Source organism: Clostridium caldaquaticum (assembly GCF_023806125.1).
In the GTDB taxonomy this organism is placed as follows: Bacteria; Bacillota; Clostridia; order Clostridiales; family Clostridiaceae; genus Clostridium_AT; species Clostridium_AT caldaquaticum.
The window spans coordinates 1-41,928 of sequence record NZ_JAMSKT010000023.1; the positions used below are offsets into that span (position 1 = coordinate 1).

The 41,928-nt window shown below is 31.5% G+C and carries 36 protein-coding genes; 7 read left to right on the top strand and 29 right to left on the bottom strand.

The features are described from left to right. Nucleotides 1-67: 67 nt before the first annotated feature. The 5 genes from M2651_RS12830 to M2651_RS12850 all read right to left on the bottom strand — a co-directional run bounded on the left by M2651_RS12830 (nt 68) and on the right by M2651_RS12850 (nt 4,216). Complete coding sequence (locus M2651_RS12830; RefSeq protein WP_252132736.1) at nt 68-577, bottom strand: PadR family transcriptional regulator; 510 nt, start codon at nt 575-577, stop codon at nt 68-70. Nucleotides 578-743: 166 nt separating this feature from the next. After that, nucleotides 744-2,222: a family 1 glycosylhydrolase gene (locus tag M2651_RS12835; RefSeq protein WP_252132737.1), complete on the bottom strand. Its 1,479-nt coding sequence runs from the start codon at nt 2,220-2,222 to the stop codon at nt 744-746. A 42-nt stretch (nt 2,223-2,264) separates the two neighbouring features. Next, complete coding sequence (locus M2651_RS12840) at nt 2,265-3,578, bottom strand: PTS sugar transporter subunit IIC (RefSeq protein ID WP_252132738.1); 1,314 nt, start codon at nt 3,576-3,578, stop codon at nt 2,265-2,267. A 10-nt stretch (nt 3,579-3,588) separates the two neighbouring features. Then, nucleotides 3,589-3,888: a PTS sugar transporter subunit IIB gene (locus M2651_RS12845; RefSeq protein ID WP_252132739.1), complete on the bottom strand. Its 300-nt coding sequence runs from the start codon at nt 3,886-3,888 to the stop codon at nt 3,589-3,591. 19 nt (nt 3,889-3,907) lie between these two features. Continuing rightward, the gene (locus tag M2651_RS12850; RefSeq protein ID WP_252132740.1) at nt 3,908-4,216 is read right to left on the bottom strand and encodes a PTS lactose/cellobiose transporter subunit IIA; all 309 of its coding nucleotides are present in this window, start codon (nt 4,214-4,216) and stop codon (nt 3,908-3,910) included. 310 nt (nt 4,217-4,526) lie between these two features. Between M2651_RS12850 and M2651_RS12855 the strand changes: the two genes are divergently transcribed. Continuing rightward, the gene (locus M2651_RS12855) at nt 4,527-4,952 is read left to right on the top strand and encodes a DUF3284 domain-containing protein (RefSeq protein WP_252132741.1); all 426 of its coding nucleotides are present in this window, start codon (nt 4,527-4,529) and stop codon (nt 4,950-4,952) included. A gap of 47 nt (nt 4,953-4,999) precedes the next feature. On the opposite strand, the gene M2651_RS12860 is transcribed toward M2651_RS12855, so the two are convergent. The 7 genes from M2651_RS12860 to M2651_RS12890 all read right to left on the bottom strand — a co-directional run bounded on the left by M2651_RS12860 (nt 5,000) and on the right by M2651_RS12890 (nt 14,871). Continuing rightward, nucleotides 5,000-7,633 carry a PRD domain-containing protein gene (locus M2651_RS12860; protein WP_252132742.1) on the bottom strand — a complete coding sequence of 878 codons (2,634 nt, stop codon included), beginning with the start codon at nt 7,631-7,633 and terminating at the stop codon, nt 5,000-5,002. A gap of 263 nt (nt 7,634-7,896) precedes the next feature. Further along, nucleotides 7,897-8,178 (bottom strand): alpha-L-rhamnosidase-related protein, encoded by a 282-nt coding sequence (locus M2651_RS12865; RefSeq protein ID WP_252132743.1) that lies wholly within the window; start codon nt 8,176-8,178, stop codon nt 7,897-7,899. After that, a complete protein-coding gene (locus tag M2651_RS12870) occupies nt 8,162-9,478 on the bottom strand; it encodes an alpha-L-rhamnosidase-related protein (RefSeq protein ID WP_252132744.1) in 1,317 nt (438 codons plus the stop codon). Before M2651_RS12870 ends, M2651_RS12865 begins: the two co-directional genes overlap by 17 nt. Nucleotides 9,479-9,498: 20 nt before the next feature. Beyond that, complete coding sequence (locus tag M2651_RS12875; RefSeq protein WP_252132745.1) at nt 9,499-11,571, bottom strand: alpha-L-rhamnosidase-related protein; 2,073 nt, start codon at nt 11,569-11,571, stop codon at nt 9,499-9,501. 117 nt (nt 11,572-11,688) lie between these two features. After that, nucleotides 11,689-12,525, bottom strand: coding sequence for a carbohydrate ABC transporter permease (locus tag M2651_RS12880; protein ID WP_252132746.1), 837 nt, complete (start codon nt 12,523-12,525; stop codon nt 11,689-11,691). Then, complete coding sequence (locus M2651_RS12885; protein ID WP_252132747.1) at nt 12,522-13,475, bottom strand: carbohydrate ABC transporter permease; 954 nt, start codon at nt 13,473-13,475, stop codon at nt 12,522-12,524. The genes M2651_RS12880 and M2651_RS12885 overlap by 4 nt, the downstream gene beginning before the upstream one ends. Before the next feature lie 91 nt (nt 13,476-13,566). After that, complete coding sequence (locus tag M2651_RS12890) at nt 13,567-14,871, bottom strand: ABC transporter substrate-binding protein (RefSeq protein ID WP_252132748.1); 1,305 nt, start codon at nt 14,869-14,871, stop codon at nt 13,567-13,569. A 161-nt stretch (nt 14,872-15,032) separates the two neighbouring features. Between M2651_RS12890 and M2651_RS12895 the strand changes: the two genes are divergently transcribed. Continuing rightward, nucleotides 15,033-16,838, top strand: coding sequence for a sensor histidine kinase (locus tag M2651_RS12895; protein ID WP_252132749.1), 1,806 nt, complete (start codon nt 15,033-15,035; stop codon nt 16,836-16,838). A gap of 15 nt (nt 16,839-16,853) precedes the next feature. Next, nucleotides 16,854-18,410: a response regulator transcription factor gene (locus tag M2651_RS12900; RefSeq protein WP_252132750.1), complete on the top strand. Its 1,557-nt coding sequence runs from the start codon at nt 16,854-16,856 to the stop codon at nt 18,408-18,410. Between the two features lie 215 nt (nt 18,411-18,625). On the opposite strand, the gene M2651_RS12905 is transcribed toward M2651_RS12900, so the two are convergent. From M2651_RS12905 to M2651_RS12985, 17 genes are all read right to left on the bottom strand, one after another. Continuing rightward, nucleotides 18,626-19,105: a PTS sugar transporter subunit IIA gene (locus M2651_RS12905; protein WP_252132751.1), complete on the bottom strand. Its 480-nt coding sequence runs from the start codon at nt 19,103-19,105 to the stop codon at nt 18,626-18,628. 82 nt (nt 19,106-19,187) lie between these two features. Beyond that, nucleotides 19,188-19,937, bottom strand: coding sequence for a ChbG/HpnK family deacetylase (locus M2651_RS12910; RefSeq protein WP_252132752.1), 750 nt, complete (start codon nt 19,935-19,937; stop codon nt 19,188-19,190). A gap of 30 nt (nt 19,938-19,967) precedes the next feature. After that, nucleotides 19,968-21,392 carry a PTS transporter subunit EIIC gene (locus M2651_RS12915; RefSeq protein WP_252132753.1) on the bottom strand — a complete coding sequence of 475 codons (1,425 nt, stop codon included), beginning with the start codon at nt 21,390-21,392 and terminating at the stop codon, nt 19,968-19,970. A gap of 102 nt (nt 21,393-21,494) precedes the next feature. Next, complete coding sequence (locus M2651_RS12920; protein ID WP_252132754.1) at nt 21,495-22,328, bottom strand: PRD domain-containing protein; 834 nt, start codon at nt 22,326-22,328, stop codon at nt 21,495-21,497. A 242-nt stretch (nt 22,329-22,570) separates the two neighbouring features. Continuing rightward, nucleotides 22,571-23,212, bottom strand: coding sequence for a beta-phosphoglucomutase (pgmB, locus tag M2651_RS12925; RefSeq protein WP_252132755.1), 642 nt, complete (start codon nt 23,210-23,212; stop codon nt 22,571-22,573). 113 nt (nt 23,213-23,325) lie between these two features. Then, entirely contained in the window at nt 23,326-24,780 is a 1,455-nt protein-coding gene (locus tag M2651_RS12930) for a glycoside hydrolase family 1 protein (RefSeq protein ID WP_252132756.1), read from the bottom strand. An 84-nt stretch (nt 24,781-24,864) separates the two neighbouring features. Continuing rightward, nucleotides 24,865-26,763 (bottom strand): beta-glucoside-specific PTS transporter subunit IIABC, encoded by a 1,899-nt coding sequence (locus M2651_RS12935; RefSeq protein WP_252132757.1) that lies wholly within the window; start codon nt 26,761-26,763, stop codon nt 24,865-24,867. A gap of 147 nt (nt 26,764-26,910) precedes the next feature. Beyond that, complete coding sequence (licT, locus tag M2651_RS12940) at nt 26,911-27,738, bottom strand: BglG family transcription antiterminator LicT (RefSeq protein WP_252132758.1); 828 nt, start codon at nt 27,736-27,738, stop codon at nt 26,911-26,913. Between the two features lie 226 nt (nt 27,739-27,964). Then, nucleotides 27,965-29,032, bottom strand: coding sequence for a butyrate kinase (buk, locus tag M2651_RS12945; protein WP_252132759.1), 1,068 nt, complete (start codon nt 29,030-29,032; stop codon nt 27,965-27,967). A gap of 71 nt (nt 29,033-29,103) precedes the next feature. Continuing rightward, the gene (locus M2651_RS12950) at nt 29,104-29,781 is read right to left on the bottom strand and encodes a hypothetical protein (RefSeq protein ID WP_252132760.1); all 678 of its coding nucleotides are present in this window, start codon (nt 29,779-29,781) and stop codon (nt 29,104-29,106) included. Nucleotides 29,782-29,849: 68 nt separating this feature from the next. Then, nucleotides 29,850-30,395: a 2-oxoacid:ferredoxin oxidoreductase subunit gamma family protein gene (locus tag M2651_RS12955; RefSeq protein ID WP_252132761.1), complete on the bottom strand. Its 546-nt coding sequence runs from the start codon at nt 30,393-30,395 to the stop codon at nt 29,850-29,852. Between the two features lie 98 nt (nt 30,396-30,493). After that, nucleotides 30,494-31,231 carry a thiamine pyrophosphate-dependent enzyme gene (locus M2651_RS12960; RefSeq protein ID WP_252132762.1) on the bottom strand — a complete coding sequence of 246 codons (738 nt, stop codon included), beginning with the start codon at nt 31,229-31,231 and terminating at the stop codon, nt 30,494-30,496. 13 nt (nt 31,232-31,244) lie between these two features. Then, entirely contained in the window at nt 31,245-32,324 is a 1,080-nt protein-coding gene (vorB, locus tag M2651_RS12965) for a 3-methyl-2-oxobutanoate dehydrogenase subunit VorB (RefSeq protein WP_252132763.1), read from the bottom strand. A 19-nt stretch (nt 32,325-32,343) separates the two neighbouring features. Further along, nucleotides 32,344-32,547, bottom strand: coding sequence for a 4Fe-4S binding protein (locus M2651_RS12970; RefSeq protein ID WP_252132764.1), 204 nt, complete (start codon nt 32,545-32,547; stop codon nt 32,344-32,346). A 35-nt stretch (nt 32,548-32,582) separates the two neighbouring features. Next, on the bottom strand, nt 32,583-33,275 hold the full coding sequence (locus tag M2651_RS12975; protein ID WP_252132765.1) for a DnaB helicase C-terminal domain-containing protein: 693 nt from the start codon (nt 33,273-33,275) through the stop codon (nt 32,583-32,585). 30 nt (nt 33,276-33,305) lie between these two features. Next, nucleotides 33,306-34,211: a bifunctional enoyl-CoA hydratase/phosphate acetyltransferase gene (locus M2651_RS12980; protein WP_252132766.1), complete on the bottom strand. Its 906-nt coding sequence runs from the start codon at nt 34,209-34,211 to the stop codon at nt 33,306-33,308. 148 nt (nt 34,212-34,359) lie between these two features. Next, on the bottom strand, nt 34,360-36,243 hold the full coding sequence (locus tag M2651_RS12985) for a sigma 54-interacting transcriptional regulator (protein ID WP_252132767.1): 1,884 nt from the start codon (nt 36,241-36,243) through the stop codon (nt 34,360-34,362). Between the two features lie 236 nt (nt 36,244-36,479). Between M2651_RS12985 and M2651_RS12990 the strand changes: the two genes are divergently transcribed. From M2651_RS12990 to M2651_RS13005, 4 genes are all read left to right on the top strand, one after another. Continuing rightward, entirely contained in the window at nt 36,480-37,166 is a 687-nt protein-coding gene (locus M2651_RS12990) for a response regulator transcription factor (RefSeq protein ID WP_252132768.1), read from the top strand. Next, a complete protein-coding gene (locus M2651_RS12995) occupies nt 37,163-38,680 on the top strand; it encodes a sensor histidine kinase (RefSeq protein ID WP_252132769.1) in 1,518 nt (505 codons plus the stop codon). Before M2651_RS12990 ends, M2651_RS12995 begins: the two co-directional genes overlap by 4 nt. A 260-nt stretch (nt 38,681-38,940) precedes the next feature. Next, complete coding sequence (locus tag M2651_RS13000; RefSeq protein WP_252132770.1) at nt 38,941-39,984, top strand: FAD:protein FMN transferase; 1,044 nt, start codon at nt 38,941-38,943, stop codon at nt 39,982-39,984. A gap of 20 nt (nt 39,985-40,004) precedes the next feature. After that, nucleotides 40,005-41,708 carry an FMN-binding protein gene (locus M2651_RS13005; RefSeq protein ID WP_252132771.1) on the top strand — a complete coding sequence of 568 codons (1,704 nt, stop codon included), beginning with the start codon at nt 40,005-40,007 and terminating at the stop codon, nt 41,706-41,708. Nucleotides 41,709-41,928: the final 220 nt, after the last annotated feature.

Genomic DNA, 41,928 nt, shown 5'->3' on the forward strand with positions numbered 1-41,928 from the left:
TTGCCATTGTAAACACTTCCTTCTCTTTTCTTTATTTTAAAGTGTTCGGCTTTCTATGTCTACAATATTATACTAACACCATTGTTGTTTTTTCCCTCATAATAGCTCCATCTAAAACTAAATAATCTCCAAAATCATCACTATCTAATGGTGGCACGCTACTATAACGCTGCATATGAGTTAATAAAAAAGCAAGCCTTTCTTCATGTTGAGCTAACTGATGCTCTAAAAGGCGTATTCTTGTATCTGAATCTAAGTTATTGCAAAAATACATTCTAAGTCGAAAAACATTTTTAGGAGTTGGTTCCATTGGCTCATCTTTATTTAACCACTTTATAAATTCCTTTTTTCCCTTTTCTGTAATTGTATAAACTTTTTTTTGCAGTACATCTCCGCTTATTTCAATATTATATACTACAAGCTTTTCATCTAATAATCTTTTTAATTCCGGATATATCTGACTATGATTTGCACTCCAGAAATTAACTAACTGATAATTGAATTCTTTGCTTAAATCATATCCAGTCATAGGTTTTCTATTTAACAAACCTAAAATTGCATATTTTAAAGTTCTCATAAAATCACCACTTTCTTTATTACTTATTTATTATAACACTGTTTTTCCATAATAAATATATTTTTTAATACATATATTATAGATTGTGATAAAATCAACATAAAACTACAAAGATAAATAAATCTGAAGCAATTATAAAAAGAGGCCTTGTAGCCTCTTTTTATAATTAATCTAAATCTTCTCCATTAGTTTCAATTACTTTTTTATACCAATAGAAACTGTCCTTCCTGCTTCTTTCTAATGTTCCATTCCCTCTGTCATCACGATCTACATAAACAAAACCATATCTTTTTTTCATTTCACCGGTTCCTGCAGAAACTAAATCTATACATCCCCACATTGTATATCCCATTAAATCAACACCATCAATATTAACTGCATCTCTCATTGATTTTATATTTTTACGTAAATACTCAATACGATAAGTATCATGTACACTTCCATCTTCTTCTTTTTTATCATCCCAGCCAATGCCGTTTTCTACAATCCATAATGGTTTATGATACCTGTTATACAGCGTATTTAATGCAATTCTTAAACATGCGGGATCCGTTGCCCACCCCCAGGCATTAGTTTCTAAATACGGATTTTTAATTCCCATAATAAGATTCCCACTGCTCTTATTAACATCCTCATGTGTTGAAACTGTAGTAGAACCATAACAGGAAAAACTTAAAAAATCAGCTGAATATTTTTCAAGAAGCTCAAAATCATCACTTTCTGTATTAAGTACAATACCTTCTCTTTCATATTTTTTTAATCTGTAGGCAGGATAATGCCCTCCCGTCTGTACATCAGCATAAAAGAAAGTATTTTGAGCTATTTCCATAGCTAGTAACTGATCATAAGGATCACAAGTGTAAGGATAAATTGGTTGGTACGCAAGCATTTGTCCTACTTTTATTTCGGTATTTATTTCACGGGCTGCTTTAACGGCTTTTGCACTTGCCACAAACTGATTGTGAGCTGCCTGAGCCTTATTCTGCGGTGATGGATCAAGTAATCCTCCTGCAACAAATGGAGCAAATTCCATACAATTAATTTCATTAAACGTCAGCCAGTATTTTACTTTTTCTTCATAATATTTAAAAACTGTTTTTGCATAGTTTTCAAAAAAATCTATACATTTTCTGTTTGCCCAGCCGCCGTATTGAATTGCTAAGTGAAGAGGAGTTTCATAATGTGATAATGTTACTAAAGGTTCTATTCCATATTTTGCACATTCGTCAAATACTTTATCATAAAACTTTAATCCTTCTTCATTAGGCTCTGAATCATCACCATGCGGAAAAATACGCGCCCAATTCATACTTAAACGAAATGTCTTAAATCCCATTTCTCCCATATATGCAATATCTTCTTTATAACGATGATAAAAATCCGTTGCCACATGACTTGGATAGTATTCACCTTCAATAACTGCAGGAATACAGTTTTCTGGGAATTTTGCATATGGTCCAAAACCGATTATTGATCCTGTTTCACCAGTTTTTACATTTTTATAAGTCACTCGGCGAGGAATGGTATGAGAACCAGCTGTCATAACATCTGATGTATTAATGCCCTTTCCACCTTCATTCCATCCTCCTTCGTACTGATTTGCAGCAGTTGCACCACCCCATAAGAAATTTTTAGGAAAACTCATGTTTTTTTCTTCTCCTTTCTTTTATAAAAAAAGCACTTAATTTTACATCGTTATTGTTCCGTCATATGCCTCTTCTGCTAAAGCAGCAGATTCTTGAGCAACTAATTGTTTTTCATAAATCTTAAAGAATGGATACCATACAATTGCAGCAGGAATTAACATTAAATAATCCCAAATTGCATTCTGCCATTTAAGTGTAGACAAATATCTACCAAATCCCATTGGAAGTAATGCTGAGATAGAAATCCATCCAGGTGTTAAAAATCCTAGTTTATATCCAAAATATGTGCATATCATAACAAAAGGAATATTTAATATATAAGGAATACAGAGAACAGGATTGTACATAATTGGCATACCAAATGTAACCGGTTCATTAATTCCGAACCACCCTGGAACAACAGAAACTTTTGCAACTGCTTTAATTTGTTTAGATTTAGAGCGTAATCCCATTAGTACAAGAGGCAGAGTATTTCCTGTACCTCCACAGGTAGCAATTGCCCCGAATAATGCAACCGGGTAAAATACAAGAGGCTTACCTGCTTCATGTAATGCTGCATTTGCAACTGTTGCCTGAATACCTAACGGCATAATAATTGGAATTAAAATCATTGTACCATGAATACCAAAACACCATAATATAGCACCAAAAATACAAAGAACGAACATTCCAGGAACTGATGTTAATGCATTTAATGGTACACCTAATATTTTCATAAATCCTGAACAGATGTTATAAGCTCCTCCTGTAGCTGATACTACAACAGTGGAAACAACTAAAAACAAAATAATATTGAATAATAATGGTAAAATTGCTGAGAAACCATCCTTTAAGAAAGGCGGAACTACATCTGGCATTTTAATACGGATATTTTTATCAGCACAGTATTTTTCAATATGAACAGATATAAACACAACAATAAATCCAATAAACATTCCCTGAGCTCCAAGATAGGTCATACTAATACCTGTAATTCCTGCTTCAGTTGTAATTAAACTGCCGGATATTAACAAGAAACATACTAGTGCATCAACTGCATTCATAATTGGAGATTTCATTTTCAAGTTTTTTGCATAATTAAATGCCAGTAAAGCAACAACCCACACTGATAAACAATTCATCGTAAATTGATATGGCAGATAAAGTGTTGAATAAATTTTACTCTTTGAACTAAAAAGGTTAAGCATAGTTTCACTGCCTAATGAACATAAAATCTGCGATATAGCACCAACCATGATAATACCCATTAAGGACATCATAGCAGCCTGTAAAGCAGCTAAAAATTTGTTACTGCCTAGCTTTTGACCAAAATCCTGAAGTTTAATCATGAATTTACTTTCAAATAATTTTTCCATATTGCCCTCCTTATTTTTCAGCATATAGCTTTTTAACTAACTTCATAATATTAGGACAATTTGCAACAGCATAGTCAAAAGATTGTATTACAGCACATGGCATTCCCGTATTTTCCTTTACTTCCTTAAGACGATATGATACCTGAGGTCCCATAAGAATAATGTCATAATTTTGATATACATCCTGATACTCAGCAAGTCCAACTGCTTTAATCTCTAGTTCTTCCCCAGCTTCTCTCCAATAACTTTCCATCTTTTTCATTAAAATACTTGTTGACATTCCACCAGCACATATTAATAAAATTTTCATTGTTTTCTTCCCCCTCATTTTATTTATTTTTATAAAGTAAAATAATTTCTTTTATAAGTTCGTGTGCAAGCATACTTGTCATTAAATGGTCTTGCGAGTGTACAAGCAATACGTTAACATCCTGTTTCTCACCATTAGCTTCTTTAAATAATAATTCTGTCTGTGCTTTATGTGCTAAATTTGCTGCCGCTTCAGATTCAGCTAAAAGCTCTTCAGCCTTTTGAAAATTTCCAGCTTTAGCTTCTTCTAATGCCTGAAATGCTAATGAACGTGCATCACCTGAATTAGCAATAATTGTCATTGGTATTAAATCATTTTCATCTCCCATGAAACAACCCTCCCTTCAACAGATGTATAAATTTTCCTTTTCACAATTTCATTTTAATGTATTGAAAATTATTTGTCAAAACGATTACAAGCATATTGAATTATACTTGTATACAGTATTTATTCAGTGTATTTTATTAAAATAATCATGTTATTTAAGAAAATAGATATTTTTTTAATATAATTAATTTAGTGTATAAATTTCAATTGCATTTTAATTTTGGTGTATAACCATATTATTTATAAAGTATATTTTTATATATTTTTTGTTATTATGTATTTATTTTCCAGAAACATGCTATAATGTTTATATGAAGCTAACAAGAATATTAAAAGTAACAGAAAAAGATTTTTATGATTTTCTTGAAAAGGATCTCTTATCTAATATTTATCAATGCACAGGAAAAGAATTGAGCGAAAAAGATATTAAGAAAGGACTGATATATTCAAAATTTGATAATGACGCTCTTACTCGTATTGATGTATGTATATTAGATTATAAAAGAGGTTCATTTTTCAAGTCACAAATCAAATCAGTAATTGACACAATTACAATTTCCTTTGAAACTGAAACGGCAGACGACGGCTTAAAAGTAATATTTAATCAGCATATTCAAAGTTTTGAAAATCAAAAACACAGCAAATTCATGAAACTTTTCAGTGAAGCTGTTTACTATGGAAGGATGTCCAATACTCTTTATGACATTCAGAAAAAAATTGTAAACAGCAGCAAATGAATTGTAAAAAATGTATCCTCTGTAAATTAAACAGAGGATACATTTTTTCATATTTTTTTTACAATCATAATAATATTTGCGATTTCACTATCATTTATTATAATTTTAAATGTTTTTTCCAAAGTTTTTAAAATTCTCACAATAGCTTGATAATCCTCTTCAAATATTGAAATTATCTTATTTTTGTCAGCATTATCTATTATAGATTTACCTTCTAATAATCTTTCTACCAAGCATGCCAAATGCATAAATAATCCAACTCGCTGTTCTTCTGTAAATGGATATAAAATGCTGAATTCATCAATAATATTTGGTAGCACTGTTTTAAGTTTAGATATTGATACATATCTGAACTGTTCTTCTAAATACTTGTATACATCATTGTAATTAATGGAATGTGAATTAACAGGTTCAAACATAAGTATACGATCTAAATCTTCTTTTGAACTTTTAAAAACTTTTTCTATAGAAATATATGGAATGCCAAATAATTTAGGATCATATGTACCAACAAAACTATGAATGTTATATGTTTTCTGAAGAGCTAAAACCTCTTTTAACAGTTCATTACGTGAAGATATTGATAAAGCTATTGTTTTCATTCCCAGTTTTGAATACTGGTCAATATAACGTTTTAACTGTATTGCTCCGCCTTCGCCTGTATAACATAAAGTAATAATAATATTATTATGTTTTTCTTCATTTTTCTTCATATTATTAATCTCTACATTAGCCATATGATAAACATAATCGATATCGCTCTCCATTGAACATTTTCTAGCAATATCAATGCCTATCAAAGTAATAGGAATATTTATATATCTGATTTTTACATCTATTTCTTCAGCAATTGTTTCAAGCATTGTTTTTATGGAACCCATATCATATATTACAATAACACCTTTTCCGCAATCAATTTTCTGAATTAACGATTTAATTTCTTCCATGGCTTGTCTTGTTCCCATCTCCAAAGTTAAATCATAACTATATGCATTATTACAATGAGTTAAACTATTAGTAACATCTTTTAAAGAAGAAGCTGTTCCGCTGCCATGCATGATATAAAGAAGCACAGGATGTTCATCATCGTTATTTTCATCTGTTTCAATTAAGAACATAGCAATTAAAACTATTTCGCTAACAGGTAAGTCCAAATTAATCTTTTCTTTTAAAACTGACGCAAACTGTACACTTGCCGCATATTCCTGAGGATAATTTTGAACAATTTTAACAATTTGATCATTATCTACTCTCTGCTGATTAAGATTTAATGTTAATAAAGAATTAATATGTAAGCAAAGACCATAAAATACGTTAGGTTTGAAGTTTATTCCTAATTCTTTTTTACTAATACTTAAAAAATCCGTAACCATATTGATAATTCTTGGATCTACAATTTTAGAAAGCTGCTCTAAATTATTTAAATTATCAAAACCATTATAATAACGATACTTTTTAAATAGATTACGAATATGAGTATTTATAACATTTTTAATACCTCTATCATTAATACCTAAATTAGATAATTCATCATACTGTTTTTTAATTTCAGAATACATATCAAATATAGAATAAGAATCATGATGCCCTTGATTATCGATATTTTTATCATAAATAATTAATTCTCTATTTCCTATAAGTAAATCAATTTCATTATTATAACTTTTGAGCTTCAGTAAACTCTTTCTGATTTGTTTTTTAAAATCATTAACACATACACAAATATCCTGCTCTGATTCATTAACTACCCGCACATAAGCATTTGCACAGGCAGCTTTAATATCCAGTTGTAATTCTTTTACATTGTAATTGAAATCTGATAATAATAGTGCTTTAATAGACTCAGCAGTAACTTCAATTGAGCGGTCTGAATTAGCTGCTTCAACCTGAAAAAAATAATTAATAAGATCAAATCGTTCCTTCATAGAACGATCTTTCAGCTCTGGTAATTCTATAATAACAGGAATCATACGGCTTATTTGCAGGCCACTCTGCGGTGAACATGCTAATACTAAAAATAAATCACTGCAGTCTAATGATTTTGATTTATCTTCTGAATATATCTTACCTGAATCCAAAAATCCAAACAAAAAGCTTTGCTGCTTGGCATCTAATAAATCAATATTGTCAATAAACAGCATTCCCTCCTGTGCTCTTACAAAACAACTATTATTTAAATCACCTTGAGATCCGAAAATTTCATCATTTAATACAGAAACATTCTTAGAAAAATGCCTGCAGTCGATTTTTATATAAGGTGCATCTTTGGATAAAACACCCCTTTCTTTAGCAAATTCAAACATTAATGAAGCAAAATAGGTTGTTCCGCATCCCGTTTTAGAAGAAAGCAGAACATTTAAACTTGAACGGGGGTAAAGAATTGCAGCTTTTGCTAACTGAATAGCATTTCTTAAACTATCGTTATAGCCAATCAATTGATTAAAACAGGATTTTTCTGAACTTTGATGAATTTGTTCAGGAATTTTATAATACACTGGTCTTGTAGTTGTTTTAATAAGCTTACCTTCTTTTACCAATTCATTTAATAAAGCGCTTACATTGGAACGTTGTAATCCTAAAGCTTCAGCAATAGTTTTTGTCTGCAGTCCGTTTTTATTTTCATTTTTACTATAAATTTCTTTTTGTATAAATTCATATACAGTTTCCTTTGCAGTTTTCACTTTATATCCCCCTTATTTTTTATTAGTGTATATAAATTTCTAATTTTACGAATATACAGAATATAAAAATATTATATTCTAATTATAAATTTAAAGTAAATAATTTACAATTAAAAACGTCTCCTGAAGCATTTTAAATAATTGTTATTTAATATATAACATCATGATACAAAAGTTATGCTAAACAATTTACAAAAAGTTTAGTTAATAAAAAACAGTATCAATATTTCAAAATACTGATACTGCCTTTATTTTAAAATTGATTATATCAAATACTCTCTTATAAAATAAGTAGGTGTACAGCTCCAGGCATGGCAGTAGCTGTTAATAAGATAGCTTCCGTAAGGTGAAAAATACTTATTTTTTGGATCATACAATTCCCAGAAGGTATCTGCTCCATCCTTAACCATTTCTCCCCAGTAAGCCTTCATCTGCTCTACAGCAAAATCTTTCTTTCCGCTTAAAATTAACGCATCAATTAAATGATGGTAGGCATAAGGAGTTGTAAGCTTAATTTCCGGCTGTTTTTCAAATAATCTTTCCATTAACTCTGCATTTTTTTTCTTTTGGAAGTACTTCTGCCAGTACCATCCAAACCTGTGCTGCCCAGGAAACTGATTTCTCTTTTCCGCTTACAAAAAAGCCTTGCTCTTTATCATAAAGGTGTTTTACTGCTGCTTCTGAAATTTCATCAATCTTTTTCTTTAAGAAATCTTTTTCCTTCAAATTTAGTTCTTCTGCTAAAGCTAAAGCTCTTTTCATGCAGTATATTAATACCGCCTGAGCTGGTGCCTGCTTATTTAATTTTTCATTCCAATCTATAAATGCCCACCAGGTTTCATCATCTTTTACAATATTATTTTCATCTAATCTTTCTAATGCAATTTCAATCTGTCTCACTGCAGTAGGCCATAAATCCTTTATCACTTTTATATCCTTTGAAGCTTTATAATAATTATATAATATATCTACAAAGAATAAAGAATAATCATATAGGAAAGTATCATCCGGTATTGGTTCAGGTTCTGTAAAAATACAGGCAGAAACCTGTCCATTTTCATTAGTTACACCCGCAAATAAATATAAACATCTCTTTACTAAATCATAATTTTTAAACGTCTTATAATTTGCAGCAGCCTGAAGTCTTAAATCTCCAATCCAAAGTCTTCTGTCCCTTTTTGGTCCATCTTCAAATACGTCCTGCATGCAATCCTGCAGTGTTTTAATGCTTATTTTATCTATTATCTGAAGTTCTTTATCTAAAGTTTCCGGCAGTTTCTTAACTTTAGATACATCAGCTGAAGTTACCGTCGTACAATAAATTTCGTCAAAAGAAACTTTATACTTTTGCGACGTATCCACTACCTCAACCTTCAAATATCTAAAGCTGTATCTTCTTGGCAGCTTAAGCTCCGCTGGCAATATATCAACATTTATAACTTCCTCTTGAAGCCAAGAGCTGCTAATCCAGCCTTTATATTCTGAAAAAGGCTCCTTCACCTCAACAGGCATTTCTCCAAAGGAAAGTTTTAGACGCAGCGGTGCATCTGGAGGACTGCCTACAGGCCTTACCTTTATTGTTAAATATCCAACTTCATGATCTCCAAAATCAAGTATAAAACTGTCACTTTTACCATAAGCCTCTTTTTTAATAGTATCTATTTCTGAAACCTTAACAACCTTCCATCCATGGATTGCATCTTTATCTCTTATAACATCTACAATCTGCTTTGGATAAACTTTATCTTTTATTAATTTTGGCTTTAAACTCTCAGCTATTTTAATAAATTTATCATTTTTCTTAATTATCATTTTTGTTTTTTGCATACTTGGAACTTCACTCATTTTATAACCTCCTGTAAATTTTATTTTTGAGCGATCGGTTCGTATTTTACAATATATTCTTCATTGTGAATATCTATAATAAGTTCATAAAATTTTTCTCCAATTAAACTTATTTCTCCTAAATTACTTTCAGGTGGAATACTACTGTAAAATCTTAAATATCCTTTATGAGATGAAGCTTTTACTTTTATCAATGATTTATCCATATACACATTAATATCTCCCTTAGGAGTAGGTACACTTCCTTCAATCCAAGACAATGTACCTAAATTTGGTTTTACCTCATAAGTTTCGTAACCTGGTTTTAATGGAGATACACCAATATAGTACTTCCCAAGAAGGTATATCGGACTTGCTCCCCATGCATGACAAAGGCTCTTGTCAAAAGGTTCTCCATACATTGCATAATGCTCTGCACCCTCTAAATTTGGATTGTATTCTTCCCAGAAAGTAGTTGCACCTAAATCTAGCATACCTCCCCAGTAATCAAGAATTTCTTTTATTACAAAATCATGTTGTCCAGCCTCGCAAAGAGCTGCCAGTTCATAAAATCTAAAGTATGGAGTCTTAATCTTTTGTATACTATCATTTAATATAACATTTTTTATAACACTATCAGTTTGGGTATCATTTAAAAAATGAAATAACAAAGCAAATATATTTGCATGTTTTGTTATCTCTTCAGAAGGTTTTTCCTCAACACGAGTTGTAACTAATCCTCCAAGCTTTTCATTCCAGTAATAGTCTAAAATTTTGCTGCGAATATCTTTTGCATGAGAGGCAAATTTATCTGCTTTATCATTATAATTTAAAAGCTGAGAAATTTGTTTCATTATTTCTAAGCTTCTACAAAACAATATCTGTTCAGCACTTACTTCTCCTCTCTTATCCATATCCGCCCAATCAATAAATACCCAATCTCCAGGAAGGCCTTCCACCATACCACTATTATTTGTTCTATTTAAGCAAAATATCATTAAAGTCAGCATTTTACTATAATTTTGTCTTAAAAATTCAAAATCTCCAGTATATAAATAATAATCATACAAACTTAAAAACCAAAAAAAAGAGTAATCTAAAATCGTATTAATATGGCTTACTATAGGGTCTTTTCCCCTAAGTGCTATCATTGTTCTCTTACAAACTTCATTGTTAAAAAAGCAATAATAATTCATCAGAAAACTCTGATATGCATCTGCGGACCAAACCCAGCCGTCCCTTTTTATTCCATCAAGAAAAAACTCTCTTGTATTAAGATGAAGAGTATATCTTGAAATTTCCCATATTTCATTCAATCTTTCATCAGAACACTTGAAAACTCCACGGTATTCTAAAGGCAAATACTCAAACATTGCTGAAAACTTGCCTATCTCTACATTTTCTTCACATACTATATTAATATATCGGAATGCTCTTAATTTAAAATCATATTCAATATTATTTGCTGAAACTTCACAGTAATCTAGAAGTACACAGTGCTCAGGTGACATTGCTTCTTCTACAGATTCACCATAATAAATAAAAACTTTCCCGTTACCACATACTTTAAAGAGCTTTAAACTTGCATAAACTTCCTTTCCAAAATCTAAAAAATATGAACAAGAACGCTTTTCCACATTTATTGGAAATATCTCTATTACAGGCAGCTTGAACTTTGATGGAGGAACTTCCTTATTATATAAATTCCAATAACCTGCTTTAGGCCAATTTCCATCATAAATTGTTACCTCCCAGCTGCCGTCTGATACAATTGTTTCACCCTCAACAAAAATTGCAGGTACACTCTGCTGATTTGTAACAGCTACGCTTAAGGTATGATTTCCCTCTGGTACTGTAATAATATTATCAACATTTCTTTGTCTTATCCCATCTATTAAGATATGAAAATCACCATCTACATAAATCTTAACAATTTCTGCTTTTTTTAAAAAAACTTCTTTTCTGAATACTACGTTTGGATAAAAAGTATCTAATTTCCAAAATACTGGAAAAATAGTGTTTCTTTCGTTACGCCTAGTGGATATCTTTAGATGCTGCCAAATTTCAAAATCTCCAGGATACCAAATCCATGTAGCTTTAATATTATTATTCATAATCAGCTCTCCTCAAAATTAAAATTATTTTAACATAAGTGAAAAATCATGAAGTTTATTTTATATTTTAACTCCATGATTCTATATAATTGTTGTTTTATTATTACATTATAAAATCTATCCTTTAACAGAACCAGCTGCTATACCTTCCATAAAATACTTTTGAAGAACACTAAAAGCTGCAATTAAAGGTAAAGCACATAAAACACAAGCAGCAAAAAGGGTATTCCATTGTGTTGGATTTTCTTTATCTCCCATAAATCCGAGCATTGCAAGGGGAAGTGGTGTCTGACTGCTCTTTGTAATAAAAATCATATTGAAAAAATAGTCATTCCATATCCATATTGCTTGTGTTATCACTACTGAAACTGTAGCAGGTAATAATAATGGGAATACAATTTTCCAGAATCTATAGAACGCTCCACATCCATCTAAATAAGCAGCTTCCTCTACTTCTTGAGGTACACTTGACTTTATAAAACCTGTGTATAAAAACACAGAAAATGGAAGACTACAGGTTATAAACATTATAATAGGGGTATATTGTCCACTTGGGATACGCAGACTCTTTATCATTTGAACTACAGGAAGTACAGCCATCTGTCCTGGAACAACAAGTCCTCCTAAAAAAAACAGATATAAAAATTTACTTAATTTATTATTAATTCTTGCCAATGGATAAGCAGCCATTGGTGCTATTATTACAATAGCTACAACTGAAATCACTGTAATTATTAAACTATTCATAAAAGCAGTACCAAAACGCATTCTTATAAATGCAGTTTTATAGCTTTCAAAAGTAAATTCATTAAAAAGATTTAAAGGATTTGTCATATTTGAAGCTGAACGTAAAGAGCTTGATAAAACAATTATTATAGGAAGCAGATTAATCAGCAGGAATAAAACAATTCCTGAATGAACCAATATTTTTTTGTAAGCGTTGCATTTATTCATACAGATACCTCCTTCTTGTTCATTTGTATAACTGTTACTGCAGTTATTGCTACAATTATTGCAAAAGCAACTACTCCAAGTGCAGAGGCTTTACCAAACTGCTGCTCAGTGAATGCTAATTTATATAAAGAATATATGAGTGTATTTGTAGTTTTTCCCGGCCCACCATTTGTCATGATAAAAGGATAGTCAAAAGCTTTTAAACCATTAATTATGCTGAGTGCAACATTTATAGTAACTGATGCAGCCAAAAGAGGAATTCTTACATATCTATTAAGCTGCCATCCGCTGCATCCGTCAATTTTCCCAGCTTCCAGTAATTCATTAGGTACGGTCTGAAGACCAGCTAAATAAATTATTGTTGTTGTACCAATATTTTTCCATATATCTACTACAACTATTGAATATAGTGCCGATGACGGCTTTCCTAAAAAGTTTAAATTATCAGTATTTATCCCTAACGATTTAAAAAGTGATGCAATAAGGCCACTGTCTGGCATATAAACATAACTCCAGATAAAACCAACTACTATAGCACTAAATAATGTAGGTATATATGCAGCGGAACGATAAAAACCCTTCCCTCTAATTTTCATATTTAATATAAGAGCTAATATTAAAGAAATAACATTTCCTAGAAAAACAACCAACACGGTATAAATTAAAGTGTTTGATATAGAATTTACTAACACACCTTCTTTTGCAAGCTCAGAATAGTTTTTTAAACCAATATAATTATAATTTTGTGCAAAACCATTATAGTCAGTAACACTATATTGAAATATTTTAAATATAGGAAATATCCAAAATAAAAGATACATTATTAAAGCAGGTATTACAAATAAATAAAGTTTTTTATTCATTATCAATGAATTAACATTGGTAGTATTCTTGCTAAATTTAGACTTTTTTGACTTTGCCGATGCATTCTTTATAACTGATAAATTCACTACCATCACCCTTTCTTCATATCTTTCTGCTTAATTAGGGGAATAGCATGAAACCACTCCCCTATTATTTAAACTACCTGCAAACTAAATCTTAGTTTTTCCAAAGCTGTTTGAATTTTGCATCCATAGCCTTTACAACGTCTTCAACAGTTCCCTTTCCGCTGATTAATTCACCAAATTTTGCTTCCATTTCATCAGCTACTCCGCCTGGCCACATCTGATTGCAGAAGTAGAAAGAATTACCTTTTTGATATATATCATATAAACCTTTATTTAGCTCATTTTTTAATGGAACTCCCTTAAATACACTTATGGATGGATTTGAATCTCTCCATGTTTTAAATAAGTCTGATTTTCCGTCATACATTAATTCAAATATTTTCTTTACTTCTTCAGGGTATTTTGTTTTTGCATTAATTGCGTATCCCGCAGCTGAAGCAGCAGAAACATAAATAGGCTGTCCAGCAGCGTTAGCTGGAAGAGGCATATATCCTCTTTCAAAATCAACTGCTCCTTTATTCATAATAGACTTATAATCCCATGTACCATCAATATACATAGCAGTTTTTCCATCAATAAAAGTCTGTGTCGCCTGTGCTTGAGATAATCCTAAAGAGTTCTTTATCATATAACCTTTATCATAAAGCTCCTTATACATTGATATTACTTTAGTCCAGGCTGAATTACTAAATGTAGCAGTACCTGCCTGAAGCTTCTTATCAAAATCTTTATCCTGAGGGTAAAGAACGTTTGCAGCAATCTGATACAATCCTAGCTGCATCATCCATGCATCCTTATCTCCTATTACAATTGGTGTTATTCCAGAAACCTTAAGTTTTTCACAAACTGCTAAAAATTCATCCCAATTCTGTGGTTCTGAAGCTATGCCAGCTTTTTTGAAAGTATCTTTATTGTAGTAAACACCTATCATATCTAATCCATCTGAAACAGCGTATGGTTTTCCATTATAAGACATATCTTCTTTTGCTCCTGGTGCTATGTTATCCCAGAATTTCATATTTGACATATCCATAAGATATCCAGCTTTAGCCATATCTATCGCTCCAACTGTTCCAGTCTTAGGCCACACTAAAAATATATCAGGTGCTTCTCCTGAAGCAAGCTTTGTTTTTATTGCAGTTTGATACTGATCATCTGGCATTTTTGTTGATTCTAAAGTAATGTTAGGAAATGCTTCCTTAACTTTCTGAGGTAACAAATCAAGAGCAAAATCTTGTCCACTTGGTCCTCTTGTACCAGATACCATCATGCTTATGGTAATTTTTTTAGCTGAACCGGTTTCACTTGTTGTAGCAGAGTTATCTTTTTTACTACATCCAGTAAACACAGCTGCAGTAATTGCTGATGCAATTATTATTGCTAAGCTTTTTTTCATTTAACTTTTCCCCCTTAATCTGATTTTTAGTATATTTACACGATTACATAAGTAGGTTCACTTATCTTTCGTGCTGATTTAATTATATTACAACCTATATTGTACTTACTTTAGTAATTATGGTATACTTTTTTTAGAATCGATTTCATAAGGAGGCTCCTATGAATTTAAACAATATAAAAACTAAATTTTTTTTAATATTTACAGCCATATCTATAATTCCAATTTTAATCATAACAAAAATCTCTTACAACAGTTATACAAACCTTGTTAGTAAACAAATTTCACTGATTGCCTCAAATACTGTTAGTAGCTCTGTAGAAAGGCTTGATAATATTTTACTGGATATAGGCCGCATTACCTCCTCTTTTCAGCAATATTCCGTTGAAACCTATAATTGGGCAACAGGCAATACCGTTGCTGATGAGCTTAAAAAATTCAGTAATCCTTCTGCTAATGTTAGTGATTATGACCTTTATATAAGCAGAAAACACATGAACTTTATTTTTAAGAACCTTGTAAGCAGCTACAATTACCTTAATGGCATTTATATATTCACTCCAGGAGGATACAATATTACCTACACTAACAGGAATGATTTAAAGCCTGATTATAAGCCTTTTAATGACGACTGGTATAAAAATACTGTTGAAAATAACGGCATACTTTATGCAAGTGACTTTAGCAAAAAGAATTTTCTAATTCATGAAACAGATTCTATATTTTTTTCCAGAGCACTTTATGATTACCAGACACTTGAATTTCTTGGTGTTATATTGCTTGACTGTAGTATAGATATATTCAAAGGTTTGGATAAAGACTTAGTTCCAAACAGCACAAATATATATGTAATAAATGAAGATGGTAAAATCATCTTTGATAATACAATGGCTCAAATAGGGCAGCAGCTGTCAGATGATATATATACGAAAACTAAAGAACAGTCTGAAGGAAACTTTAGCAGCGATAATAAGCAGTTGTTAACCGTTTTTAAGTCTTTACCTAATTATAAATGGAAAGTTGTTGCCTCCATTTCAATAAATGAATTGAGCAAACAATTTGAGCCTACTAAAAAGTTAATACTGTATATCTCAATTACCTGTGCAATAATTTTTGTTATACTATCATTTATTTTATCAAAGCACCTTACTAAGCCTATAACCGAACTAAGTACAATAATGAGTAAAAATGTATCACACAAACTTGTAACCACAAAAAAATATCTTAAGCGAAATGATGAAATAGGAGTGCTTTATAATGAGTATAACAACATGATAAATGAAATAAATACTTTTATAAAAGAGAGCTATCAAAACAGACTTATAACTTTAGATTCACAAATGAAAGCTTTAGAAGCTCAAATAAACTCTCATTTTCTTTACAATACCTTAGAATCCATAAACAGTATAGCTGAAATTGAAGAAGTGGAAAGTATTGCAATTATTTCTAAAGCTTTAGGCGATATGTTCAGATATGCAATTAAAACCAAAAGCGAATTAGTATCTTTAAATGAAGAACTTGCTCATGTTAACAATTACCTTGAAATTCAAAAAATCCGATATGACAATAAATTTTCTTATACGTTTGATATAGAAGAAAATTTAAAAAATGAGAAAATATTAAAACTTATACTCCAGCCTATTGTAGAAAATTCATTATACCATGGACTTGAACATAAAAGAGACCATGGTGAACTTAAAATACGCGGCTTTAGCGAAAATAATCTCATATTTCTTGAAGTTTCTGATAATGGTCTTGGAGCTTCCCCTGAGCAGGTAGAAGAGATAAATAATCTTTTAAATCAGGAGCCTAAAATAACTGACCTCGGAAGAAGAGACAAGCAGAGCATAGGTATAAAAAATATACATTCAAGAATACAGCTTTACTATGGAAATGATTACGGCCTAACTTTTGAAAGCCGTGAAAACCTTGGAACAAAGGTAACAATACGCATTCCTAAACTTTAGATTAGAGGTGTTAATATGTATAAATTTATCGTAGTTGATGATGAACGTTTAATTAGAAAAGGTATACTTAAAAAAATAGAAAAGCTGGATTTAGAAATTGAGCTTGCTGGTGAAGCTGAAAATGGAGAAGAAGCAATTGAACTTATTGAAAAAGTAAAGCCTCACATAATTTTAACTGATATGAGAATGCCTCTTATGGATGGTAAAGCACTTTTAAAAAAATTACAGCAGGATTATCCAGAGATTAAAATTATTGTAATAAGCGGTTATTCCGATTTTGAATATTTACAGGAAGCAATATCTGCAAATGTTGTTGACTATATTTTAAAGCCTTTTAATAAAGAGGAAATTTATAAGTCTTTTACAAAAGCAATTAATTCTATTGATAAAGAGCTGTCCGCAACTAAAAAGCTTGAACAAATTGAAACTGAATTTGACATAAATTATCTTTCAGATTTAATAACCAGCTGTCAAACCGTTTATGATAGCGGATACTTTAAATCTACAAAAATAAAAACATTAAAAAATTTTCACAGTTTTCTTCTTTTATCAATTTATTCGCCAGAAAAGAGTTCAAAAGATATTTATGAAAACATGCTCACTTTTTCAAATTTTGCTGAAAACTGCGTTTTGATACCTGGTTCCTCTAAAATAAATCTCTGTTTTGTATTATATGCTTTTAATAATGAATCAAACGGTGAAATATCAGCCTTTGTTAAAAAGCAGGGTATTGAAATTTACGAACATCTAAAATCACTATCTTTTTCCAATATGTATTTAAGCTTCAGCAGCATTACAGCTGATTTAAGCCTTATAAATAACTGCTATCTTGAGTCCTTAGAGGCACTTAATAAAAGAGATGTTAGAGATAACTTTTATATCTTAATTTATGATAACTATGAAATATCCCCTGTAGAGTCGGACTGGGATAAGATTGATACACTTGTATTTTTTATAGAAGCAGGAAATGAAAGAAAGGTTTTAGAGCTTATAAATGAGTTTTTTAACACATTAGAAAACATATCTCCTTTAACACTTGTTACTATAAAATATAACTGCCTTACAGTTTTCAGAAGCATTAGAAATATGCTAAAAGATCATTATGATATTTTAAAGAAATATTCTTTTACAAATGATTATGAAGCTATTTTAAACAACAATTTTGATTATAATAAAATTAAAAGTTCCTCTATACAGATGTTAAGCAGATTAACCTCTATGTTTAAAGATAAGAATGTGTATCCATCAGAAGAATTAATTGAAAACATTAAAAAATATATTAAAAAAAATTACAGCAACGATATTAATCTAGAAAAAATATCTAGTTTATTTTTTCTAAACCCAAGCTACTTAAGCTTTTTATTTAAAGAAAAAACTGGTGAAAATCTTATTGATTTTGTAAACAAAGTGAGAATTGAAAAAGCTAAGGAGCTGCTAAAAACTACTGATTATAAAATCTATAAGATTGCTAAAATGCTTGGGTTTGATAATGACAAGTACTTCTTTAGGGTATTTAAAAAGCTAAGCGGATATACACCTGAAAAATATAGAATAATGGAACAGGTTAAATAATAAAAATCACATTTATATCATAAAGAAATTTTTACAGTATATATTTGACTTGTAAAATTATAGAGGTAGTGTAAATAGATCTTGTAATATTTATTTACACTACCTCTATAATTGCTTTAGTTTTCCTTTACCAATACCTCTTTACCCTTGAAAGCTATTCCAAGTTTTTTAAAATTCCTGATTGCTCTACTAATTCAAAAACATCAAATATTACATTACTCTTTTGTATTTATATTAATTATATCTGTTTCTCCCTTATCAACTTTTTGTGCGTTTTTTAAAAGCTCACAGGACTCCCCTGTACTAAAAACTACAATTACGTCAGTAGATGGCACTTTGCTTTTTATTTTTTCCAAATCAAACTTTATAAGTAAATCTCCAGCTTTCACCTTTTGACCTTGAACTACAAAAGCCTTAAATCCTTCACCATTAAGATTTACTGTATCAACACCTATATGAATCAGAATTTCAGTACCATTATAAGCTTTAATACCAACTGCATGAAAGGTTGGAAAAACTGCCTTAATAATACCATTAACCGGAGAATATACTTCTCCAGTTAATGGCTCTATCGCAAAACCCTGCCCTAATGTTTTAGAAGAAAAAACTTCATCTGATACTTCCGTTATATCTTTTAATTTTCCTTTAGCAGGAGATATAACCTCAAATTTTGACTTCTTAAAAAAATTAAACATCTATTGTCAACCTCTTTTCTGTATTAGATTGATCCGAGCTGCAACTTATATTTCACCTAAAATGCTTAAATACTAAACAATTTTATAAATCATCATAAGTTATAAGTTCTACTTTTGATTCTTCAAGCCATTTTCTTATATTTGGATCACATACCATATCAACTTCTAGAGGTCTTGGTATAGTAAGTGATGAATGCTTTAAAATATAACCATCTAGATATCCTGGATGACAAACATACATATAATACTTGTCATCTTCAGCATTTTCTACTAATTTTTTTAATGATTCATAAGGATCATAATCAGGCTTCATGCTGTCCATACTTATGTAAATCTCTTTGCTGGCAATCTTTAATGGTGTTCCGTCTATGGAAAATCCTGAATACTTTAAACCATACTTTTCTGCTACAATCTCCAGCCCTTTAAAAAAATTTGTACTTGCAACAGCATGTCCTTCAAAATAACGTGGAGGCTCTCCCACAAGCTCTACAAATCTTTTATATTGTGCTTCAATTTCCAGTATAACTTCATCTAAAACAACAAAATCTTCCTTTGCCTCACGATATTCCTTCGATGATTTAAATTCACCCTTTTCATTTGTAATACTTGGTATTAAATATGGATCTGTAAGCGGTTTACCTACACAGATATTTGTATGCTGTCCAAAGCAAACCTCTGTGCCTTTTAAAAGCTCTAATCCATGAACAACTAAAGGCATATTCGTCATAACTCCTACACTTTTAATAATGCCTTCTTTTACACTTTTAGCAATACCATAATTAACTCCCTCTGAATATCCTAAGTCATCAGCTCTCATAAGCAATTTTTTCATTTTAATCTTCCTTTCACCCGCATTCTTCTATTATTGCTTTCTAACAATTGGATCATCTTTTTTAAAACCCAGAAAATACGTAGCTATAGTAGCAGCAACAAAAGCAATAACACTTGAAATACTACCCTGAATTAAGTTTGAAAAGGGACCTCCTGCATAACCAAGCACAGCAAGTACACTTGCAACAGGAACCATGGTGTAAGCACTTACTCCCATTATAGCAGCATAAAGTCCTCCTGCAAAGCCACCTATCATCATACCTACAAACGGACGCTTATACCTCATTCCTATACCATAAAGCCCAGGTTCAGTAACTCCTCCAATAAAACCAGCAATAAGATAACCTACACTAAGACTTTTTTGTTCTTTTTCTTTAATGCGAAGTGCTGCTCCTAAACACATACCTGAAACAGCAAGGCTGGCTGAAATAGCACCAGGACTTACTAAAGCTTCATGACCAGTGCTTGTAAACACAAGAATAAGAGCAGAAATTAAAACAACATGCATACCGCTCATTACTAAAAATTCCCACAATGCACCAATAACAGCAATTACAAGAATTCCAACAAAACCTGATGCCTTAGAAAGTCCTAAAAGTGCATTACAGAAGTAAGTTCCAATGAAAGAACCAGCTGGACCTAAAATACAAAGAGTAATAGGCAGCATAACAAGTATTGTTAATGATGGTGCAAGAATTGTCTTTAATGTACTGGGTAAATACTTTTTAAAGAATTTTTCAACATACGACATAACAAATACTGACATTATAATCGGTAAAATAGTACTTGAATAATTCTGAGCTTTTGCTGGAATTCCATAAACAGTAAAATAAGTTCCCTTAGCTGCCATATCAACAAAAGTTGGATGAAGCATTATTGCACCTAAGAACATTCCAATCACAGGTGTAGCGCCAAACTTTTTAGCAGCTGTATATCCAACTACAATTGGGAAAAAATAGAATCCTGCGTCCCCTACGAAAGTAAACAATTTATATAAATCATTTGATTCACTTATTACCTTAAGCATACTTGGTCCAAGTAATGCTGCAAAAAGCTTAAACATAGATGCTGCCATCATCAGCGGGATTAAAGGTGTAAGGCAGCCTGCAAGCCCATCGAGTATACTGCTTCCTATAGACTTAAATGTTATTTTCTTTTCTTCCTTATCAAGATTTTCATTAATTCTTGAACTATTTTCAAAGCCTCCTATTTCACATAAACAGTTGAAAACCTGATCTACAGTCTGTCCAATTATAATCTGCAACTGACCTCCAGCCTTCATTACACCTAAAACACCTGGAATTTTTTTAATTTCATCTTGGTCTGGTATACTCTCATCTTTGAGATTAAAACGAAGTCTAGTCATACAATGAGTAACTAGTGTGACATTTTCCTTTCCCCCAACCGCCTTTAAAACATCCTCAGCAGTTTTTTGAAACTTTTCATTTTTAGACATCTTTTTTTTCCTCCTTATTATTTTTAAATAAAAAAACCCAAACCAATATGATTTTATTCTCACATCAGTTTTGGGTAATGCCTCCATTACGAGTAACAATCCTTAATCTTTAATTATTATATTATTAATCATTCTACTAATATGCATCATCAAATAAAGAATTTCATTTTCTGAGCTTTTATCCCCAAGTTTCTCATCAATAAAATTCCCTATCATATAAGCACATTCATAAACCTTCGGATACTTTTCTTTCATAGCTTCAATAATTGAAGTATTATCATCCATAAACTGTTTTTTCTCTTTAATCCTTTTTAAATAATATCTAAAATGCATAGCAAATCTGTTATAATTAAAACCATTTCTATCTATTGATACGGAAAAAAAGCTTTCAATCTTATAAGCTGCTTCTTCAATTAACGCTTCTGTATCTGGTCCTTCTTCTGGTTCCTTTTCTTCCTCTGCATTAACAAAATGCATAGCTATACTTGTGATTTCACTATCTGGAAGTTTCACATAAAGTTTTTCCTGGATTAATTTGATTGCATATCTTCCAAGTTCAGTTTCCTTTGGATATAACTGCTCCACATCATAGGAAAACAGCATCTGCATTTTTTTATACTTTTTCATTCGCATAATTGCAAAATTAATATGATCCGCCAAACCAACTACCAAATTAGGATTCAAATTGCATTTTAATGTTGACTGAGCCTTGTGCACAAGCAGTGCAGAAACCTCAAATATATTTTCAGGAATCTCTCCAATCAAATTATATAAACTGCTGTCAATTCTATAGAAGGTCATTGAAATTAAGCTTAAATCCGAAAGCTCATAAGGCATCGCAGGAAAACCAATTCCTTTTCCAAAAGCAATTAATTCTTTATTTTTACTATCAACACATATTGCTACATTGTTGTTAATCTTTTTAACGACCCTCATATCTGACTCCTTTTAAGTTTATTCAAAAAACAAAAAACTCCCTGAAACATACCAGTAAAGACAGGTAATGCCTCAAAGAGTAACAATCCTTGTCTATTATTTTAGCGTACGTTTACACTAATGTCAATATACTGTATTAACTTTTTAATATACCGATAAAACTAATGCTGTTAAAACTCAAAAAAAATTTAAAGCAATAAAAGCCGAAATAAAAGGACGGTAAAAAATTAACCGCCCTTTTATTATATTATTTCATTAATATCAACTACAGACAAGTCTTTTGCTCTAAAGGTAGCTTTTTCATTGTTTGATGCAAAACCTACTCCTAAAACTTTCATTCCCCCAGCTAATGCAGCTTCCACTCCTGCATCTGCATCTTCCACAACCAGACAGTCTTCAGGCTGAATGTTCAGCTTTTTAGCTGCAAGTAAGAATACTTCTGGGTCTGGCTTGCTGTTTTTTATTTCATTCCCATCAGCTACAGCATCAAAATAACTGCCTAAGCCTATCTTCTCTAATATAAATGGGGTATTCTTGCTGGAAGAACCTATAGCAATTTTTATGTTTCTTTCTTTTAACTGTTCCAATACTTTCATAACTCCAGTTAAAATATCTGCAGGAGAGAGATTATTTAAAAGCTCTCTATAAAAATCATTTTTTATTTGAGCTAAATTAAGCTTTTCTGCTTCACTATACTGTTTTTCTGCCCTTTTTAAAATAATCTCCAAGCTTTCCATACGGCTTACTCCGCGAAGATTTTCATTAATCTCTCTGTCAAAATATATGCCTTCTTCATCAGCAATCTTCTTCCAAGCCTGATAATGATACTCATCTGTAGATACTATAACTCCGTCTAAATCAAAAATTACTGCTCTTATACTCATTAATTCACTTCCTATTCTAAAACCTTAGTAATATGTCTATTTTATCAAAATATTTCTAAATTAGGAAGAGTGAATTTAGTTATAACCTAGGTTACATCTGATTTACAAACTTTTTATTCTAATTCTTCTCCATTAGTTTCTATAACTTTTTTATACCAGTAGAAACTCTTTTTTCTCTTTCTGTCAAGAGTTCCTTTTCCTTCGTTGTCCTTATCAACATAAATAAATCCGTAACGTTTTTTCATCTCTCCTGTAGATGCACTTACTAGGTCTATGCAGCCCCAAGGAGTATAACCCATTAAATCAACTCCATCAGTTATAGCTTCCCTCATTTCTTTGATGTGCTCTCTTAAATAATCTATTCTATAATCATCATTAATTGAGCCATCTGCCTCTACAGTATCAACAGCACCTAGACCGTTTTCTACAACCATTAACGGAATTCTGTATCTATTGTAAATATTATTTAAAGTCCATCTTAATCCTTTTGGATCAATCTGCCATCCCCAATCACTTGCTTTAAGGTATGGATTTTTTAATCCTAAGGAAAGATTTCCTCCTATTTTCTCCTGATTTGGGTCTGCACTAACACAGAAAGACATATAATAGCTGAAGGTATAAAAATCAACACAGCCTTCTTTTAAAATTTTTTCATCATCTTTTTCCATTACTATATTAATATTATTTTCTTTAAAAAACCTTTTTGCAAAGCCTGGGTATTCCCCTCTTACTTGAACATCGGAACAAAGGAAATTGCTTAGATTATCCTTATTTTGAGCTAAAATTACATCTTCTGGATTAGGAGTGAGCGGATAAGTACACATATACGCAATCATACAGCCTATCTTGAAGTCTTTATTTATTTCATGACCGAGCTTTACTGCTTTTGCACTTGCTACAAACTGATGATGCAAAGCCTGGAATCTAATCTGATCATTGTTTAATGCAGCATTTGTAAATTCTCCATTCCCCTCTGGCATAATTGCTCCTGCCATGAAGGTTCCTAAAGGCATCGTTAAAGCGTTTATTTCATTAAAAGTCAGCCAGTACTTAACAACATTTTTATATCTGTTAAAAATTGTTTCACAATATTTAACATAAAAATCAATTACTCTTCTGTCTGCCCAGCCGTTATACTTTTTGGTTAAATTAAAAGGTGCTTCATAATGTGATATTGTAACTAAAGGTTCTATATTATATTTCTTTAGTTCTGCAAACACATCATCATAAAACTTCAGGCCTTCTTCATTTGGCTCCTTGTCATCACCGTTTGGGAATATTCTTGACCAGGCTATAGACATTCTGAAAACCTTAAATCCCATTTCAGCAAACAATTTAATATCTTCCTTATAACGATGATAAAAATCAATTGCTTCATGGCTTGGATAATAAGTTCCTTCCTCTAAAACAGGTGTAATTCTTCTTGGGATTGTATGTGTTCCTCCTGTCATTACATCTGCAGTACTTAAACCCTTTCCTCCTTCTCTATAACCGCCTTCAAACTGATTTGCAGCAGTTGCTCCTCCCCACAAAAATCCTTGGGGAAACTTTGCTAATACATTACTCATAATATTTCCCTCCATGTTAATATTTTAAAACAGCAGATTAAAATAAATCATATCTGCTGTTTTGTAAAGTGTTCAATATTTTATCTAAATCATTACTGTTAATAAATCATCTTTAAAATTAACATTCTTTTTATCTGTTTCAATAATGTCTAAGTAATTATCTGAATTTGTAATTACTACAGGTGTTGTTACAGAATATCCTTCCTTCTTTATAGCTTCAATATCAAATTCTAATAATACCTGACCTTTCTTTATAGTATCCCCTTGTTTTGCTTTAGCATGAAAATGTCTGCCTTCTAACTGAACTGTATCCATACCAATATGAATGAGTATTTCAGTACCTTTATCGCTTGTAATTCCTAAAGCATGGTTTGTTGGAAATAAAGTTGTTAAAGTTCCATCTACTGGAGAAACTATCTTGCCTTCTGCTGGTTCAACAGCAACACCCTTACCTAATGCTCCTTTAGAAAAAGCTTCATCTTTTATTTCAGATAAAGGTATTACTTCTCCTTTTAATGGACTAACTACTGTTTCCTGCTTTACTAATGCTTCACCTTTATTTGCATCCTTAGTTTCTTCGTTATTTTCTTCATCTTTAAAACCTGAGAAAAGCATTAGTAATAAACCTAAAACAAATGCAACAGCAATACCTATAATAATACCATAAAAGCCTCTATCTATTCCTTGTGGTCCAATGTAACTTGGTATACCAAATATTCCTAAACCACCTAACATCCATAGTTTACTACCAAATAAACTTATAATACCTCCACCAATTGCAGCAGCAATACAGCTTATTATAAATGGTTTTTTACGTGGCAGTGTAACTCCATATATTGCTGGCTCCGTAACTCCAAAAATACCTGAAATAAATGCTGGTATACTTAATGATTTTAGCTTAGTATCTTTTGTTTTAAGAAGTATAGCTAATACTACACCTGTCTGAGCAAAAGATGGTGCAAATGCTGCTGGAAGAATAGGGTCATAATGAAATACTGTAAGATTGTTTATAACAATAGGAATTAGTCCCCAGTGTAATCCGAATATTACTAGCACCTGCCATAAACCAGCAACTATAATTCCTGCAATTACTGGAGTAAAATTAAATAAAGCAAGTGTTGCTGAACCGATTGCTTTACCAGCCCAAGTTGCTACAGGTCCAATAACTATAAATGCAAGCGGTGCAGTTACTAATAATGTGCAGAAAGGAACTAAGAAAGTTTTAACTACATCTGGTATTACCTTTTTAAAGAATTTTTCTATTTTAGATGCTACATAAACAGTTAATATTATAGGAATAACACTTGATGAATAGTTCATTAATATAACCGGTATACCTAAGAATGTTAAATATACAGGTGATTCAAAGAATGTACCAGCAAATGCTGTATATAATGGTTTTCCTGCTGTTAAATTAGCTAGTGCAGGATAAACAAGCACAGCACCTAATGCCATTCCAGTAAATTGATTAACATTGAACTTTTTAGCTGCAGTAAAACCTAGAAAAATCGGGAAGAAGTAAAACAAACAGTCACCTATAGCATTTAAAACCTGATAAGTTCCTGATGTTGCAGTGTATAATCCTAATGCTACAAATAATGCATTAAAACCTTTTATCATACCTGTTGCAGAAAGCACACCTAGAGTTGGTGAGAATACACCTGAAATAATATCTATGAAACTGTTAAGTAAACCTTTCTTTTCATTTGCATCTTGGGAATCTGCTCCTTCTGCATTAAAGCCTCCCACAGCAACTACATCAGCGTAAACATCAGGAACATGATTACCAATAACTACCTGATATTGTCCACCGCTTTTTACTACAGTAACAACACCTTCCATTTTCTTTAAAACTTCTGTATTTGCTTTACTTTCATCCTTTAACTTAAAGCGAAGACGTGTAATACAGTGAGTTAAACTATTAACATTTTCCTTACCGCCGACATTTTTTATAATGTCTTTAGCCAGTTTTTCATACTTCATAATAATCTCTCCTTTTTTTATTTTTATTAGTTTTAGTATTTTTATAGTTTTTTATATAAAAAGCGAGACCAAACAGAAAGTATAATTTTTATACTTTCTAGGTTGGTCTCGCCTGCATTACCAGTAACAATCCAAAAATTATTCAGTTTATCTTTGAGTAACACGCTGAATATGAATAGTTAGATATAACTTTTCTTCATCTGACAGCTCAGTTTCTAAATATTTTTCTATCTTAAGCATACAGTCATAGGCTTTTTTATACTTTGTTTTAACTTTCCTCAAAAGATAATCATCTTCTGCTTCAGCTGTTTCTTTTTTATTCAGCCTTTGGAAAAAGAATCTTAAATGTGTAATAAATCTTTCATAACTTATTGATTTTTCATTAAGTGTAATACCATAAGTATAAGTTACAATATTTAAAATATCCTGTATTTTCTTCGTCTGCTCAGCTATATTTTCCATGTTATTGTAGGAACTATTAACCTGAGCATTAATTAAATGAAGAGCTATATTACCTGCTTCATCTTCAGGAAGCTTTTTACCAAGTTCCTCTTCAATGAACTCAAGTGCTTTTAAACCAATTTGAAATTCCTTAGGATAAAATTTCTTAATTTCCCAGATCAGCGGATTAAGATTTTTTAAACCTTCATTGTACATCTTAAAGGTATTGTATATATGATCAGTGAGAGTTACATATATATAATCATTTAGTCTGGCATCTAACATATTTTTTGCATATTCAATGATGTCATAACATAATGAAACATATTCGGAAGGAACATCTTCCAATAATAATTTAAATTTTTCAGAAGCATCTTTTTGTTTAAGAATAAAGGTTTTCTCGATTAGATTTTTGTCTACCTTTTCGCCTATACTCTTTTTAAATGCTATTCCGCAACCCATAATAACTAATTCACGATTATCTGCATCCTTAGCTACAATGGCATTATTATTAAATATTTTTTTTATTATCATTCTATCCTCCTCTCCTTAATCATATATGTTAATTTTAAAAAAACAAAAACCTCAGATCATAAGAAGAAAAATAAAATAAATCTCTTCTTATATTCTAAGGTATCGCCTGATCTAGTCAGTAACAATCCAAAATTTATAATCGTTTTCCTGCTTATAATATTACTTTATTTTAAATTGGTTGTCAATATTTTTTTGTAACTAGATAGGCAGATTATTTAAAATTAATTTATTCAGTATATTCTCTGCTTTCTTCTTCACCTCTAAGCACTCTTAGCGTTCCAAGTGCAAGAGATTCCATTTCATTTTCTCCTGGCATTATTACAACAGGAGCAATAAACTGAACTCTTTTCTTAATCCAGGAAGTTAGTGTTTCTGAATAAGCAATTCCACCAGTAAGAATAATTACATCTACATTACCTTCCACTACTGTAGCTAAATCTCCAATACCTTTGGCTACCTGATAAGCCATTGCTTCATATATAAGCTTTGCATATTCATCCCCGTTATCTATTCTCTTTTGGACTTCTCTTGCATCTACTGTATTAAGATAAGATTTTAAGCCGCCGTTTCCTCTAAGCATTTTGTGCATAGTTCTTGCATCATACTTGCCAGAAAAGCAAAGGTCAATAAGATCATGACAAGGTACTCTTCCTGATCTTTCAGGTGAGAAAGGTCCTTCATCATCTGTCAAAACATCTACCATTCTTCCTTTTTCGTGAACAGTAATAGATATTCCTCCACCTAAATGAGCTACAACAAAATTCATATCGGAGTATTTCTTTCCCTGCTCTTTAGCATACTTAATAGCCATTGCTCTTGAATTTAGGGCATGACTTGTGCTTGTTCTTTCTATTTGTATAATACCGGAAATTCTAGCAATATCTTTAAGTTCATCTACTCTTACAGAGTCATATATATAAGCATTAACTCCTATAGTGTTAGCAATTTCGTAAGCTATTAATGCACCTAAATTTGATGCATGCTCTATAACCGGATTATTTTTAAGCCTGCATGCCATAACTTCATTGACTCTATAAGCTCCTGATTTTACTTTAGGAAGCATTCCTCCTCTTCCAACTACTGCAGATAATTCATTAACATTATATCCATTTTCCTTTAGAAAGGAAAGTACCACATCTTTTCTCATTTCGAATTGATCCTGAATTCTTTCATACTTTTCTATTTCTTCTGCAGTATGATCAAGAGTTTTAACAAATATTTGTTTTTCATCTTCGTATAATGCTATTTTTGTTGATGTAGATCCTGGATTAATAGCTAATATTTTATAACTCATTTTTCCCTCCTGTATTTCTTTAAAGCACATAACAATTATTAATTGTTATGCCTCCTGTATTTTAATATATTTCAGCAAAGCTGCTGAGCAGGCTGTGTCTTTTCCCCTTTACCTTTTTTAGCAAGTGCAAGCAGAAGCCCTAAAGCTATAGATAAAAATGCTGAAACAAGAACTCTATATTGCCCTGGCAATAAGAAAACTATTGTGTGAGCAGGTATCCAGAAGAATGGACACGTTTTTAACCAGCTGAATTCAACTAATGAATTCCAGTCATTTTTTGCTATAAGTTCTTTTAAAGTTACTTTTTCGCCCTTTTTCTCATATTTTGTATCTATATACATGTCTGTAAATCTATGAAATGCCATCATCATTGGTCCAAAAGTGACATTCATTACTGCACTGCCAAAGAAAGCCTGCGCTAAAACCGATCCTTTAAATGGAAGTCTTCCTGCTGCCTGAGCAGCTGCAGCTCCACCCATGAATAATGTAAAAACAAGAGTTACCATCATTCCTATAATTCCCCATATAATAGCTTTATAAATAGCTCCTGTAGGCATTTTCCATTCACCTTTTAAAACTCTTGCTCCAAGCATGTCTCCCATAGTTGCTAATATGGAAAATTTTATAAATCCTCCTATATAAGGATGGGTCTCAGTAGCTAAAATAAATGCTGCACGGGAAGATGGTACTACAAGTATAACTACCCAGACTAAAAGTGCCAGTGCCCAGTATAAATCTCCTTTTTTCAATCAAAATCACTCCTTTGAAGTCTGTACAAATAATATCACCTAAAAGCAATAAACGCTTCTTATATTTTTTATTTCTGAGCTCTTCCAATTTCAAGCCCTTTCTCAAAAGCTTCTTTATTTAACGGAAGTAACTTTGGTTTTTTGCTGAGTGTGTGTTCAATTGTTCTCCAGACAATTTCAGGAGAAATAACTTCAGTAAACCCTATATATACACCAAGCATAATAACATTAAGAACTTTTGCATTTCCAAGCTCAAGAGCAAGCTCTGTTACTGGTGCTGAAACAATTTTTACATCATTTCTTTTAATCTCCTTTTTAACGATTGAGCTATTAATAAAAAGTGTACCGCCTTTTTTTAATGTACCGATAAATCTATCTAATGATGGCTCGTTCATAACAATTAAATCATCCATAACGTCGCCTAAAGGCGCTCCTATCATTTCGTCTGAAATAACAACGAAGCAGTTTGCTGTGCCGCCACGCTGCTCAGCTCCATATGATGGGAAGAAAGTAACATTTTTATCTGTAGAATCACAGGTTGCAGATGCTAAAAATTTTCCAAGTGTCATTACACCCTGTCCGCCAAATCCGGCAACACACAAGTTTGTTTCCATATCTTCTTTCTCCTTTCATTTTAAACGCTGTGTAATTGGGCTTGGCTCCCTGTCGCCAGCCAAATTACACTTTAAAGGCTGTTTAAGGCTTTAACCTTCTATCTATCTCTTATTACACCAAGTGGATATTCTGCTAGCATTTTTTCTTCAAGGAATTTAAGTGAATCCAGCGGGTCAAGCCCCCAGTTTGTTGGGCAATTTGTCACAATTTCCACCATTGAAAAACCTTTACCATTTAACTGATTTTCGAATGCTTTTCTAATTGCCTTTTTAGTTTTCATTACATTTGCTGGAGTATTGCAGCTTGTGCGCTCTAAATATGCTGGAGCTGTAAGCTGATTTAATATTTCACACATATGCATTGGGTATCCATGTTCATCAGCATTACGTCCTTTTGGTGCTGTGCTTGCTTTCATGCCAAGTAATGTAGTTGGAGCCATCTGACCTCCTGTCATACCATAAATACCATTATTTATAAAAATAACAGAAATATTTTCACCACGGTTTGCTGCTGAAATTGATTCACCAAGTCCAATTGAAGCAAAATCACCATCTCCCTGATAAGTATAAACCAATGAATCTGGATTTGCTCTTTTAATACCTGTTGCAACAGCACAGGCACGTCCATGAGGTGAAGTTATATTATCATATGCCATATAGTCCATATGAAGTCCGCAGCATCCAATACCAAGCACACAGACAGCTTTTTCAACAATGTTCATTTCTTCTAAGACTTCACCTATTAATTTAATAACTGTACCATGCATACAGCCCGGGCAGAAACCTGAAACTTTATCTTGTTGGATTGTTTTTGTTCTTGCATAAACTTTTTCCACTTTTCATACCCTCCTAATTTTCATTAATTTTTCTGACAGCTGCAATAATTGCTTCACGTCTCATTATATTACCACCTGAACATAAACAAGTTTCTATTGGACAACGTTCTTTTACGCCTTTTTCCACATCTTCTACAAACTGTGCAGGAATAGACATTTCAACATCTAAAACAGCTTTACATATATCATAATTAATATTATCAAAGGCTTTATATGGGAAAGGATGAACTGTAATTGGTCTAATTAAACCAGCTTTAATTCCTTCTCTGCGAAGAACATCAACGGCTGATTTTGCTATACGAGCAGAAATACCATAAGCAGCAATAACAATATTTGCATCTTCTATCATATACTCCTCTACCTGTACATCTTTTTCCCAGGACGCATATAAAAGTGCAGCTTCTTCATTTACTTTCTGCATCTTGCTTGTCATCCATTGACCCGGTTCAATCCATGCCCTATTTGGATAGTCTAATTTATGTCCTATACAAGCCCAATCTTTATTAGCTTCTTTTAATGTAGCAACTTCTTCACCTGTTTTCATTTCAGGCAGCACAACCGGTTCCATCATTGTTCCAATAACACCATCACAAAGAATCATTACAGGATTTCTGTCTCTTTGAGCATAATCAAATGCTTTATATGTCATGTCAACAGCTTCCTGCACTGAAGCTGGAGCAAATACCATCATTTCGAATCCGCCGTTACCTGCAGCTTTTGTTGCTTGGAAATAATCCTGCTGAGCTGGCTGTATAGAACCTACACCAGGGCCTCCGCGTGATATATTAGCATAAACCATTGGTATACGTGCTGCTGCACAATATGATATACCTTCAGATTTCAGTGATATTCCAGGGCTTGATGATGATGTCATTGCTCTTGTTCCTGTTGAAGCAGCACCATAAACCATGCTTATAGATGCAACTTCACTTTCTCCTTGTATAAAAACTCCTCCAACTTCAGGCATCCTTCTTGCAAAGTATTCTGGAATTTCATTTTGTGGTGTTATAGGATATCCTGCAAAAAATCTGCAGCCTGCTCTGACAGCAGCTTCCGCTATAGCTTCACAGCCTTTCATAAATACTCTATCCATATATTAAACCTCCTTAATCTTATTTATATACTTCAATCGCAGCATCTGGGCACATTCTTGCGCATATGCAGCATCCGATACAAGCTTCCATATTAACTGGTACTACGTATTCATAACCTTTTGCATTAACCTTGTCTCCTAAAGCGAGCACACCTTTAGGACAAAATTTAATACAATATTGACAGCTTTTACATCTTTCTGAGCTAATCTCTACTTTTGCCATTTTGATTAAACTCTCCTCTCAAAATAAATTTGTTTTTATTCGTGCCATGGATATGTCAGATATAAATGAATAGGCAGCAAAGGCATATCTATTTTATCTTTTACTTCATCATACAAAGTATCTTTAACGCAGGTAAAATCTATATTTATAAGCTTTCCAATCATTTTGTCCATTTTTAAGTTTCCTTCTATTACTTCTTCCGCTGTTGTTGAAATTCCGTTATTGGGATTACTTATCATGTGTATTTTATCTAATTTGATATGAGATATTTTCAATATTGACGAAAGCGTTCCATCAATATGATTCAAATTACCAGACCAAGGCCTGAATGCATTCAACACATAATAAACAACTGTGCTGTCTTGATTTATTTTAGGAGCAAATCCCCCTATAGCACGTGCACCTATATCATTACCTCCAACATCCATAACTGCATAACAGCTTTCATCCTTCAATAGAAGGTTAACACCGCCTACCATTGTGGGCGCATCATAAAACTGTTCTTGGTGGTGAAAAATAATACCCATACTCTCAATCTCACTTTTAATATCTCTAGACCTAAAAAGCGGCTTTGTCATATCCATATCAAAAAAGTGTACCGGCTTCTCATTAAGAAGAGTAAGGTATTTAGCAAAGTTTATTGCAATTTCACTTTTGCCACTTCCCGCTTCACCAACAAAAACAAAATTCGTTTTATTTTTGGTGAACTTTTTAATATCAATATTCATAGTGCGCCTCCAATTAATTTGATGTTTTTATTATTTAACTGCAGAAGCAGATAACACAAGCGATAAATACTTTTCTTCTGCTGTTGCTCCTCTTGAAGTTATAACAATAGGCACCTTTGCTCCAACTACAAAGCCTGCCATTTTAGCACCTGCTGAATAAATTAATGCTTTTGATAATATATTTCCTGTTGTAATATTAGGAGCTATTAAAATATCTGCATCTTGGCAGACAGGACTGCTGTATCCCTTTATTTCAGCTGACTCTTTGCTCATTGTTAAATCATAGGAAATTGGGCCTTCTACTATGCAGTTTTTTATCTCCCCAGATAGATTCATTTTTTTAAGAGCATCCGCATCAACAGTTTCAGGCATCTTTGGATTTACATTTTCAACTGCCGCCAAAACTGCAACCTTAGGATTTTCATACCCCATATCAACTAATGTATTTACTGCATTCTCTATAATCTGCTTTTTCTCTTCTAAATTTGGATACATCATCATTCCGCCATCTGTAATTGCTAAAAGCTTATGATAACCAGGCACTTCATGTAATGCAAGTATAGACATTACTCTTCCAGTTCTAAGACCTTTTTCCTTATTAACTACAGCTCTTAGTAAATCTGCAGTCTGAATTTTACCCTTCATTATAAAATCAGCTTTATTATCATTAATTAACTTTACAGCTGTTTCTGCTGCAACTGCATCATTTTCAACATCTATAATATTGCTTTCTTCCAGCTTAACATTAAGACTTTGCAGAACCTTCTTTATTTTATCCTTGTCCCCTATTAAAACAGGCTCTACAATATTATCCTTTACTGCTCTAAATACAGCCTCAAGGGTATGCTCATCCTGTGCAGACACAACAGCTACTTTCTTCTTTTTTTCATTATTTTGTACTTTCTTTATTAATTCATCAAAACTTCTAAATTCCATTTAATTCACCCCTCATGCTATGATAAAGCAAATATTGTGCCAAAAAAAATACAGGCTTAAAGCCTGCATTTTCATTAAATAACTGTTTATAAATTATTTTATTGTTTATTATAATTAACATAATGTTATCATTAGTTAACAAACTATGTTAGGATTTTGTCTTTTTCCAAAGAGAAGTTCTGCTAATTCCAAGCTGCCTTGCTATTTCTGTTTTAGACATGCCTTGTTTTAAAAGCATTTCTATAACCTTTTCTTCTACATACTTATTTATTTCTTTTAAATCAATAGGTTTCTTACTAATGTCTGAATCATCACTACAGGATTCATTACTAACCTTTATAAGTTCACCTTCATCTAAATCTATTTCACCGAAAATTATATATCTTTGAGCCATGTTTCTAAGTTCTCTTACATTACCAGGCCATTCATACCTTATAAGCTTTTCTTTAAGCTCTTCACTAATATTTAATTCTAAAGCTTCTTTTGAGAATTTATTTATATAATATTTAAATAAAGGTATAATATCCATCTTTCTTTCTCTAAGTGAAGGAATATGAAGTTCTAATATGTTTAGCCTGTAAAACAAATCGCTCCTGAAGCTTCCCTCTTTAACTTTATCAATCAGATTTTCATTTGCAGCTGCAATAATTCTTACATCTAACGGAATGACATAATCTGAACCTATTCTCATTATTTCTTTTTCCTCAAGCACACGAAGAAGCTTTGCCTGAAGACTTAAAGATATACTGTTTATTTCATCTAAAAATATTGTACCCTTATGAGCAAGCTCAAACAGTCCTGCTTTTCCCCCTTTCCTTGCCCCTGTAAAAGCACCTTCCTCATAACCAAAAAGCTCGCTTTCAAGCAAAGTTTCCGATATGGCTGCACAGTTAACAGCTACAAAAGCCTCCTCACTTCTGCCGCTCAGGTTGTGGATACTCTGTGCTATCATTTCCTTTCCAGTACCGCTTTCACCATAAATCATTACAGTATTATCAGTTTGTGCTATTTTCATTGCTTTTGACAAAGTGTTTTTCATGCTAGGGTCGTAAGCAATAATATCCTTAAAACTATATTTAGTAACTAATCCTTTTTTATTTAGCTCAAATCTTATCTTTTTTTCTAAATTTTGAAGCTTCGTTATATCCTGAAAAGAACATATAACTCCACGAACTTGTCCATCAACTTCTAATAAAGTAGTATTTGATGCAATAACTATCTTTTTTAAGCTTTTTATTTCGTTATACTCATTTGTTTTATTTTTTAATATATCTAACATAAAACTAAGCTCTGGATATACATTTAATAGCTGCTTATCCATTACATCCCTAGTTTGCTTCTTTAAAATAGCTTCTGCTCTTTCATTGTGAAGTATAATTTTGCCCTCTGTGTTTATAGCTACTACAGCATCATGAACTCCATCTAAAATACTTTTTAAAACCTGATTTTTATATTTCTGTTCCTGTAAATTATCTATTAATTCCCTGGCATAGTTTATGCCTTCATAAATGGATTCCTTACTAGCTCCTATGCTTATATTGTCCATTTCAAATTTTTTAGCATAGCTGCAAGGTATACCTCCTCCAACGATTACTATTTCATCCTTTTTATCTATATATTTAGTTACCTTATCCTCAATCTCATCCATGGAATGAAATCTTTCAACTATAATATTCTGACTGACAATATTATTCCACTGCTCATAATCAAAATATTCCAGGTCAGAAATTACTAAAATTATATCTTTATTGTATTTGCTTGCTGCTCTTATAGCCTGCAGTATATCCAAAGTACTTACCTTTAAATGAATAACAGGAACATTAACCCTGCCGACAGTATGCCTGTATCCGCCGCTTCTTCCTATTATTGCTTTAGCTCCCATGCTCTCAAGCATTTTTCCCTGTTCTTCAATTCTTGCAGAATCTAATATATCTATTATTATCTCTCCATTTTTCACTTCATCTGGAAATAATTCTATAATGCTATTCTTAAGTCCAGCATCAGATGCGATTACTCCTATTTTTCTATCCATGGTCAAAGCTCTCCTTAGTGCTTAATTAGCATCTTAATAATATGTAATTTTATTTTAATAAAAAAACATTACCACAACAATAATTTAAACTAAATTACATTGTAATTAAAGTTTTTTTAATTTATTATTGATATTAATATATATCTCCATTTTTACTATTATAAAAGGTATTAAAACAAATTATATACAAATAATTAATTTGTCATAATTAAATTATAGAAAAGGAGCGAAGTCTTATGACCTCATTTATTAAGGAACAAATAAATATTTTGGTAGTAGATGACGAAGAAAGTATAGTTGAATTTATTAAAATGGGTTTAGAAGCTGAAGGCTACAATGTTTATTCAGCCTTTGATGGTTTTGAGGCTGTTTCACTAGCTAGAAAATTAAAGCCGCAAATAATTATTTTAGATATTATGCTGCCTGGAATGAATGGTTATGAAGTCTGTACTGAAATAAAAAAATCTATAAAGACATCTATTATTATGTTAACTGCAAGGGATGACGTAGATGATCGTGTTAAAGGCTTAAATCTCGGTGCAGATGATTATATGGTAAAACCTTTTAGCTTTAAGGAGTTGATTGCACGTATTAATGCTAGATTACGGAATAGCTTTCCTGAGTTAAGTGATGTAAATCATATTGGAGAGTTTGCTATAGATGATAGAGCTCATGAAATTACCTATCGTAATAAAGTATTAGATTTACCTCCCACACAATATAATTTACTTAAATTTTTACTTCTAAATAATGGACTAGTACTTAGCAAATCATTAATTCTTGAAAAGATTTGGGGCTATGACTTCAATGGAGAAGAAAATATCGTTGAGGTATATATAAGATATCTACGTGATAAGATTGGTGATAAAGATCATAATATTATTAAAACTGTCCGTGGAGTAGGCTATAAGGTGGTATTATGAAAAGAAAAATAGTAAATAAATTTAATTTTAAGAGTTTACAGTGGCAGCTGCTATCTCGCTTCTTCTTAATATTAATTGTTTTATTGTTTATAATGGGATTATCTCAATATTTAACTACCAAAAACTATTTATATAAAAGTAAAGCAGAAATATTATCAGCAAGATTTCACGATATTGATCTTAAATTTTTAATGACAATAAAAACAACAGAAGCAATTAAAGAAAAATCTTCTTATATTATAAACGAATTAGCTAGCGTAAATATAAGTGTAGCTATCATAGATAAAAATGGTACTTCCTTGGCAGACTCTAAAGATTTTATCAATGTAATCTCTGAAAAGCCATTTAGAAATGATAAACGTAAATATAGACCTAATTATATTACTTCTATACCTAAACTTTCCATAAATGATTATACACAAGTGCTCAATGAGTATGGTAATATAGAAAAGCTCTATAAATTAGTTAAAGATGACAATGGTAATTTACATTTAGTTATGTGGCGTAAAATAGGTTCTTTAGATTACCCTTCAGGATTAATTCAACTAAGTACTCCAGCCCAAGATGCTGCTGATATACTTAAAAACCAAATATATATATACATTGGAGTTTCCATTTTAATACTAATTATAGGTGCTATACTTGGGGGAACAGTTTTTAAACAGACTTTAAATCCTTTATATAATATGACTAGAACCATTGAGGAGATTAACATAAATCAATTACACACCAGGCTGCCCGAGAATACTGGTCAATCAGAAATTGACAGATTATCTAACTCTTTTAATAATATGCTTCAAAGAATAGAAAACTCCTTTGAAAAAGAGCAAGCTATTAAAGAAAAAATGCGCCAATTTGTTTCTAATGCCTCTCATGAGCTTAGAACCCCTCTTACTTCAATACATGGATTCGTGGAAGTATTATTAATGGGTGCTGCTAAAAATGAAAAACAGCTTGATTTGGCCTTAAATAGTATATTAGTAGAAAGTGAAAGACTTACTAAATTAGTTAATGACCTTTTAATGTTGACTAAATTAGAACAACAAGTATCAGTAGAAATGAATACAGAGAATATTAATAATGTTATAAACGAAGTGTTTCCTCAGCTTCAAATACTTTCTGGAAAAAGAAAAATACAATTACAGTTAGAAGATAATATAAAGGTTAATATAAATAAAGATCAGATAAAACAGGTCATATTTAATTTAGTACAAAACGCAATTCAACATACGGATAAAAATACAGGCATTATTACTATTTCTACAAGTATTGATAGTAATTTTGCAGTTTTAGAAATAAAGGATAATGGAACAGGCATATCAGAAAAGCACCTTAATCAAATTTTTGATAGGTTTTTCAGAAGTGAGTCTCACAGATCCCGTGAACATGGAGGATATGGTTTAGGTCTTTCCATTGTTAAGTCTATAATAGATGCACATGAAGGAAAAATTACAGTAAAAAGTAGTCTAGGAATAGGTACCACCTTTTCTATATATCTAAAACTGATAAAATAACACTAATATAATTTTATATTAACAAATAAACACTATGAAAATTTGAATAATTTTCATAGTGTTTTTATTATGATTGCGTCCTTAAATTTAAACTATTTTATTCTCTTATAAGTTGGTATATATTTATTATTTTTTAAAGCTCTACATTTTTTCTCAGCTATTTCTAAGCTAACACTAATGTATTCTTAAGCTTTACTCTATATAATCTAAATTGTTGCAGCAAGTAGCAAATAATAATTAACGTTTGTAGGTGATAAGCTTTGATTTTCAATGTACTAGGACTTACTTTATTAATTATATTAATTCTTATTCTAGTTTTAATATTTATTACCAGTAATACCAATCCAGTTTTTACTGAAAGAAGTTTTTATGCTCTTGGTACTGTAATGTATTTAAAAGCATTTGGTAAAAAGGGAGAAATAGCAATTGAAAAAGCAATAGAAAGACTTATTGATATCGACAATAAAATGTCAGCCTTTAAAGATTACAGTGAGATATCAAAGATAAATAGGAATGCAGGAATGCTGCCACAGATTGTAAGCTACGATACCTATTCTGTAATAGAAAAATCTATAAAATATAGCGAGCTATTAGAAGGAACTTTTGATCCAACTATAAGACCTTTAGTATCTCTTTGGAATATAGGTACAAAATATGAGAAAATTCCAAAACAAAATGAGATAGATGAAAAACTAAAGCTTGTTAACTACAAAGATATAATTATAAATAAAACCGATAATTCTATTGGATTAAAGAAAAAAGGTCAAGCCCTAGATGTAGGTGGAATAGCTAAAGGCTTTGCAGCAGATGAAATCAAAAATATATTTGTAAAATATGATATAAAAAGTGCCTTAATAAACCTTGGCGGAAACATTTTAGTTTTAGGTAATAAAAATGATGGTACCCCTTGGAAGGTTGGTATTCAAAACCCATTTAAACCTCGTGGAGAGTATATCGGTATACTTACTGCAAAAGATAAATCAATAGTTACTTCTGGTAATTATGAAAGATTCTTTATGAAGAATGGTAAAACATTTCATCATATAATTGATCCTAAGACTGGATACCCTTCTGAAAGTAAAGTTGTAAGTGCTACTATAATTTCTGATAAATCTATAGATGGTGATGGCTTATCTACAGGTGTTTATATTATGGGAATAGATAAAGCTATGAACCTTATAGAATCTATAAAAGGAATAGATGCTATATTTATAACGGAAGATAAAAAAATTTATGTTACATCTGGAGTTAAAGATAACTTTAAATTATTTAACAATGAATTTATATATAATAAAAATTATTAATTAGAAAAGGAGTTATGAAAATGATAAAAAAAATACAAAAATTACAAATTTTTAGACATATTGTACAGGCAATTTCATTTTTTCTATTACCAGGTCTTTATATGCTGGCATTTAGTGAATTTAAAAAAATCTATGAAATGATTATTGATGGCAACTTTCACTTTATTCAAAACTTCCCATCATTAATAGAATTTATAACCGTTATTGTTTTAACTATACTATTAGGTAGATTTTTCTGTGGTTGGTTCTGTGCCTTTGGTACTTATAATGATTGGATTCACCTCATATCTAAAAATATTTTTAAAATTAATTTTAAGGTTAATGACAAAGTTGATTCTATTTTAAAATATGTAAAGTATTTAATTTTATTAATGCTTTTAATTATTGTATGTACTATGGGAAGTAATATCTTTAATAATACAAGCCCTTGGGATGCCTTCGCTCAAATAACTGATTTCTCTTACGTTTTATCACAGTTAACTATTGGATTTATTCTTCTACTTCTGATAACAATAGGAGCCTTCTTTGTTGAAAGATTTTTCTGTAGATATTTGTGTCCCTTAGGTGCTATATTTACTATATTTTCCAAAATAAGCATATTTAAAATTAGTAAGCCAAATGATAAATGTGGAAAATGTAGCATCTGTACAAATAATTGTTCGATGGGATTACCTCTATATAAAGTTAATGCTGTTCGGGGAGGAGAATGTATAAATTGTTTAAAATGTGTAGATGTATGTCCTAGAAAGAATACACAAGCTAATGTGCTTGGTGAAAATGTTAATCCAGCATTAGCAAGTTCAGTTGCCATAGCTGCATTTGCAGGTGTATATGGTTTTAACAATTTTACCAGTACGGTTTTAACAAACAGCGGACTAGCTTCAACTTCCAGTGTGGTAGAAAGCAGCATAAATAGTCCTTCTGAAAAGTATAAAGATGGAACTTATACAGGAACAGGTACCGGCTTTAGAGGTGGTACAACTAAAGTTTCAGTTACAATAAGTAACGGTAAAATTTCCAGTATAACTACAGTTTCTCACCAAGATACACCGGATTTTTATGAAAGAGTTATAAATACTATTACAAAGAAAATAATTTCTACTCAATCAACTTCCGTAGATACAATTTCAGGTGCTACTTATAGTTGTAAAGGAATTATTGAGGCAGTACAAGATGCCTTAAACCAAACTTTAGAAGGTTCCTCAACAAATAACACAACTGCTTCTAGTGATAATACTTCTAATGATAAAAATGAGGAAAATACAGCTAATTCATCATCAGATGTAAAACAAGATAGACCAAGTAATCCCCCTTTTATCAAAGGTAAAAAACATGGTGGTGAAGGTACTTTTCCATCAAATGAAAACAACTTAGGTAACAATAATACTGCGGAGAATAATGGAACTAATAGTTCTAGCTCTAACCCAAGTACTAGTTCAAGCTCTACTCAACAAAGTTATAAAGATGGAACTTATACCGGAACAGGTACTGGCTTCAAAGGTGGTACAACAAAAATTTCAGTTACTGTAAAAAATGGTAAAATAACCGAAATTAAAACAATATCAATGGAAGATACTCCAAGATATTATGAATATGTAGAAAGTGTGTTACCTGATAAAATAATTTCAGCTCAGTCAACTTCCGTTGATACTGTTTCTGGTGCTACTTTTACTAGTAGAGGAATTATAGAAGCAGTAGAAGATGCATTAAGTCAAGCTAAATAATAAAACTATATTAAAATTTATATAAATTAGTTTCTATATAAAAAATCCAGTAGAATGCTTACAGTTTATTCTACTGGATTTATTTTATCATTTGTGGTTTAACCACTGGAATACTATTTATTATTAGAACTTAAAAACTCATCTATAGCCTTGGCAGCTTTTTTACCAGCTCCCATAGCAAGAATTACTGTTGCAGCACCTGTAACTGCGTCTCCGCCTG

Bases quoted from the DNA above. Each gene is read 5' to 3' on its own strand.
- M2651_RS12855 (WP_252132741.1), top strand. From the start codon at position 4,527: ATGAAGCTAACAAGAATATTAAAAGTAACAGAAAAAGATTTTTATGAT.
- pgmB (WP_252132755.1), bottom strand. From the start codon at position 23,212: ATGAGTATAAGAGCAGTAATTTTTGATTTAGACGGAGTTATAGTATCT.
- M2651_RS12850 (WP_252132740.1), bottom strand. From the start codon at position 4,216: ATGGGAGATGAAAATGATTTAATACCAATGACAATTATTGCTAATTCA.
- M2651_RS12830 (WP_252132736.1), bottom strand. From the start codon at position 577: ATGAGAACTTTAAAATATGCAATTTTAGGTTTGTTAAATAGAAAACCT.
- vorB (WP_252132763.1), bottom strand. From the start codon at position 32,324: ATGGATAGAGTATTTATGAAAGGCTGTGAAGCTATAGCGGAAGCTGCT.
- M2651_RS12915 (WP_252132753.1), bottom strand. From the start codon at position 21,392: ATGTCTAAAAATGAAAAGTTTCAAAAAACTGCTGAGGATGTTTTAAAG.
- M2651_RS12975 (WP_252132765.1), bottom strand. From the start codon at position 33,275: ATGAATATTGATATTAAAAAGTTCACCAAAAATAAAACGAATTTTGTT.
- M2651_RS12910 (WP_252132752.1), bottom strand. From the start codon at position 19,937: ATGAAAAAATTGCTTATGAGAGCTGATGACTTAGGATATTCAGAGGGA.
- M2651_RS12875 (WP_252132745.1), bottom strand. From the start codon at position 11,571: ATGAATAATAATATTAAAGCTACATGGATTTGGTATCCTGGAGATTTT.
- M2651_RS12930 (WP_252132756.1), bottom strand. From the start codon at position 24,780: ATGAGTAATGTATTAGCAAAGTTTCCCCAAGGATTTTTGTGGGGAGGA.
- M2651_RS12895 (WP_252132749.1), top strand. From the start codon at position 15,033: ATGAATTTAAACAATATAAAAACTAAATTTTTTTTAATATTTACAGCC.
- M2651_RS12990 (WP_252132768.1), top strand. From the start codon at position 36,480: ATGACCTCATTTATTAAGGAACAAATAAATATTTTGGTAGTAGATGAC.
- M2651_RS13005 (WP_252132771.1), top strand. From the start codon at position 40,005: ATGATAAAAAAAATACAAAAATTACAAATTTTTAGACATATTGTACAG.
- M2651_RS12985 (WP_252132767.1), bottom strand. From the start codon at position 36,243: ATGGATAGAAAAATAGGAGTAATCGCATCTGATGCTGGACTTAAGAAT.
- M2651_RS12845 (WP_252132739.1), bottom strand. From the start codon at position 3,888: ATGAAAATTTTATTAATATGTGCTGGTGGAATGTCAACAAGTATTTTA.
- M2651_RS12980 (WP_252132766.1), bottom strand. From the start codon at position 34,211: ATGGAATTTAGAAGTTTTGATGAATTAATAAAGAAAGTACAAAATAAT.
- M2651_RS12905 (WP_252132751.1), bottom strand. From the start codon at position 19,105: ATGTTTAATTTTTTTAAGAAGTCAAAATTTGAGGTTATATCTCCTGCT.
- M2651_RS12835 (WP_252132737.1), bottom strand. From the start codon at position 2,222: ATGAGTTTTCCTAAAAATTTCTTATGGGGTGGTGCAACTGCTGCAAAT.
- M2651_RS12995 (WP_252132769.1), top strand. From the start codon at position 37,163: ATGAAAAGAAAAATAGTAAATAAATTTAATTTTAAGAGTTTACAGTGG.
- M2651_RS12970 (WP_252132764.1), bottom strand. From the start codon at position 32,547: ATGGCAAAAGTAGAGATTAGCTCAGAAAGATGTAAAAGCTGTCAATAT.
- M2651_RS12890 (WP_252132748.1), bottom strand. From the start codon at position 14,871: ATGAAAAAAAGCTTAGCAATAATAATTGCATCAGCAATTACTGCAGCT.
- M2651_RS12880 (WP_252132746.1), bottom strand. From the start codon at position 12,525: ATGAATAAATGCAACGCTTACAAAAAAATATTGGTTCATTCAGGAATT.
- M2651_RS12870 (WP_252132744.1), bottom strand. From the start codon at position 9,478: ATGAGTGAAGTTCCAAGTATGCAAAAAACAAAAATGATAATTAAGAAA.
- M2651_RS12955 (WP_252132761.1), bottom strand. From the start codon at position 30,395: ATGGAAACAAACTTGTGTGTTGCCGGATTTGGCGGACAGGGTGTAATG.
- M2651_RS12935 (WP_252132757.1), bottom strand. From the start codon at position 26,763: ATGAAGTATGAAAAACTGGCTAAAGACATTATAAAAAATGTCGGCGGT.
- licT (WP_252132758.1), bottom strand. From the start codon at position 27,738: ATGATAATAAAAAAAATATTTAATAATAATGCCATTGTAGCTAAGGAT.
- M2651_RS12920 (WP_252132754.1), bottom strand. From the start codon at position 22,328: ATGAGGGTCGTTAAAAAGATTAACAACAATGTAGCAATATGTGTTGAT.
- buk (WP_252132759.1), bottom strand. From the start codon at position 29,032: ATGAGTTATAAAATATTAGCTATTAATCCAGGATCTACATCAACAAAA.
- M2651_RS12865 (WP_252132743.1), bottom strand. From the start codon at position 8,178: ATGGAAAGATTATTTGAAAAACAGCCGGAAATTAAGCTTACAACTCCT.
- M2651_RS12840 (WP_252132738.1), bottom strand. From the start codon at position 3,578: ATGGAAAAATTATTTGAAAGTAAATTCATGATTAAACTTCAGGATTTT.
- M2651_RS12900 (WP_252132750.1), top strand. From the start codon at position 16,854: ATGTATAAATTTATCGTAGTTGATGATGAACGTTTAATTAGAAAAGGT.